Source organism: Kribbella sp. NPDC056951, from assembly GCF_042674205.1.
GTDB classification, from domain to species: Bacteria; Actinomycetota; Actinomycetes; order Propionibacteriales; family Kribbellaceae; genus Kribbella; species Kribbella yunnanensis.
On sequence record NZ_JBHUQZ010000001.1, the window covers coordinates 1,284,029 to 1,340,254 of the forward strand.

Genomic DNA, 56,226 nt, shown 5'->3' on the forward strand with positions numbered 1-56,226 from the left:
GGCGGTGGTGAGCGGGGCGGGGTGGTTGGTGGGTTATACGTCCTGTCGTTCGGGGGATCGGTGGGATACCTGGCGAGAAAGGACACCGCCTCCGGCGGCGACAGCCCTTTGGCGCCTCCGGCGCAACCGCCCCATGCGGTTCCGTCCAACGCATTCGGCGAGGAACTGTGGTGATGGGAAGTGTTGGCGTCAACCTCGGTCGCGGACGTGCTGGCGGCCGGCTGCGGTCAGGTGGTCGCCAGTACGTCTCGTCGCCAAGGACATGTAGTAGTCCCGCCGAACGCGATCCCGCGCCAGCCCGCACGCGTGACCGAGGCCGTCGGACCCGACCACCACGTGTCCTTCCCGACCGCGACGGACGCCGCGGGTCGGTTGGATCCTCCGATGGACAGGACGTATATGCGTGTCCGCCGCAGTCGGCCGAGGGTGGTGAGCGGGAAGGGGGCGGGCAGTGGGGTTATACGTCCTGTCGTTCGGGGATTGGTGGGATACCTGGCGAGAAGGACACCGCCTCCGGCTGCGACAGCCTTGAGGCGCCTCCGGCGCAACCGCCTCATGCGGTTCCGCCCAAGGCATTCGACGAGCAACCGTGGTCGAGGGGAGCGTCACCGGTTGACCGCGGTCCACCCATCCACTCACCTCGGCAAGTGGGTCTGACCGCCAACCACCCGCACCCTGCGCCCCTCGTCTCGTCGCCAAGGACACGTAGTAGTCCTGCCGAACGCGATCCCGCGCCAGCCCGCACGCGTGACCGAGCTCGCCGGACCCGACCACCACATGTCCTTCCCGACCGCGACCGCCCACGATGGACGCCGGGCCGGTTGGATCTTCCGATGGACAGGACGTATATGCGTGTCGCCCTGCCCGGCAGGCGGTGGTGGGCGTGGCGGAGCCGCCCAGCACAGCTATACGTCCTGTCGTTGGGGGGATCGGGTCTGGGTGACTTGGTGGAGGAAGGTGGTGATGGCTTGGGTTGAGGGGGTGGTTTGGTCGGTGAAGATTCGGTGGCCGGCGTTGGGGATGATCACCAGGTCGGCGTTGGGGATTGCGGCGGCCAGGGTTTCGCCGGCTGACAGGGGGACCAGGCGGTCTTCTCGGCCGTGGAGGACGAGGGTGGGGACCGTTAGCTGGTGTAGGTCGGTGTGGCGGTCCCAGGGGGTGGCGGCCAGGAGTTGGCTGCGCATGCCTTCGGGGGTGGTGGGGATGGTGTCGCCGATCTCGTCGTCGCGGGCTCGTTCGGCGGCCGGCGTCTGGTCTACGTAGAGGATCGGGGCCAGGGCCTGGCTGCGTTCGGCGGGTGGGAGGCCGGCGATCTGTTTGAGGGTGGTGGCTACGGCGGAGGCCGCGACGGTCAGGTGCGGTACGCCGGAGTGGGTGCTGACCAGGATCAGGGAACTGGCGCGGCCGGGGTGGCTGAGCGCCAGTTCCTGGGCGATTAGGCCGCCCATGCTAAGGCCGAGGATGTGTGCCCGGTCGACGTCGGCTGCATCGAGGACGGCGACTGCGTCGGTCGCCATCGTGGCGAGGTCGAACGGTTCCGGGGAGGACCCGGTACGCCCCACACCGCGGTTGTCGAACGTGATCACCCGGTAGCCGCGAAGGCCCGGGAGCAAGCGGAACCATGACGTTGATGCTGTCCCCAATCCATTGATCAGGAGCACCGGCTCACCTGCGCCGGTGCTCTCCCACCAGATCCCTGCTGTTGTGCGCATCCAACCCCTCCAGTGGAACGCTTGTTACATTACTCTGAGCATCCACGAAGCTGGTGTCAAGCGCAAATTCTGATAACTTATGGATCGATCGTTCTAAGGAAGGTGAGATGTCCTCAGATGTGCCCGCGCTGCTGCCGCCTCAGCTTGCGGCGGACGGCGCCAAGGGCCGGCTGCTGGCGGCGGCGGTCGAACTGTTCGCCGCGCGGGGGTATCACGGCGTCTCGGTTCGCGACCTGACCGCGCATCTCGGCGTGCAGCCGAGCTCGCTCTACGCGAAGTACGCGTCGAAGGCCGAGCTGTTCAGTGAGCTGGTGTTCCTCGCCAACGAGGAGATCCGAGACCGGATGCGCGCCGGGCTGCTGGAGGCCGGGCCGGATCCCGCGGCGCAGTTGGCCGCGCTGACACATGCGAACGTCGAGTTCCACACGACGTACCCGCTGTTCGCGACAATCGCCCACAACGATTTCGCCAGTCTCACCGAGTCCGCGCTGCACCGCGTCGCCGCCAGTCGCAAGGAGGCGATCGACCTGATGCGGGCGGTCATCGACCGCGGCAACGACCTCGGCGCGTTCGACTGTGCGGACCCCTGGACCGCGATCGCCGCCATCGCCGGCTTCGGCATCCGGCTAGCGGTCTGGTACCGGCCGCAGGGTCACACCACGGACCCGACGGCCGGTTTCGCCGCCGAGGTCCAGACCTGGATGGGCCCCGATCGCACGATCGAGGACCTCAAGACCACTTACGCGACGTACTCACTTCGCATCGTCGGATGGCGTGGCCCTACCGACTGACTGCGAGTCCTCACCGTTGCCGCAGACAACCAGTGAGAAGTCGTCGCCATGCGCGGTGACGCCTTCGATGACGGCTGCTTCCATGGCCTCGGTGCCCATGGCCTTGCGCAGCATCAGCGGGTCGGTGCGCAGGTCCTTGGCGAGGGCAACGGCCAGGCCGACCATGACGATGGCGAAGGGGAGCGCGGCAACGATGGTGAGATTCTGCAAGCCCTGCAAGGCTTTCGCGCCACCACCGCCGACCAGGAGCATCACCGCGGCGACCGCACCGGTGAGCACACCCCAGAACACGACGACCGACTTGCGCGGCGTGAGCGCTCCCCGCGACGACAGCGTGCCCATCACGATGGAGGCCGCGTCCGCGCCGGAGACGAAGAAGATCGCGACCAGTACGACGACCAGGATCGTGGTCAGCGACGCGAGCGGGAAGTGCTCGAGGAGACCGAAGAGCTGCCCCTCCGTGGTGGACTGGCCGGCGATGTCGACGCCGTGCCGCTGGGTGTCGATCGCGGCACCGCCGAACACGCAGAACCAGACCAGGCTGACCAGCGACGGCACCAGCAGTACGCCGGTGACGAACTGCCGAATCGTTCGACCACGGCTGATCCGCGCGATGAACATGCCGACGAACGGCGTCCACGAGATCCACCACGCCCAGTAGAAGACCGTCCAGCTGGACAGCCAGGTCGCCATCGAGTCGCCGCCACTGGCCTCGGTCCGGGCGGCCATGTCGGCGATGTCCCGCAGGTAGTCACCGATCGCGGTCGGCACCAGGTTGAGGATCAGCACGGTCGGCCCAACCACGAACACGAAGGCCGCGAGCACCACCGCGAGGACCATGTTGATGTTCGACAGCCATTGGATGCCCTTGGCAACACCCGACACTGCCGACGCCACAAACGCAGCAGTCAGTACGGCGATCACTCCGACCAGTACGGCGTTTCCGGTCTTGTCGAGCCAGCCGAGGATCCGCACGCCGGACCCGATCTGCAGCGCACCGAGCCCAAGTGATGCCGCCGATCCGAACAGTGTCGCGAAGATCGCCAGACTGTCGATCACCTTGCCGATCGGTCCTTCGGTCCGCTTGCCGAGCAGTGGCGCGAAGGCCGAGCTGATCAGCTGCGAACGCCCGCGCCGAAAGGTGCCATAGGCAATCGCAATACCGACGACCGCGTAGATCGCCCACGGGTGCAACGTCCAGTGGAATAGTGTGGTGGCCATCGCCGTCTGCAGTGCCGCGTCCGTACCGCCTTGCACTGTGCCGGGCGGCGGTGCCATGAAGTGCGACAGCGGTTCGCTCACGCCGTAGAACATCAGCCCGATCCCCATCCCGGCGCTGAACATCATCGCCACCCAGGACACGGTCTTGAACTCGGGTTCCTCGTCGTCCGCGCCGAGCGGGATCCGCCCGTACCGGCCCGCGGCCAGCCACAACACGTACACGACAAAACCCGAGGCCAGCAGTACGAACAGCCAGCCGGTGTTCGTCTCAACCCAGGTCAGCGCCGAAGTGGACGCCGTACCGAGGCTCGTTGCATTGGCGAATCCCCAAGCCACAAAGGCCAATGCGATAACAGCAGTGATGCCGAACACAATTCGATCGAGCCCTGAGCCGGAACTTCGGCTGCCGGGAGGTGGTGGTGCCGCGAGCGCGGGATGCTCGTTTGCGTGGTCAGAAGTTGCTTGCTGGCTGTCGAAATCGATCGCCACAGCTGAATCACGCCTCGCTTCGGCGCGCCTCCACTTTTCGCTAGATTCGGACTGGACTGCCTTTTGACCCTTCCGGAGTTCGTGGCAAAACGCAACTATCGTGGTCCCGGCCACACTGCCGGTCGGCTAAGTTGGGCGGGTGGCGGAGCACGAACTGCGGGGCCGAGAGCGTGAACTCGCCGTACTGCAGGGCCTGGTCGACGCGGCGCGGACCGGGCGGAGTGGCGTCCTGGTTGTCCGAGGTGAGGTCGGGGTCGGCAAGTCGGCGTTGCTCGACGCGCTCACCGTGCGTGCACAGACATGTCGGGTGGCGGATGCGGCGCTCGAGGTATTCGAGCAGGACGTCGTCGGGTACGGCGTACTGGCGGCCGGCGAGCTTGTCGAGGCCGCGTCGCGCACCGGCGACACCAAGCTCGTCGAGACCGCGTTGAGCTGGCTCAACGACCGGGTCGCGACCGATTGGGGTCTCGGTCTCGCCGCTCGTGCGTCGGCGCTGCTCAGCGCCGACGAGGACGCGTATTTGCAGTCGCTCGGATACCTCGAGCGGACGCCGGTCCGAGTCGAGGTCGCCCGCGGTCGCCTCCTGTACGGCGAGTGGTTGCGCCGCGAAGGTCGTCGCGTGGACGCCCGCGAGCAACTGCGGACCGCCCATGACCTGCTGACCGGGATGGGCCTCCAAGCGTTTGCCGATCGGGCTCGCCACGAACTCCTGGCGACCGGCGAGACGGTTCGCAAACGAACCCCCGAGACCCGCACGGACCTGACCGCCCAGGAGAGCCAGATCGCCACCCTGGCCCGCGACGGTCTCACCAACCCCGAAATCGCCGCCCAACTCTTCATCAGCCCGCGCACCGTCGAGTGGCACCTCCGCAAAACCTTCGCCAAACTCGGCATCAAGTCCCGTAGGCAACTGCGCACCGCGCTCCAGTGACTTTCCCTGGTGCGAACACCCCGCCGTACCCGTGATCGTGGGGTCATGAGCACTTTTGAACAACGCATCGAGGCCCTGATCATCCCGGTCACCGACGTCGACGCCGCGCGCGACTTCTACGTCGGCCTCGGCTGGCGTCTCGACGTCACCCCGCCCGGCGTGGTCCAGCTGACCCCGCCCGGCTCAGCCACCTCGGTCCAGTTCGGCGCCGGCATCACCCCCGCCGCCCCCGGTTCCTCCACCGCCTACCTCGTCGTAGAAGACATCGTCACCGCCCGCGAGTCCCTCGTCGCCGCCGGCGCCCCCGTCACCGACTACTTCCACCGCACCGCCGAAGGCTTCACCCCCGGCCTGGACCCAGAACGCCGCACCTACAGCACCCGAGCCACCTTCACCGACCCCGACAACAACACCTGGATCCTCCAAGAAATCACCACCCGCCTCCCCGGCCGCTAACAACTTTTGCTGGACAAACGGGGTGGGGAACGCGGAGCCTGGTGGGGTGCTCAGCGGCGAGGTCGAGGTCGGTACGACGTATTTGGTCGAGGTCCCGCATGTGTTGGAGGGGGACCAGCGGCTGACGTTCGGGGCGTTGCGTGGGGCGACTTTTCCGTTGACGGTGACGGGGGTGGAGGGGGCGGCGGCCGAGGGGGTTCGGTCGGTGCTGAGTCCTACTACAGCGGTTGCGTTGACGGCTGAGCAGTGCCTGGAGCTCGGGTTGCCGGAGGGGGAGTACGAGATCATCGGGAACCTGCGGACCGCGGACGGTACGCCGATCGTGCTGCCGCGGGTGCAGACGTTGACGGTGCCGGTCGAGTGGCTGGTGCCGTTCACCGATGAGCGTCCGCACGGGCATTGGGACGCGACCGGCTCACTCTGGTAAACCCCGTGCCTCGGGATCCCACCCGTTGCTACCCTCGGCCCGTGCCCAAGACAGACACGGTGCGCCGTCGCTAAGAGCGGCGGCGCATAACGCCTAGAACTCGCCGTCGCTCCTGGCCTTCCGTCAGGAGCGCCCTCGTGGCGCTCGGAATCTGCTGACTCCGGAGCGCATACCGTGTTTCACCTGTCTGTACGTCACCGTCGGCGCGTACTCGTCGCCAACCTCATCTCCACTGCGGTCTTCCCACTCGCGATCACCGGCTCGACCGCCGTCGTCCCCGCGGCGACCGCGGAGCTGTCGGGGGCCGATGCCCTCGGCCCGTGGATCGTTGTCGGATACAACGGTCTGTTCGCCGCCGCATTGTTGCTGGCCGGCGTTCTCGCCGATCGCACCTCGCGGACGAAATTCTTTGCTCTAGGCAACATTGTTGTCGCGGTAGCCGGAATACTCTCCGCGTTCGCACCAGACCTCGGCGCCCTGGTCGCCCTCCGTGTGCTGGCGGGTGTCGGCGCGGCGATGTGTGCGGCCGGCGGTTCGGCGATGGTGCTGGCCGTCTACCCGCCAGAGGATCGACACCGCGTCTACGGGTACGTCGGCGCCGTACTAGGCACGAGTCTCGCGCTCGGTCCCTTCGCCGCTCAAGGCCTGATGGCGGTCGGCGGCTGGCCGATGGTGTTCGTCGTACCAGCGGCCGTCGCGGGTATCGCGGTCCTGACCTCCATCGGCCTACCGAGCCTCCGCACCAAGAACCTGCCGAAGGAGTTCGACCTGGCCGGTGCGGTCATCTTCGGGCTGACCATCGCGGCCGCGGTGACCGCCTTCGGGTTCGCCCTGCCGGTCTGGGCGACCATCGGGTTGCTGCTCGCCGCGGCCGGCGGAACCGCGCTGCTGGTCCGGGTGGAACGCCGTACGACGGATCCCGCGATCCCACTCGACCTGCTGCGCATCCCGACGTACCGGGCCTATGCCCTCGGTACCGGTGCCTTCATGGGAATCCTGGTCGTCGGCCTGACCGCCCTGCCGCAACTCGGCGCACACCTGGGCGCAGGCAAGGTCGGCCTCCTGCTCAGCCTGCTTACGATCCCCTCGACCGTGCTCCCACTCCTAGCCGCCCGCATCGCCCGCCGCTGGGCAGCACCCCTGGTAACCCACGCACTCATTATCTGCGCCGTAACCGCCTTCGCTCTCCAGGTCACCAAGTCCCCGATCGCCCTCTTCGCCGGCGCCGCGGTCCTAGGCATCTGCCTGGGCCTCACCGAAGGCGTCCCCGACGGCCAAGCCCTCAAACACGTCCCCTACCACCGCGGCGGCGCCGGAGCCGCCCTCTTCAGCACCACCCGCATGACCGTCGAAACCCTCACCCTCGCCGCCGCCACCGGCGTCGCCACCCTCCACACCCCCGCCGCCGCCCTCACCGTCCCCGCCGCAGTCTGCCTAGCCGCCGCCGCAACCCTCCATCACGCCCGCGACCGCCAATAGCGGACCCCAGCCACTCACCAACTCCGCGCGACCGCTGCGATTCACGCTCAGCGCACGCCCTCGGAGCGCCCCAAAAGGAGGTTGGTGAGTGGCACAGATCCGCCTAACCTCAGTTATATGGACAACGACGAGGCCAAGGACCTCGTACGACGCGGCTACGACGAACTGTCGTCCCGGTACGACGAGGCGTTCGGCGGCGAGACGAAGTACGCCGACTGGCTGCAGTTGCTCCTGACCGAACTCCCGGACCGGGCCCAGGTTCTCGACCTCGGGTGCGGTTCCGGGGTACCGGTGGCGAAGGTCCTGGCCGAGGCCGGGCATATCGTGACCGGCGTCGACATCAGCGAGGTGCAGGTCGCCCGGGCGAGCGAGCGGGTGCCCGCGGCGACCTTCCTGCAGGCGGACGCGACCGCGCTCGACCTACCGGCGGACTCCTTCGACGCGATCTTGTCGTTCTACGCGCTCATCCACATCCCGCTGGACGAGCAGGAAGCGCTCCTGCAGCGGATCGGTACCTGGCTGCGTCCCGGCGGTACCTTCGTGGCGACGATCGGGGCGACCGCGTGGACCGGGTCGGAGCAGCACTGGCTAGGCGGCGACGTACCCATGTGGTGGAGTCAGGCCGACACCGCGACCACTCGCACCTGGATCGAGAATGCAGGCCTGGTGATCGATCACGAGGAGTTCGTGCCTGAGGGGGACAGTGGGCACACGCTGATCTGGGCGGGTCGGCCGGGACCTCGCTAGCCTGAGGGCCTTGAACAACTGACTGCGAAGGGTGCCGCCCATGCCCAGAGCTCTTGCTGTCCTGCTTGTCACCGCGCTGGCCACATTGAGTGCCGGTACGGCCTCCGCGACGACCACCGCGGCCTCCGATCCGGCCCGGGCCGAGTTGCGGGCGATCGTCGAGAACGTCTCCGGTGCGACGGGGAAGCGCTACAACACCAAGGATGATGCCGGCCATGTGATGGATACGGTGAAGATCATCCAGGACTCGACCGGCGGGTATCTGGCCGTCTCACATCACCTGGGCTCCGACGGGCACTTCCGGGTGAACCTGGCGACGTCGACCGATCTGCTCAACTGGCACTGGGTTCGCGAGCTTGCCGGGAGCAACACCGGACCGGCCTCGCAGCCGACGATCGTGCAGGCCTCGAACGGCGGTTTCGTACTCGCGTGGGAGCAGGAACAGGCAGGCGGTGGCAACAACCACCTCGCCTTCCGGTACTTCGCCAATCGCGCGGATCTCCTGGCAGGCAAGGTGAATCGCTCCTTCGATGCACCCCGTCGACTGTCGACCTGCGCAGAGGGTACGCCGAACATCTACAGCGTCACGCTGTCACCCGACATCGACCACTCGACGATCGATCTCGGCGGCCACTACTGGTGGAACTGCGACCGCGACCGCCAGCAACGCGGCACCCTGAAGAACTTCAACACCTGGACCACCGCAGCCCAGCCGAACTTCGACAACGCCTTGCTGCACTGGGGCGTCGGCGGCAACATCGGCGACCGCGACCAAACCACCTTCCGCGGCTACACGTTCGGTCTGATCGAAGGCCAGTACACCAAGGGCGACTTCGGTTCCTGGCGCACCTTCGTCTACGACTACCAGACCGGCAACGCCGACCGAACCACCATCCGCACCAACGGCGGCAGCACCGCGTTCGCCAACCCGACCATCACCGCACTCAAAGCCCCCAACGGCCAGAACGCCTTCGTCATCACCCTCTTCATCCCCAGCGAAGGCGCAGCCGCAGGCGAATCCGGCCAACTCATCTACTACCAGACCTACTAGTCCGGGTCGTTCCCCCGCAAACCGTCAACAGCCTCCCGCAGTACGTCGGCATGTCCCGTGTGCTTGAGGTATTCCTCCAGCAGGTCGACGAGGATCCGCCGCCGACTGGTAATCCAGTCGGGGTCCCCCTCGTCGACCTCCACATCGAGGTCACCAGCCAACTCAACCCAGGTAGCCCGCGACCGCTCCACACTCCCGTACCAGAGTGCGTACAACTCCTCCGGCTCGTCGCTGACCGCGGATTCCCAGCCCCACCTATCGTTCGCAACCCAGTCCCGAACATCCCACGGCGTACCAATCGGCCGCCGAGCCGCCCGAGCCGTGAACCCAGCCTCGACAAACGACATGTGCTTCACAAGACCAGCCAAGGTCATCGTCGACGGCGGATGCTCCTGCCGGAGCTGCGATGCAGTCAACCCACCCGTCTTCCAAGCAAACTGCCGCCGCGCCCGGTCAACCGCGAACTGCAGCATCTCCGCCTCACCCCCGCGCAAGCACTCAACCAACGGCAGATCTCTCCACTCCATCGCCCCTCCTCGCCCGATGCTCCCACGCCCACCCATCCTCCAACGAACAGGACGTATACCCCCACCAACCACCGCCGCCCCGCTCACCACCCACACCCGTGCGACCCCAACACCCCTATACGTCCTGTCCGTCGGCAGGTGAACCCACCTGGTGGGTGAACCCGCAAGCTCGTGGGGGGAACCCATCAGGCTGGACGGCTGGACGGGTGGAGGGGCGAGGGTGATGGGGCGGGGGATGGGGCAGAGGGTGTGATGGGGCGGGGGCTCGGGTTGTGGGAGGAGTGGTTGTGCGGTTGGTGTTTCGGGAGTGCGGGGGTGGGTCAGCCACCAGCAGACATCTTTCCCGCACGGCAACCACAGCCCGGCGACCCCAGGCGACGGGGAGCTGCGGTCGCCGGGCCTCGCCATCCGCCTCAGCCACCGCGGCGCCTAGCCACGCTGTCTTTTTGGTCGGCCGGGAGTGGCGATCAGCCAGAGCCAACGTCACCGGCCGAGTCCTTGCGGACCTGTACCCCGGACTCGACCACCAAAGGCGGCCGACAAAGCAAGAGGGCTGGCCAAGCGGGTGGCTGGGCCAGATGGCGAGGCCCGGCGACCGCGGCTCGCGTTGTCTGGGGCTGACGGGCGGTGGCTGAGGTGCGTGAGGCTCGAGGTCTTGCGTTAGCCGGAGGATTTTCGGGTCCAGGCGCCGAAAATGCTCCGATCAACGCGCCAGATATCCCCGGGGACCCGAGATCGCAGGTCGGCGATCACCTTGAGCACCCACCAACCATCCGGGACCCGCCGAAACGGTTGAACCGTGCTCAAGGTCGTCCCGACCGGCGCACCTTGAGTGCCCGTCAACCACCTTTGGCGCGCGCACATGGTTGATCCGTGCACAACGTCGTACCGGCTCGTGGTGAGGGCCTTGATCGACCGGCCTTGGGTGGAGCCGTGAGATGGGCTCCGGGTGGCGCGACTCCACGGGTTAGGGCGGGGTGGGGTGGGTGAAGCCGGTTATCAGGGTGTTTATGCCTAGGCGGAAGCGGCGGTTGGTGGAGTGGGGGGAGTTGCCTAGGCGGTGGGCTTTTTCGGCGGTGGCCAGGCCTTCGGTGATGGTGAAGAAGACTAGGGCGATGTCGGTGGGGTCGCCGGTGAGGTGGCCGCTGTTTACGGCGTTGCGGGCGTGGGTGACGAAGATTTTGCGGACCTGGAGGCCGGCTCGGATCTCCTCTTGGGAGGGGTCGAAGTCGGCGAAGGGGCGGGCGAACATGACCTCGGCGAGGACCGGGTGGTCGAGGATGAAGCGGCGGAAGGCTTCGGCGAGCTGGCGCAAAGCTTCCAACGGATCCGGGGTTGCCGGGACTGCTTCGAGGCGTTCGGCGAGGACTCGGAAGCCCTCGAAGAAGACCTCGCGGACGATTCCGGCCTTGTCGCCGAAGACCTCGTAGATCGCGGGGACGGACGCTTCCGCGCGGCGGGCTACGGCGCGCGTGGTCAGGCCGGCGACGCCCTCCTCGTCGAGCACGGCCAGGGCGCTGGCGAGGCCGCGCTCCTGGAGGGAGTCGGTCCGTTGTTTCACTCGAGGCACCGGACGACGGTAGCAGATCGGCGTTATGTAACGCTGATACGGAACGATGATACGATTCGAATCGTGAACGACTCAGTGCGTCAACTGCTCCTGGATCGCCGAGACCAAGGCAGCCTGCCCGGGCGCCGGACGGACGATGCCCGGCTGGTGTTGCTGATCGAGGGCGGGAGCTCCCGCGGCGCCTTCTCCAGCGGGATGACGGTCGCCATCGAGCAGCTCGGCCTGCTGCCGCTGTTCGATGCGGTCTACGGCAGTTCGGCCGGCTCGCTCAACGGCGCCTGGCTGCTGTGCGGTCGCGCCGACAGCACCAAACATGCCTGGTGGGACCGGACAATCATGGGTACGACGATCAGCCCGCGCCGACTGCTGAGTCGCCAACCGGTCGTCGACACGCATTATCTGGTCAACACCGTCTACACCGAGGTGATGCCGATGGGGTTCCAGGAGGTCCTCGACAACCCGGTCGAGTTCCACCCGGTCGCCACGGACGCGCAGACCGGCAAGTCCACCGATCTGCATCCGCATCTCCACGACCAGGCCAGCCTGCAAACCGCTCTGCGCGCATCCGCAGCGATGCCACTCCTGGCCGGACCGCCGGTCGAGCTCGCCGGCCGCGCGTACGTCGACGCCGGCGTCACCGAAGGCACCCCCATCCGTACGGCGCTCGCCCAGAACGCGACCCATGTCGTCGCCCTGCGCACCCGGCGGCTGAACGAGAAACAGTCCGCGCCGTCCCGTGCGGAGCGCCTGTTCCTGAACCGGTGGTTCGCCCGATTCGCACCGGGCGCGCTCGACCCGTGGTTGCGCCGCGTCGAGATCCGGGCCGAGGAAGAGGCCTTGCTGGCCGAGCATCCGGCGACGATCCAGATCCGCCCGCCCGCTGACAGTCTGAGCATCGGCCGAACCGAGCGCCGACCGCAGCCGCTGCGCGCCGCCGTACAGACTGGTCGGCAGGTTGCGATGGAGGCGCTGTCGCTAGGCGTCGAGAGTTGGCGGCACGTATGAGCACGGCGACGTTGTCGAGTGGCGAGATCAGCTACGTCGAACAAGGAACCGGGCCGGCGGTCGTCTTCGTCCATGGGCTGCTGGTCAACGGTGCGCTGTGGCGAAAGGTCCTGCCCGAGGTGGCAGCGGCCGGGTTTCGTTGTATAGCTCCGGATTGGCCGCTCGGCGCGCACAAAACTCCGATGTCCGCTGATGCCGATCTCACTCCGCCGGGTGTCGCCAGGCTGATCGCCGAGTTCCTCGAAGCACTCGAGCTGACCGACGTCACCATCGTCGCGAATGACACCGGCGGCGCGCTCACACAGATCCTGATGGTCAACCATCCCGAGCGCATCGGGCGAGTGGTGCTCACCCCGTGTGACGCGTTCGAGGAGTTCTTCCCGAAGCCCTTCGACCGGATGCCGAACCTGGCGCGCATCCCGGGCGCGATCTGGCTCGCCAGCTACCTCCTCCAGCTCCCAGCCGTTCAACAGCAGCCGAACGCCTTCGGGTGGTTAGCCAAGCGTGGAATCCCCGCCGACATACTCAAATCGTACGTGCAGCCGATGCGTGACAGCGCTGAGATCCGTCGGGACGCCACCCGCTTCATCGGTGCCGTCGACAACAAATACACCCTGGCCGCAGCCACCAAGCTGGCCGACTTCACCAAGCCGGTGCTCCTGGTCCGCGCCGCCGACGACCGCATCTTCAAACCACATCTCTTCGATCGCTTGGCCGCGACGTTGCCCAATGCAACGATCGTGACCGTCGAAGACTCCTGGTCGTTCATCCCCGAGGATCAACCGCACGAGTTGTCCCGCCGGATCGTCGAGTTCGCCTCATGAGGGCGATCCTGGTCGTCAGGACTGCACTTGTCCTTGCCTGGCTCACGATTATGGCCGTCACTGTGCATGCGATCAGCACGCAAGGACTGTCGGCCGGCAGCGTGTTCATCACCGACTTCTCCCACCCGTGGCGGGCGCAGATCAACGGTGACTTCGGCCTGCATCTGTTGCTGATCATGGCCTGGATCGCGTACCGGGAACGGGGTGTACGGCGGCTGCTCGCGCTGCCCGTCGTACTCGGCAGCGTCTACACCCTGCCCTACCTCTTCGCCGCCACGTTCAAAGTCAAACCCGACGCGTGATCGAGGCCAAGATCAGGGCCTTGGCCTCGGCGGCGATCTCGGTGGTGGGGTAGCGGGCCGCGTGGTTCTGCCACTCGCGGAGTAGGCCGGTGATGGCCCCGACGATCATGATCGCGGTCAGCCGGAAGTCCCGACGCGGCGCGAACCCGGCCTCCGCAGCCCGGTCGGCCTCGCCCTCGATCAGCTCGCTCCACCGACCGACCCACTCCACATGCAGCGCCTCGACTGCAGGACTGACGCCGACGGCCTCAACGTAGTTCAACCGAGCGAGCCGTGGATCCGAGGTGACCGCGGCCAGGTAGACGTCGATCAGTACGTCGATCCGCCCAGCCGGATCGCTGGTCTCCAGTGTGGTCAGAGTCTGGCTGACGTGGTCAAAAGCGAGCTGATTCGTCCGGACGTACAGCTCGAGCAGCAGCGCTTCCTTGGTGTCGAACTCCTGGTAGAAGCCGCGGTTCGACATCCCGGCCGCCGCGCACAGATCGGTGATCTTGGTCTGCTGATACCCGGTCGACGTGAACAGCTCGACCCCCGCCGCCAGTAGTCGGGCTCGGCGATCCTCCCGGCGCTGGGTCAACGGCACCCCGCCGTAGCTGCGCTCTGCAGACACAGAACCTCCAGGGATCGAGGGATTGTCACAGCCTATCCCGGCCCCTATATTCGGGTAATCCTCGTTACCACTATCCGCCCCACCGGAGGTAACCATCGTGCTCCGAAGACTCGTCACCGGGCTCACCGTCACCGCCCTGACCTGCGCGTTCGTCGCGCCGGCCGCGGCCGACACCCGCCCGCCGACACCCCAGAACGACCCCTTCTACACGGCGCCGTCGCCCCTGCCTGCCGGAAAGGCCGGTGACGTCCTCAAGACGCGGAAGGTCGACCTGTACGTCGACATCCTCCGACTCTTCCCCGTCCCGACCCGTGCGGATCAGGTCCTCTACCGCTCGACCTCCGCCACCGGTACGCCGAATGCCGTCTCCGGCACCGTGATCACGCCGCTCACCGCTTGGCCGGGCCCGGGGAAACGCCCGGTCGTGGCCTACGCGATGGGCACGCAAGGACTCGGTGACCAGTGCGCCCCGTCGTACCAGATCCGGACCGGTACCGAGGTCGAGGTCGCCTTCATCGCGCAGGCGATCACCAAGGGCTGGGCGGTCGCGCTGACCGACTACGAAGGACTCGGTACGCCGGGAACGCACACCTACGCGACTGCCAAGTCGGAGGGTCGTGCGCTCCTCGATGTCGCCCGCGCGGCGACTCATCTCCCGGCCGCTGGGTTGGATCCGACCGCGCCGATCGGCGTCTTCGGCTACTCCCAAGGTGGTCAGGCGGCAGCCGCGGCGGCCGAGCAGGCGGCGTCGTACGCGCCGGATCTCAAAGTTGTGGGTACGGCGACCGGAGGGGTGCCCGCCGACCTCGCACTGGTTGCCGCAAGCAACGACGGCGGTATCGGATTCGGCCTGGTGGCCGCTGCCGCTGCGGGACTGGCGACGGCGTACCCGGAGGTTCCGCTCGACGAGGTGCTGACCGCGCAGGGCAAGGAGCTGTTCGCGAAGATCAAGCAGGCTTGTGTCGCCGAGATCGCGTTGCTGGCGCCGGGTCGCAGGCTCAACGACTTCACCACGGTTCCCAACGTGATCAAGGATCCGCGCTGGCAGAAGCGGCTCAACGAGAACCTGCTCGGCAACGTCAAGCCGTCCGCTCCGGTGTACCTCTACCACGGCACACTCGACGAGCTCATCCCATACCAAGGCGCTCAGCAGTTGAAGGACCGCTACTGCGCAGCCGGGACGACTCTCGAGTGGCATGTGATCCCCGGCGGCGGGCATGTCGTGACGGTCTCGCTTTGGGGCACGAATGCGCTCAACTGGCTGGGCGACCGTTTCCAGAACCGCCCCGCGAGAACCTCCTGCTGATGCACGACACGATCCTCGATCTGGTACGCCGGAACGCGGCCGAGCACGGTGACGTGCCGGCGGTCGTCGACGGCGACTGGCGGCTGACCTGGGCCGAGTACGAACGCGAGGCCCAGGCGATCGCCCTCGTCCTGCTGGACCTGGGGATCGAACCCGGTGACGTGGTCGGCCTGCAACTGGTGAACCGGGCCGAACACGTCCTCGCCGATGTCGGCGCCATGCTCGCCGGCGCGACACCCTCGTCGTACTACAACACGCTTGCCGCCGAGCAGCTCGCCTACGTGGCGGCCGACTCGGCGTGCAAGGTGTGCATCGTCGACATGGAGTTTCTGCCTACCTGGTTGGCGATTCAGGACGGCTTGCCGGAGCTCCGGACCCTCGTCGTGATCGGCCCCGGCCCGACACCGGCCGGTGTTCTGTCATTCGAGGTCCTCACCGCAGCCGCGCAAGCGTCACTGCCGGACCGCATCACCGAGGTCCAGGAGGCGGCGGCCAAGGTGCAGCCAGACGATCCGGCGACGATCATCTACACCTCCGGTACGACGGGTCCACCGAAGGGCACGCTCGTCACCCACGCCGGCATCTGCACGGTGCTATCCGGCATCCTCACCCGCGTGGCCGAGGACCTCGGTGAGCTCCCCGAACCAGGCCGAACCCAGGTCTCGTACCTACCGCTCGCCCACCTGGCCGAGCGGATGATCACCCACTACCTCGGTACGGCGCTCGTCTCGACGGTCACGTATGTCCGCGACCTGCACGCGCTCGCCAACACCCTGCCCGACATCCAGCCGCACGTGTTCCTGGCAGTACCGCGCGTCTGGGAGAAGCTGCTAGGTGCCGTCACCGAACGAACCGTCACCGAACAATCCCCAGTACGCCGTGCGCTGCTCCGACGCGCGATCGTCGTCGCGCGGCAGGTGGGCGCGGCCCGATTCGGAACGGGCGCAGGACCGGGTGCCGGCACGGGCGCTGGCCTGCGGTTGCAGCACGCGATTTTCGAGCGGCTCGTCTACCGGCGCATCCGCCTCGCGTTAGGACTGAGCGAGATGATGGTCGCCGTCAGCGGCGCTGCGCCGATCGCGCAAGAGGTGCTGATCTTCTTCCGCGGCATCGGCGTGACGATCGTCGAGGCCTACGGAATGACCGAAACCTCCGCGGTCCTCACGCTCAACTCCCTCAGCCAACCACGGCTCGGCACGGTCGGCCGCGCACTGCCCGGGGTCGAACTACGCCTCGCCGACGACGGCGAACTCCTGGCCCGCGGCCGGATCATCTCGCCCGGCTACCTGAACCGCCCGGACGCGACCGCCGACACCTTCGTCGACGGCTGGTTGCACACCGGCGATCTCGGCCGGATCGATGCCGATGGCTACCTTTCGATCGTCGGCCGCAAGAAGGAACTCATCATCAACGCGGCCGGCAAGAACATCTCCGCGGCCAACGTCGAACAGGCCCTCTCCTCGGCCTCAGACCTGATCGGTTCCGTCTACGTCCACGGCGACAACCGGCCTTATCTGGTGGCCCTGATCACTCTCGATTCCGGCTGGCGGCAGTGGTGCACGGCACGCAACATCGAGGTGACCAGTCCGACCGACGCCGCCACGCATCCCGCCGTACGGGCCGAGATCGAGCGGGCGGTTCGCAGTGGCAACGAGCGGTTGTCGCGGGTCGAACAGGTGAAACGCTGGACTCTGCTTGATGCCCTTTGGGGCACGGATTCCGGCGAGCTGACGCCTACGCTGAAGCTCAAGCGATCCGTGGTGCGGGACAAGTACGCCCACTCCCTGAACACTCTTTATGCCTCGAATTACGCCTCGAAGGAGACGCAGTGAAACGTCTGCTCGCGACAGTCCTCGTAGCCGCCGGTTTGGTCGTCAACCTGACACCGGTCGCCCAGGCGGCCGGTTGCCCGTCGGTCAACAAGAACTGGGCCGGCCCCGGTCCGTTCGCCGTGACGTCGGCCTCGAACGGGCAGGGCACGACGATCATTCGGCCGGCTCAGCTCGGGACGCTTGGATGCGCCAAGCACCCCGTGATCCTGTGGAGCAACGGCGCGGCCGCGACAGTTTCGACGTACCAGCCGTTGTTGGAGCACTTCGCCTCACACGGGTTCATCGTGGCGGCGGGCGAGGGGCGGTCCAGCTCTGCGGCGCCGCTGCTGGCTGGGCTCGACTACCTCACCACCCAGAACGGTACGGCGGGGAGCGTGTTCGCGGGCAAGGTCGATCTGGCGCATGTCGGGGCGACCGGTCACTCACTAGGTGGTGGCGCAGCCGTCGGCGCGGGGGCGGATCCGCGGGTGGACACGGTGGCGCCGCTCGAGGGCGGTCCGTTCAACGACCCGGCGAAGCTGCACGGTCCGGCCCTGTACTTCGCAGGTTCGGCGGACATCGTCGTGTGGCCGTCAGTGGTGCACGACCGGTACGCGCAGAGCAGTCACGTGCCCGCGATCTACGCCGAACTGAAGGGCGCCGACCACTTCGTGGTGAGCCCCGACGGTGGGCAGTTCCGGGGCGCGATCACCGCCTGGTTCCGGTACTGGCTGCTCGGCGACGAGCAGGCCCGCGGTGAGTTCTTCGGCCCCTCGTGCACGAACTGCACCTCGGCGATCTGGTCCAAGTTCGAGCGCAACGCCAAGGCCACCGCTCTCTGAACTACCAGACGAAGTCGTCCGCGGGCTGCGCCAGCTTCCGCAGTTTCTCCTCATCTTCACTCCCCGGATCGGCAGTGAAGATGGCGAGGAACTGCGAGCGGTCGGAGTCCAGCACGTAGTCGCTGTTCAGTTCCAACCATCCGGCGGTCGGATGGTTCAGGTGCAGGCGCGGCCAGTCCTGCTCGAACACCGGATGCTCGGCCCAGACCTCGGCGAACTCGGGGCTCTGGCCGAGCAGGGTGTCGACCAGTTCGGCAGCCTGTGGGTCCGCCGTGGCGTGCGTGGCGAGCACCTCCGCGACGATCGCCCGCGAGATCCGATCGTGGTCCTGTTCGGCGTAGAGCGATCGCTCAGAAGCGATCAGGAACCAGCGGTACGCCCAGTATCGTTCGATCCCCTCGAAGATCGAATGATCACCAAAGACCGCGATCGAAAGCTCGTTCTGCCGCAGGGTCTCGCCCAGGTGGCTGCAGATCTGAGCAGGTGTGTTCTCCAGCTGGTGCATGACGCGGAGCAGATGCTGAGCCGGCCGGTCATGCAGGTGCCGCGGCGGATTGGGGTATCCAGCCAGCCGGAAGAGATGGTTGCGCTCGTCTGAGGTCAGCCGCAGACCGTCGGCGAGCGCGTTCAGGATCGGCTCCGACGGTCGCGGACCGCGCTGCTGCTCGATCCGGCTGTAGTAGTCGGCCGACACTCCGGCCAGCTCCGCGATCTCCTCGCGGCGCAGCCCGTCCGACCGGCGGCGCGGGGCGCGCGGCAGGCCGACATCCTCCGGCTGCAGCTGAGCGCGCCGGCTGCGGAGGAAGTCGGCGAGCATCGCCCGATTCAGTCCTGTGCCCTGGATCACAGGACAAAGTATCCCTGGTTGCCTCTGAGCGGTCTTGGTTCGGTAGGGACCATGAAACGAATCCTGACCCTGGTGGCGGCAGCGATCGTCCCGCTCGCCGCGCTGGTCCCGCTCTCGAGCAGCGAGGCCGCTGAGCCGAGCGCCTGCACCAACTTCTCCGTCAAGGCGCCGCAGGGTGCCCACGTCGACTCCGTCACGGCGGTCGACCAGCCCGGTGGCACGGTCACCTTCCCGCCCACCCCGCCGTTCCCGAACGACCCGGTCGCCGACGTACCGGCGTACTGCGAGGTCACCGTCCAGCTCAGCCACCCAGGCGCCGGGGACCACGTGAAGACCGTGGTCTGGCTGCCCAAGACCGGCTGGAACGGTCGCTTCCAGGCGCTCGGCGGCAGCGGCTACTGGGCTGGTGAGTTCGGGGCGCCGTGGGCGAACGCGGTCAAGGCCGGGTACGCCGTGGCCTCGACCGACGCGGGTGTCGGCCCGTCGCCGTTCACCGCGGACAACTGGGCGCTCAAGGACGGCCAGGTCAACCAGGGCCTGCTGAAGAACTTCGCCTCCCGATCGCTGCACGATCTGGCCGAAGTCGGCAAGGCGGTCACCAACCAGTACTACGGGCGCGCGGCGTCGTACTCGTACTGGAACGGCTGCTCCACCGGTGGTCGTCAGGGCTACGTCGAGGCGCAGCAGCACCCGGACGACTTCGACGGCATCCTCGCCGCCTCACCCGCGATCAACTGGGACCGCTGGACGGTCGCCGCGATCTGGCCGGCCGTGGTGATGAACAACGAGCACACCTACCCGACGAAGTGTGAGTTCGACGAGTTCACCAAGGCCGCGATCCAGGCCTGCGGTATCGACGCACCGCAGAAGTGCCACTGGGCGCCGGAGCGGTTGATCGGCAAGACGATCCTGTGTGAGGGCAAGCCGGTGACGATCACGGCCGCGGACGCGCGCGTCGTTCGCAAGATCTGGGACGGCGGTCCTTGGTACGGGCTCACCCGCGGTACGCCGTTCGACGGGCTCGCGGTCAGTGACGGGCAACACGCGACACCGTTCGTCGTACCGGACAGCTGGGTGCGGAACTTCCTCAAGCTCGACCCGAGCTTCGACACCGGAAAGCTCACGTATGCCCAGTACTACAAGCTGTTCCGCCAGTCCCAGGCGCAGTACAACAAGGTGATCGGCAGCGACAATCCGGACCTGTCCGCGTTCAAGCGCTCCGGCGGCAAGCTGCTCTCCTGGCACGGACTCGCGGACACCCTCATCCCGGCTCAGGGCACGGTCGACTACCGCAAGCGCGTCGAGCGCGAGCTGGGTCGCGTAGACAGCTTCTACCGCCTGTTCCTCGTACCCGGTGCCGGCCACTGCGTCGGTGCCAACACCCCGACCGATCCGCTGGGTGCACTGGTGAAGTGGGTCGAGCAGGGGCAAGCTCCCAAGGTCCTCTCTGATCTCAACAAGTAGTGAGAGAAGTCGTTTACCTGCTCGCAACAACTGAAGAGCGTGACTGAAACCGTTGGGTCCTGAACTGGAACAGACCCGCCGGAACGGCGGGGCGCCCCTAGGGTTCCGCTGCCATCCGGTGGGTCTGGTCCGAGAGGGGAGACGGAGCCTCGGCTCCGTTCCACGGCGGGACAAAAGCCCGGGAGGCCGCAGAGGCCCCGGGCTGCCGTAGCATTCCGGGCCAACCGAGGGAGGCCGGAATGTCAGCTGCTCCTGACGCATCCACCATCGATCCCGGCGCGACGGACCTCAGCAGGTTCGGTTACGCGCAACAACTTTCTCGTCGAGTCGGCAGCTACGCGTCATTCGCTGCCGGCTTCTCTTTTGTCTCGATCCTGACCACTGTTTTCCAGTTGTTCGGGCTCGGCTTCAGCTTCGGCGGTACGGCGTTCTTCTGGACCTGGCCAGCGGTGTTGGCGGGCCAGTTGATGGTCGCGCTGTGCTTCGCCGAACTGGCCGCGCGCTACCCGCTCTCCGGCGCGATCTACCAGTGGGCGCGGCGACTCGGCGGCGCGGTCGTCGGCTGGTTCGCGGGCTGGACGATGGTCATCGCGCAGATCATCACCCTCGCGGCCGCGGCGATCGCACTGCAGGTCGTGCTGCCCGCGGTCTGGTCCGGGTTCCAGCTGATCGGCACCGACCCCGCGCTGTCGACGAAGGACGGCGCCGCGAACGCCGTCGTACTGGGCTGCATCCTGCTCGCCGTGACCACGATCCTGAACGCGACCAGCGTGCGGATCGTGGCCGTGGTGAACTCGATCGGCGTGACCTGCGAACTCGTCGGTGTGGTGCTGATCGTCATCCTCCTCACCAGCAAGGCCGAGCGCGGGCCGTCCGTCGTCCTGCACACCACCAACCTCGACAACAGCACCGGGTACGTCGTTCCGTTGCTCATCTCGGCGTTGATGGCGGCGTACGTGCTGGTCGGTTTCGACAGCGCCGGCGAGCTGGCCGAGGAAACGCACAAGCCGCGCGCGACCACACCGCGGACGATCCTCCGTGCGGTCATCGCCTCGGGTATCGGTGGTGCGTTCTTGATCATCGCCGCGCTGATGGCCGCGCCGTCCGTGACCGACGGCGACCTGGCGACGCAGGGTCTGCCTTATGTGCTGACGAGTCGGCTCGGTACGACGACTGGCAAGCTGCTGCTGCTCGACGTCGCGCTCGCGGTTTGCGTGTGTACGTTGGCGATCCAGACCGCGGCCGCGCGGATGATCTTCTCGATGGCCCGCGACAACGTCCTGCCCGCCTCGCCCTGGCTGCGCCGCGTCTCGCCGCGAACCGGTACGCCGGTCGCGGCGACCGTCGTACCGGGAGTGCTGGCCGCTGTCTGCCTGGTCGTGAACGTGGGCAACGCGGGTCTGTTCCTCGGCCTCGCCAGCGTCTGCATCATGCTGCTCTACATCGCGTACCTGATGGTCACCACACCCCTGCTGGTACGGCGCCTCACCGGCAAGGGACTGTCCGGCGGAACCGACGAGAACGGCCGGCCGCTGTTCTCGCTCGGCCGCTTCGGAGTAGTCGTCAATATCGTCGCCGTCGGCTACGGACTGGCCATGGCAATCAACCTCGGTTGGCCGCGCGCTGATGTTTATGACCCGGCAGGTGAAGGCTGGTATCTGCACTACCTCCCACTGATCACGTTGGCGATCGTCGGGATCGGCGGTCTGATCGCCTACCGTGCCCAGCGCACGGCCTACCTTGCGGAGGTGCGCGCATGAAGCACGAGATCCCCGGCGACGCGGCATTCTCAGTCCCGGTCCGAACCGGTCGAGCACTCACGTTGACCGCACTGGCCGACAACGCCAACGCTTCGGTCCTGATCATCGGCCCCGACCGCCTAGATCGTCTCAACATCCCCGACACCCTCAAGTCCCAGATGACAGCCCGCATCCACGCCGGCCTGGTGTTGATGTCCGACCGCGGCCTAGCCCTCGCCACAGTCACAGCCTCCACCCTCGACTGGCACGACTGCCTCACCGGCTCCGTCCCCAGCCACCTTCTCCTACTCGAACTGAGGAAACACGGCCTAGGAGAAGCCGACCTCCACGGCTGCATCAACTTCTTCACGAAGGTGGCGGTGGAGGACGTGCCGGGCACTGCACTTGGTCCGGGGGGAGGACCAGCGGCAGCTCAGGCCACACTCGCGTTCGTTCCCGGTCACGCGACCGTTGGAGCCAGCGTGACCTTGCGGGCTGAGCAGGACTTGCTGGTGTTCATCTCCACGACTCCTCACGCATTTGCCGCCACCCCGGCCGGAGCGGTCGGCGTACAGGTTGGTCCTGCGGAGCCTGGTGATCCGGATGGGTTGCGGCCGGAAGCGTTGCGCGCGTTGGAGTTGGTCCGATGAGTGCGCTGGATCAGGTTGTGCAAGCAGGCGAGGGCGCGCTGCTGACTGTCCCGGCGGGTGGGCGGTTGCGGATCGTCGATCTGCACGGCAACCAAGCCGTCGACACCTTGTTCTACGACGCGCACGACATCAACAACCGCTACTCGGCATTCGACACGATTCGGGCTCAGCGGGCCGTCTACCTGACCACCGGATCGCGACTGATCTCGACGCGTGGCGACGAACTCGGGATCATCTCCGACGACACCTGCGGTCGGCATGACACGGTCGGCGGTGCGTGCTCGCAGGAGAGCAACGTCATCCGGTACGGCCACCACACCCGGCACCAGCACGCCTGCCGGCAAACGTTCCTCACCCTCGGCGCCCACGCCGGCATCGGCCAGCGGCAGCTCACCCACAACGTCAACTTCTTCATGAACGTCCCCGTCACCCCAGAAGGCGACCTGAAGTTCGACGACGGACTGTCGGCGCCCGGCCGGTACGTCGAGGTGACGGCGAGCCGCGATCTCCTGGTACTGATCAGCAACTGCCCGCAGATCAACAACCCTTGTAACGGCTGGAACCCAACCCCGGTGCAGCTCCTGGGCTGGTGGTGACGGATGGCGGCAGTCACCGTGATCAGCCCTGGCCTGCAAACAACCGTGCAGGACCTGGCCGGCCGCCCCGGCCTGTGGGATGTCGGCGTACCGCCCTCCGGCGCGGCCGACGAACTCACCTTCGCGCTGGTGAACGCGGCGGTCGGCAATCCGTCCACCGCAGCCGGGCTGGAGTTCGTCCAGACCGGACCAGTCCTAGCCCTCGACGAGGAGAGGCTGATCTGCGTCGGAGGTGCGGCCAAGCAGGCGACGATCGACGGATGGCGGGTGCGGCCTGGTCTGGTGGTCATGCTGCCGGCCGGTGCCGTGCTGGACCTCGGTCCGCTCGACGGCATGCGCGGCTATCTCGCGATCGAAGGCGGGATCGACGTACCGCCTGTGCTGGGTAGCCGATCCAGCTTCGTGCTAGGCGGTTTCGGCGGCCAACACGGACGCCCGCTCGCTGCGGCTGACCAGCTGCCGCTGGGCCGACGCGAGAATCTGCTCAGCCCTCTGAGCGTCGAGTTGCCGGTCATCACGAACAGCTGGCAGTTGCGGGTCATCCCAGGTCCGCATGGCGCGCCCGAACACCTGACCGCGACCGGCGTCGACGCATTCTTCGAAACCGAGTGGACCGTCGACCACCGTTCCGATCGGACCGGCGTCCGACTGGAAGGGCCGTTGCCGGGATGGGCCCGGAGTGACGGTGGCGAGGCCGGCCTGCATCCGTCGAACGTGCACGACTCGGCATACCCGGTCGGCGGGATCATGCTGGCCGGCGACACCCCGGTGATCGTCGGCAAGGACGGTCCGTCGCTCGGCGGGTTCGTCGTACCGGCGGTGGTGATCGAGGCCGACCGCTGGATGCTCGGCCAACTGCGAGCCGGCGACAGCGTCCGATTGGTCCCGGTGACCATCGAGGTCGCGACCGCGGCGATCGAGGCCCGCCGACGCTGGCTGGCCGACCTTCGGCAGGAACCGTTGCCTGCTGCCACAAACCCCGGTACGGCGGCCCGGCCCGGCGTACTGCGTGAGGCGGGCGGCCAACCGCCGTACACGATCCGTTGTGCCGGTGAACGGCATCTGCTCGTCGAAGCCGGATCCGCGGAGCTCGACCTCACGGTCCGGGTGTGGATCCACCTGCTCGCCCAGGCATTGCGCGACCACCGGCCTGTTGGTGTGACCGAGATCGTCGAAGGCGTGCGGTCGCTGCTGATCGCCATGGACACCACCCGCCTCGGGCCGATCCAGCTGGCCGACCACCTGGCGGAACTAGCGTCAGGCTTGGCGGATCCGGAGACCGTCGTACTGCCGGCTCGTGAGGTGACGCTGCCGATCGCGTTCGACCATCCGGAAGCGCACGAGGCGATGCGCCGGTATGCGACCTCGGTCCGGCCGGATGCGCCGTGGTGTCCGGACAACGTCGAGTTCATCCGGCGGGTGAATGATCTGGACGAGCGCGATGAGGTGTTCGAGATCGTCCAGCAGGCGACGTACCTGGTGGTCGGGCTGGGGGATGTCTACCTCGGTGCGCCGGTCGCGGTTCCGATCGATCCGCGGCATCGGCTGGTGACGACGAAGTACAACCCGGCCCGGACCTGGACACCGCAGAACGCGGTCGGGATCGGCGGGATCTACCTGTGTGTGTACGGCATGGAGGGTCCTGGTGGGTATCAACTCGTTGGGCGGACCGTGCCCGTCTGGAGGCTTGGTGACGAGCGGCCGTGGTTGCTGCGGCAGTTCGATCTGCTCAGGTTCACGCCGGTGAGCGTCGAGCAGTTGGCGCATGAGCGGGCCGAGATCGCGGCTGGACGGGCGGACCTCACGGTCTCCCCGGCCACGTTCTCGATCGCCGACGTACGGCGGATCGAGCGCGAAGCACCGGTGGACATCGCAACTCTGAGGGCACGACGCCGGGCGGCGTTCGATGCGGAACGGGCGAGGTGGGGAGCATGAGCAACGCGGAATGGATCACCCGGGTGGACCCGGTCGAACCGCAGCCGGGGCCGTTGCGTGGACTCACGATGGCGCTCAAGGACAACATCGATCTGGCCGGTGTCCCGACCACCGCCGGTGATCCGCGGACGACCGAACCGGCCGCGTCGAACGCTTTCGTGGTCGACCGCTTGATCGCGGCCGGCGCCGTACCGCTGGGGAAGACGAACCTGGATCAGTACGCAACCGGCCTGGTCGGCACGCGATCGCCGTACGGCGCCTGTCACTCGGTCTTCTCGGCCGACCACATCTCGGGTGGATCGAGCTCGGGGAGCGCGGTGGCGGTCGCGAGCGGGCAGGTCGACTTCGCCCTCGGTACGGACACGGCCGGGAGTGGGCGAGTGCCGGCCGCATTCAACCGGCTTGTCGGGATCAAGCCGTCCCGCGGTCTGGTGTCGGCGCGTGGCGTCGTACCGGCCTGTCGATCGCTCGACTGCGTGACCGTGATGGCGCGGTCGGTCGAGACTGCTCGGCGTGCGTTCGAGGTGATGGTCGGCTTCGATCCGGACGACGCGTGGTCGCGGCGATTCGAGTCGCTGCCGCACAGTCGTCCAGGCCGTGTCGGTCCTCCGGTGATCGGCGTACCGGATGTCGACCTGGATCTCGATCCGCTGCACGAGAAGGCCTGGCAGCAGATGCTCGCCGAGGCGCATCGGCTCGGGCAAGTCGTCGCGGTTGACATCCAGCCGTTGCTCGAGGCGGCAAACCTGCTGTACTCCGGCCCATGGCTCGCCGAACGCTGGCTGGCCTTCGGCGACAAGCTCGACGACGTTCCCGAGGTCGATCCGACGGTACGAGCGATCGTCCGCGGCGGCTCGGAGTTGACCGCAGCAGCCGCCTTTGCCGGGTTCGACCGGCTCGCCTCCCTGGCCCGGGCGAGCGAGCACCTGTGGACGTCGCTCGACGCATTGTTGTTGCCGGTGACACCCAATCACCCGACCCTCGCGGAGGTCGCCGCCGATCCGATCGGTACGAACAGCCGGCTCGGCCGCTTCACGAACATGGTCAACCTGCTCGACCTCTGCGCTGTCGCCTTCCCCGGCCCGGACCGCGCCGACGGCCTCCCCTTCGGCGTCCAGCTGATCGCCCCAGCCGGTCACGACCACGTCCTCATCGACCTCGCGGCTCAATGGACCGACGAGGTCCTGCTGGCAGTCGCCGGCGCCCACCTCACCGGCCAGCCCCTCAACCCCGAGCTGGTACGACGCGGTGCCCGACTCGTCGAGTCGGCGCGCACCGCATCGACGTACCGCATGTATCTCGTCCCCGGCCCCCGCCCAGCCCTAACCCCAGCCGCTGAGGGCGCGGAGCTCGAGGTCGAGATCTGGGCAATCCCAGCCGCCCAGCTAGGCGGTTTCGCCACCACAATCCAGCCCCCACTCGCGATCGGCCCGCTCGACCTCTCCGACGGCCGCCGCATCCTCGGCTTCGTCAGCACCGCCGACGCAGTCAACCCGGCCAACGACATCACCTCGCACGGCGGCTGGCGTTCCTACCTAGCATCCTCCAACCAACAGGACGTATAACCCCACCGCACCACCCCGCCCACCACGCCCAACCCCGGCAGCCCCGCAGGCCCCCGATATACGTCCTGTCCCTCGGCAGATCCCCGGCACCACTCACCACCAACCAGTACGGCGGAGCGCGGCCCAACCCACCTTGAGCACCCACCAACCACGGATCACTCGCGCAGATGGTCGAACCGTGCCCAAAGCACCTCAGCCGAGTCCACTTTGAGCGCACATCAACCACGGATTGCCTGTGTGGATGGTTCAACCGTGCTCAAGGTGGGTGCTGGTCGGCGGTGTGGTTGGGGTGTGCGCCGCCGACCCAGCGCACGACATCGCGTCGCGTGGGGGCTGGCGCGGCTACTTGGCATCCTCCGATCGACAGGACGTATAGGCCCACTGGACCACCCCGGCTGCCGCGACTGTGCGTGGCAGCCGCGTGTGCCACGCATATACGTCCTGTCCGTCGGCGGGTGATGGCGATATCACGGTGGTGAGATGCCGGGGCGGGAGGTTGGGGGGTGCCGGCGAGGTTCGTCGGTTGGACAGGCGGGAGAGATGGATGACAGCCCTCGGCCAGAGCATCAGTAGGCCGGCTGGTAAGCGTGACTGGGCGGGACTGATCGGGGTCGCCGGCTCGGCGCTGACCTTGGTGATCACGTTGCCGAAGGTGACCGAGGCCGGTGGCTTCGGTTTGTTCGTGAACGACGTCTTGGCGCACGGGTGGACGTTGCTCCTACTGACCTTGGCCGCGGGTACGGTTCGGACGCTCACGTTGCCGACGTTCCTCAAGACCGGTTTCGCCGGCTTCTTCGCAGCGTTCGGCTTGGCGATCCTGGTCGGCAGACCGACGATGAACCGGCTGGAGCGGATGCCGCAGCTCGGTGACGTGGTCGTGATGCCGGTGGTTGAAGAGATCCTCAAGATGTTGCCGGTACTGCTCGTGGCCGGGTTCGCGCTGCGCAAGAAGGACGTTCGGCTGTCGGTTGCCGACATCATGTTGCTCGGCGCTTGGTCAGGTGCCGGATTCGCGCTGCACGAGAACGCGTTGTTCGGTCGAGGCGGGATGGATCTCGGCGCCGCGCCGCCGCTGTCCTTACTGGTTCCTAGTGCCTTGCCGATCCACACCCAGGCCGGTTCGATGCTGGCCGGTGGTCACCTGCTCTGGACAACGCTGATAGCGCTGGGATTCGGCATCACGATGCTGTACCGCAAAGGCCGTCTCACCTGGCTGGCGCTGCCAGTGACAGCAGCGGTGGCGCTTGGTGAACATGGAATCTGCAACGCGTACTCCGATGCGTCGGTCCGGACCCCGGCGAAGGTGGCGCACGTACTGCTGCTCGGTGGCTGGGCGTCGCTCCTGCTACTCGTTGCCGGTGGCATCTACATCTACCTGGAGTGGCGGCTGATCAGTCGCAAGCGACTGCCGGCTGCGCGCGTACCGCAGTGGATCCTGCCTTCGGCGGCTGAACGCGCACGACGTGGTCAGTTGCTGGCCTTCTGGCAGGTCGGTGTGCACGCACTCAAGAAGACCGGAGCGACCGCATGAACCTGATCAGCCAACTCGGCGATCTACAGCATTGGTACGACGTCCTGAGCGCGATCCTCAACGCGGGTCGCACGGAAGGCAGCGCCGTACAGGATGTTGCCAACGGCGTCGGTGGTGTCACCGCAGCGGGCGGGCTGGCGAGTGCGATGGGATCCACGCCCAACAGCTCGACCGGCACATCGCCAAGCACGCCGCCACCACCACCTCCACCGGCCGATGGTCAGATGGAGTTCAAAGACGCGTTCGGATCGGATCAGGGCTACTACAACCCCGGTACGGCGACGCACGGCGGATACAGCCACCCGGATGGCCACACCGGTGATGCGTACTACCCGGGAGTCCCCAGCCCGCCGAGCATCAACCCGAGCTGGCCGCTCTACCTGATCGGCGGACCGACTGTCGAAGGAGTCGCGGGTGTGCTGGGAATCGGCCATCTGGGCGCCAAGGCGCTCGGACTCGGCTTCGACGCGTACCACCTCGGTCACGACCTCCATGACCTCGGCCACCAACTCGGCGAGCCCGGCGGTGGGGGTCATCATGCTGAGTGATGAGCGTGTGATGGCCGTGAGACGCCCTCGAATCAGGCTGGGTGACATGACGATCTACAGAACAACGGCCGCTGCTCTACTCGCGACGATGGCCCTCGGAGGCTGCGCGGGCAAAGTGGCGGTCGCTCAGAACCCGACGTGGGACGCCCCAGCACCGACGAACTCGCAGCAGCCGCCGGCGGCGGTGGATCTGCCCACCGGTTGCGAGCAGCAACTTGTGATGTCGCTCTGCCAGACCTATGACCTGAGCGGCGGCATGGCGGTGCAGACGAACGTGACCGTGTACGCGGAGACCGGCAACCCCAACGCGGACACTGAGTCCACCACCTGCGAGAAGCTCGCGAACAACACCGAGGGCTTCGCGTTCGGCGGACCGCAGGACGGGATGCTGGCCGGCAAACAGACCCAGCTGTACTTCAGTGCCCCGGACTACCCGGGCCCTGGGAAGTACCCGACCGGTAGCGCGTATATCGGCGAGTTCTCGAAGGACTACGGCGGTTCGGCGACCTTCGAGGTGAAGGCCGACGGATCCGGTGTCGTCACGATCAGCGGACTCCAGTCCCACGCCGGCGACAAGATCGACGGAACCATCAAGTGGACCTGCGTCGAGGCAAAACGCTGACGAGGGCGCAGCCTTTCGGGCAACAGCCGCTGCCCGATCGGTACGACGGATCGTGGGGTGCTCGCGTCCTGTCAGGATGTGCGGGTGGATCTGGCAGTGCGGGTTCTGGGGCCGACCGTGATCGAGGCCGGTGGCACGAGCGTTCGGGTCGACCGACCGTTCGAACGTGCCCTGGCTGTTCGGCTCGCGCTTGCCCACGGCAGCGGCGTACCCGATGACACGCTGATCCGCGATCTGTGGAGCGAGGACGCTGCGGCCAAGCCGGTCGAGCGGTTGCGGGCTTTGGTCTATCGGCTGCGGCAGACGCTCGGCGATCACGCGTCGGCGATCCGCCGAACCAGCAGCGGCTATGCCTTGGCAGCCGAGCCGGTCGACCTGGTGGCGGTGGATGCTCTGGTCGGTGCGGACCAGCTCGACGAGGCGCTTCAGCACTGGCGTGGAGAAGCGCTGGCCGATCTGCGGACCTTCCCGTTCGGTGCGTTGGAAGGCGTCCGGCTCGATGCGCTGCGGCTGAGTCTGCGCACCCAGTCGATCGAGTCCAAACTCGCAACCGGTCAGAGCGATCCGGCCGAGCTCGAACAGTTAGTCGCGGAGAACCCGCTGCACGAGCGGGTCGTCGGGCTGTCCGCGATCGCGCTGTACCGCAGCGGTCGCCAGGCCGAAGCTCTGCAACGCCTGGCCGGTCTCCGCAAGGCGCTCGTCGACGAACTGGGGATCGATCCGGCTCCGGAAACCATTGCCCTCGAACTACGGATTCTCCGGCAGGATCCGGATCTCGCCGATCAGCAGACAGTACGTCGTACCGGGGTGGGGAGGAGTGCATTCGTGGGTCGCGACAGCGAGTTGGAGACCCTGCTCGGATTGCTGACCTCACCGACGTTGATCACGCTGACCGGTGGACCCGGCATGGGCAAGACGCGGCTGGCCCGCGAGATCACCGCGGCCGTCCAGTCGCGCAACGGCCGGCCGATCGTGTGGCTCGACCTCGCCACCCTCGGAGTGGGTGAGGCCGTCCTGCCGGCGCTGGCCGCCGCGGCTGATGTCGAGGCAGGTACGGGTGATCCGCTGCCGCGGATTCTGGACAAGCTGGGCGGTGCACTGCTGGTCGTCGACAACGCCGAGCACCTGGTGGATGAGGTCGCCGAGCTGCTGCTGCGGATCCGCAGCAAGGCCGTCGGTCTGGCGGTGCTGGTGACCTCGCAGCGTCCGTTGCGGATCAGCGAGGAGGAGGTCCATCAGGTTGGGCCGCTGAGCCGCGAGGCCGCCGGGGTGTTGTTCTGCTCGCGCAGCGGTCTCCAACCCAGCGATCAGATCGACCTGATCTGCGAGGCGCTCGATCGGCTTCCACTGGCCGTCGAGCTCGCCGCCGGACTCACCCGGACCCTGACGGTCGATCAGTTGGCCACGAGGATTCAGCACCGGCTCAGATTGCTTGTCTCCGGCAACCGTGACACGGGCATCCGACACAGCAGCCTGCGGGCCGCTCTGGACTGGAGTCACTCGCTGCTCGAACCATCGGGCCAGCTGGTGCTCCGGCGACTGGCCGTCTTCGTGGGTGGCTGCACGCTGGAGGCGGCGGAACAGGTCGTGTCCGGCGACGGCATCCACCCGGCCGACGTCGTGCCGATCCTGGTCGATCTCACCGACCGCTGCCTGATCAGCGTGGAGCTGGACGGCGACGAGGTTCGCTACCGGCTGCTGGAAACGGTTCGCGACTTCGCGCTCGAATGCTTGCAGGCCGCGGGCGAGGAGACCGCCGTACGGCGTCGCCATGCCGAGTGGTGCACCGAACTCGCGGCCAGGACCGAGAAGTACGGCGGATCGAACCATCGCGAGCTCTTGAGCGAACTCAGCCAGGAGGAAGCCAATCTGCGTGCCGCCCTCGACTGGTCGCTCGGACCGGATGGCGATTCCGGCCGGGTGCTGGCGATCGCGGCGCCGACCTGGTGGTACTGGTGGAGCCGCGGTCTGAAGGAGCCGGCCCAGGACTGGCTCCGCCGAGCGATCGAGATCGGCAAGCCGGAGCGGACTCGCGAGTGGGGTGTCGCACTGCGATCGCTTGCCACGTTGACCCGCTACAGCGGCGGGTACGCCGAGGCGCGCGTACTGGGTGAGCAGGCGCTCGAGCTGTTCCGCGAACTCGGTGACCACATCGCCGAGGTTTCCGCCCTCGTCGGGTTGTCGATCACGAGCATCACCCTGCAGGACTTCGAGAATGCTTTGGCGCAAGGCCGCCAGGCGATCGACAAGGCGGAACCGCTCGACAACCAGCGGATGCTGGGCACGGCCGTCAACGTCACCGGCGTTGCCCTGCGCAACCTCGGCCGCTTCCGCGAGGCGGAGGAGATGTTCACCCGAGTCCGCGACCTCTGGAGCGACGACCCCCGCGGCCTCGCCGCTGCACACAACAATCTGGCGACCGTTGCGTGGCAGTTCAAGGAGCTCGAACGCTGCCGCGAGTTGTGCCTGGAGTCGTTGCGCTTGTACCGCGAACTCGACCTGTCCGAGGGGATAATCGACGTACTGGAGTTGCTGAGCAGCCTCGAGGTCGAGGAGGGCCGCCCAGCAGTCGCCCTCCGCCTGCTGACCGTCTCAGCCACCCAACGACTCCGCATCGGATCGCCCCTAGTCATCCCAGACGAACTCGCGGCCCGTACCCGCGCCGAAGAACTAGCCCACCGCATACTGGGCCCCGACGCGCCCGCCGTGATCACCACAGCCCAGGACGAACCGATCGCCCCGGTAGTCGATTCCTTACTGGCATGACCGCCGAGCGGTGTCACGGATGTGTGATGTCGGTGAGACGGGGGCTCGGGAAGCTCAGGTGACAACTCATTTCCAGCGGGAGTAGCACCTGATGAAGAGAATTGACTACCGGTACGCCGTTGTGGCGGTTGCCCTGGCTGTGGGCGTGCTCAGTGGTTGTTCCGACCAGCCGGCGGCGGCGCCGAAGCCGATTGCGAACACCACCCAGCAGGCGAAGCCGACTGTGCCGACCGAGAGTGAGCCGGTTGCGCCGGCCACTGAGCCCGGTGGCGACCATCACCCGTTCTGCGCGAAGGTGACGGCCAACGGGGCGGTGATCGACTCGATCGGCGACAGCACTTCGTTGAGTGATGCCGAGAAGAGCAAGGTCAAGGAGCAACTGGCGGAGATGGTCGCGGCTGCGCCGGCTGACATCAAGCCGGTCATGGAGGAGATCGCCACCGGCTACGAGAAGCTGATGAACGGCAAGATCACTGCCGAGGACGAGGAAGAAGCGCAGGCGGTCTCCGCGGCGCTCCTCAAGTTCGGCGAGTGGATGACCAAGAACTGCACCACCTGATCTGCGCAAGGCTGATCGTGTGCACGGAGGGCGGACCGTGCACACGATCATCGGCTGTTCAGGACGGCCAGGGTTCGGTGGTGACCGCGGTGGTGAAGACGGGCTTGTTGGCTTGGGTGACAGTGACCTGTACGACGCCCTGAGCGGGACCCGGCTCGGCGGTGACGAAGCACGGTTGGTCGAACTCGACGTACCGAAGGAACTTGGTGTCGAAGCGGGTGGTGGCCACCGGGGTCGGGGTGGTGGCCTGTGCGGCCTGGGCCGCGGCTTCGAGGAGGACCATGCCGGGGACGTGGTCGTGGGGATGGTCGAACAGGACGCAGTGCGTCGTGTCCACTCGCAGTTGCCAGCTCAGTGGCTGGTCGATCGGAGTCAGTACGACGTTGCGGGTGTCGCTCCGACCCACCAGTGCCGGAGCGACGGGGGCGGTGAGCCGGATCGCCTTGCTGAATGCCTCCTTCGCGGAGGCGTAGGGGCCGCGGAGGCGGTCGTAGATCGCCGGGGGATGCGCGCTGTAGCGCACTTCGGCGCCGCCGATCCGGCGGCCGTCGCTGACGGCGTCGATCCGCGAGACCAGGTAGACCGAGCCCATCCGGCGCCGCGTGACGCTCGGGTGACTGACCAGCAGCGTGACCTTCTTCGCGCTGGTCTGGACGTCCAGCGCGCTCGGAAGAATCCACGAGTTGATCTCTTCCCAGCCGAGCCGGTGACCGAGCGGAATCGAATGAATACGTTGGCTGAGTAAAGCGAGTGCTTGCCGAAGGCTTTCGGTGAAGATCAATGGTGTGTAATGGTCGCGCTCTGTGTAGAACACGTGACTCTGCGGCCAGATCGCGGTGACGTCCTGGACGAGATCGGGCAGTTCTCGCCAGTCGGTGACGAGGGCCTCGTCGGATTTGGCCTTGCGGACAAGCGATTGGATGGGTGGTTCGGTCGGTGGCGCGGCGTCGGTGGTCACGGTCATGGCAGGTTTCCCCCCTGTGGGACGACAGGAATGGGACACGGACGGGTGGTCCCGCCCAGTGTCCACGTATAAATTAAATAATGTTGTTCTTTTCGTGAAGCGATTCGGGTCAGATTGCAGGGGAGAGGATGTCTTCATGGCTCCACGGGTGGTGAAACAGGCGCGCGCCGAGCGGACCCGGGCGGCGGTGATGCTGGCCGCGGCCGAGGTGTTCGCGGAGAACGGGTTCTCCGGTGCCAGTGTCATGAAGATCGCGGACCGGGCCGGCGTGACGCTGGGTGGCGTGTACTTCCACTTCCGGTCGAAGGAGGAGCTGGCCCGGGCGATCGTGGCCGGCCAGCCGGAGTTCGTCGTACCGCCGGAGACGTCGCACGGCCTGCAGCGGGCGATCGACGTGACCCGGGTGTGGGCGCGGCAGCTCGCGGAGAGCCCGATGTTGCGGGCCGGCGCCCGGCTGGTCTGGGAGCAGGACCGGTTCATGCCGGCGGGGGAGAACTCCCATCAGCAGTGGACCGGCCTGATGGCGGCCGATCTGCAGTCCGCGGTCGACGACGGTGAGCTGAAGCCCGAGGTGGACATCCAGGCGATCGCCCGGATGATCGTCAACGCCTGCACCGGCGCTCAGATGCACTCGTACGTCGAGACTGCGCACGAGGACCTGGTCGAGCGGGTCGAGGAGATCTGGCGCTGCCTGCTCCCGGCCCTCGGGGTATCTGACGAGTGCAAGGGAATCAAGGGGATCGGGCGTGACTGAAGCACTGGCCGGCAAGACGATCATGATCACCGGCGCCTCCAGCGGGATCGGCGCCGCGGCCGCCCGGTCGTTCGCGGCGGAGGGGGCGGCCGTCGTACTGATGGCTCGTCGGAAGGACAAGCTCGAGGAGATCGCCGCGGAGATCCGAGCGGCCGGCGGCCGGGTCGAGGTCGCTGCGGGCGATGTGACCGACTCCGATGCGGTGGAGCAGGCCGTCGCCACCGCGGTGAGCGCGTTCGGCGGGCTGAATGGTGCCTTCAACAACGCGGGCTGGGGGACCATCGGGACGCTCGTGCACGAGACGAGCGACGACGACTTCGAACGCACGATGGGCGTCAATGTCCGCGGGACGTGGAACTGCCTCAAGCACCAGTTGCCCGTGATGATGGAGTCGGGTGGCTCGGTGGTCAACACCTCCAGTACGGCGGGAGAGTTCGCCACGGGCGCTGGTGCGGCCTACGTTGCCGCCAAGCACGCCGTACTGGGTCTGACCCGGGCTGCTGCGGCTGAGTACGGGCAGTACGGCATCCGGATCAATGCGCTGATCGTCGGTACCACGCGCACCGAGTTGATCGAGGAGGCGATCCGCGCGTTCCCGCCGCTGGAGCAGGGAGCGGTCGCCCGGCAGATCCAGCCGCGGATGGCCGAGCCGATCGAGGTGGCCCGGGCTGCGGCCTGGTTGATCAGTGATCAAGCCTCGTTCATCACCGGCGGAGCGATCCCCGTCGACGGTGGCGCGAGCGCGATTTAGCCATCTAGTGCCACTTGGCCAGATGTTGACCGGACTTCGTTGACGAGAAAAAAAAGATCACTATGATTTTAGTGTCCTGGGGGGACGCTGCCGGTGAGGTCTCGTTTCGAGGGGCATGTGAGGTGAGCAGTGGCACAAGGGACTGTGCGCGTTCTTGTGGTCGAAGGGATCTCGGCGGAGATCGAGGCCAGACGGCAGGATCTGCGCAGGCAAGGGTATGCAGTGAGCAGTGTGGACACCGGAGCCAAGGCGTTGCGGGCGCACCGGAGTTCCGATTTCGTCTTGCTGGACTTGGATCTTCCCGATATCGACGGGCTCGAGGTGTGCCGGTCGATCCGCGGTGCCGGTGACAAGCCGATCATCACGGTCTCCTCTGGTGGGACGGAGACGGATCGGATCCTGGCTCTGCAAGCCGGAGCGGACGACTGTGTGGACGCACGCTGCGGTTCGCGGGAGATGCTGGCCCGGGTCGAGGCGGTACTGCGGCGGACGCTGCCGTGCCGGCAACCGGGCCGGGTGATGACGGTGGGCTCGTTGAGCCTCGACGTTCAAGCGCATGAAGCGCGGGTGCGTGGTGAGCCGGTCCGGTTGACCGGCAAGGAGTTCGAGTTGTTGCACAAGCTGGCCTCGCATCCGGACGAGCCGGTGTCGCGCAAACAGTTGATGGCCAGCGTCTGGGAGACGAGCTGGGCCGACTCGAGCCGCACGATCGACACCCACGTGCGGAGTCTGCGGGCCAAGCTCGGATCCAGTTCCTGGATCATCACGGTCCGCGGTGTCGGCTACCGGATCGGCAGAGGATAAAGAGGTGCCGTGTCCGTCCCGGGAAAACCCCACGACGGACACGGCCTCTTCGGCGATCAGGCTGCGTTTGGTCGCCGGCTCGGGAAGCCGTGCTTGCGGGCGAGGACGGCAACCAGCAGCACGGGGACGACCAGCACGAGCACGCCCCAGGGGAACGATTTCGGGCCGAGGACCGCGAGCAGGATGCCGCCGACAGCGCCGCCGCCGGCCATGAACGAGTTCCACGTGGTCACCAGGAGCGCCTGCCCCCGATCGCCACCGGCGTCGGTGACGGCCGTCTGCAGCAGCGTCGTGACGCCACCCCAGCTCAGGCCCCAGATGACCATGGCCGCATAGACCACGAGGTCGCTGTCGGCCGCGAGTCCGAGCATCGCAGCCGCGATGACGAACATCGCCGCGGAGCCGATGGTCAACCCGCGCAGCTTGCGGTCGACCAGTGCGCCGGTGACCACGATGCTGACGACCGAGGCGATACCGAAGACCAGCAGTACGACGTCGCGCCGTCCGCCCATGTGGTACTCGTCGAGGAAGGTCGAGATGTAGGTGTAGAGGATGTTGTGCGCCAGTACCCAGGCCGCGACCGTGAACAGTACGGCGACGACGCCCGGAAGCTTGAGTGCCTTGAAGATCGGCTCACGCTGTCCGACCGGCTGGCCAGGTGTGGACGGGACGGACAGACCCATCCAGCCGAGCAGCAGGACCGAGAGTGCAGCCACGATGCCGAAGGTGACTCGCCAGCCGAAGAGGTTGCCGAGGAACGTGCCGACCGGGATGCCGAGAGCCAGTGCGAGGGGGACACCGGCCATCGTGATCGAGATGGCTCGGCCTTGCAGGTGCGGCGGTGCCAACCGGCGCGCGTAGCCGACCAGCTCGGCCCAGACCGCGGCCGCTGCGATACCGGCCAGCAGGCGGAAGCCCATGGTCAGCACGTAGCTGGAGGAGATCGCGGTGACGATGTTCGCGAGGCCGATCATGGCGACCGCGAGCAGCAGCAGTTTCTTGCGGTTCCAGGTCGCGGTCGCCACGGACAACGGGATCGCCGAGACGCCGGTCGCGATAGCATAAATCGTCAGCGACTGGCCTGCTGCGGACTCGCTGACCGATAGGTCGCGGGCCATTTCCGGCAGCACGCCGGCGGGTAGGGCCTCGGTCAGGATGCCGACGAACGCCGCGGTGCTCAGCGCCAGCAGGGGTGACCAGGGGAGCTTGTTGTTCCCGCCCCCGACGGGCGGTGGAGAGATCTCAGTCTGGGAAGCAGCCATGGGAGATATACTCAAACCTTCTCATTGATGTACAGGTCAAGGTCTTTGGACATGTGAGGTGCACCACATGCGGATCGGAACTCTGGCGGAGCGGACCGGGACGTCCCGGCGGTTGTTGCGCTACTACGAGGAGCAGGGCCTGATCGGCTCGCAGCGATCCGCCAACGGCTACCGCGACTACGCCGAGTCCTGTGTGGACAAGGTGATCCAGATCCGCGGCCTGCTGGACGCCGGACTGCCGACCCGGGTCATCCGGGAGGTCCTGCCGTGTATGGACACCCCGCGGGCGATCCGGATCTCCGCGCCCACCGTCGAGACGGTTGCGCTCCTCGAAGGCGAACGGGACCGGATGTCCGAGCGCATCCGCTTCCTCGAGCGCAACCGCGATGCCATCTCCGAGTACCTGGTCGCGGTCCGGGAGGCTCAGGCAGAGGGCGCCCCCCAGACCCCGAACCCGTCCGAGGCCGCGGTCTCCGCCTGACCGGCGTACACGACATCGTTGGCCAGGACGACGCCGTGGCTGGCGATGTCGAAGATGATCCGGTCGCCGTCGGCGATCCGGTAGCCCGCGTGCCAGCTGGCCTTGTCCGACCCGAGGAGCAGGTAGTTCACCAGGCCGGGCCGCCGCATGCCGGCGTACCCGAAGAGGTTGTCGACCATGTCCGGGACGCGCTGGAAGATCGAGTCGGCGCCGGCTGAGAAGTCACCCTTCCAGGCGACCTCGCCGTCACGCTCGATGATGATCTGCCCGGTGACAGTGGTCGGCGGTTCGCCGAGGAATAGCCACGGCGTCAGCGAGGTGTCACAGAGCTTCGCGTACGGCGTCCAGCCCCACGGGTTCTGCAGATGCAGCCCGATGTCGTTCAGGTCGTTGCCGAACGTGTAACCGGCGTAGTGCGGGTTGCCGAACTCGTCGTTGACGAAGACCAGTCCGACCTCGGGCTCCTCGAGCAGCTCGTCCGCCGTGGACGGCACGGTCAGCGGCCCGCCGTTCGTCTCCAGCCACGAGCCGAAGCCCTTGATCAGCCAGTTCGGCGCCTTGAACTCCTCGTCCGGGGCCGGCGGCGCCGGGAACTTGGAGCGATGCGTGCCCATGAACCCGGTGACGAGTGAGTTGTTCGAGGCCGGCAACAGCGGCGGCAGGAAGTGCACCTCCGGGTCGTCGGCCGAGACCGTGATCGTGTCGGTCCCGGAGGTCAGCGAGTCCAGCAGCGCCTGCGTGCCGCCACCGGCCAGTACGGCGTTCCGCAACTGGTCCTCGGCCACCGGGAACAGGGTGACCGGCGCATCGGTCGGCAACCCCACCCCCGCGTAGCGCCGGCCGCGGAACTCAACTTCGAAGATGACGGTGGACATTGCTCTCCTTGGTGTTGGTCAGGTGGGTCAGGACTTCGGTCAGGCGGTCGATGGACGCGCTGATCCAGGGCAGGGTGAGGGGGGCCTGCGCGGCTAGTGCGGCTGAGCGCTCGGCATCGGTTTCGCCGTACAGGCGGCTGGTCGCGGCCCGGATCCGCAGTGAGCGCTGGGGTTCGCCGAACGCCGTGCCGGGGAGCAGGGCGACGCCGTACCGGGTGCTGAGCAGCTCGGTGAGTTCGTCGCTGCTGTTGACGCCGAGCTGTCCGCGAAGCGGCTCGAAGTCGGGGTAGAGGTAACAGGTGGCTTGGACCGGGGCGAGTTCTGCGCCGATCGCGGTGAAGACAGCGGCAACTTCCCGTACGACGCGTTCGTGCAACCGGCGAGACGCCGCCACTCGCTCGATCACTTCCGGCGGTTCGGCCAAGGCGTACGCAGCCGCCGCCTGGACGGGAGCCGCCGTACTCGACCAGACCTGGCTGGCGATTCCGATGAGTTGGGTGCGGAGTTCGATGGTTGGCAGGCGGGCGATGCCGAGGCGCCAGCCGCCGACGGCCAGGTTCTTCGTCAGGCCGGTGGTGACGACTGTGCGTTCCGGTGCGTAGGTCGCTGGGGAAACGGTGGGTGCGTAGGCGAGATCGCAGTAGATCTCGTCGGAGATGATCACCAGGTCCAGTTCGCGCGCCACCTCGGCGAGCTCGCGAACCGTCTCGGGCTTGGCGATCGTTCCGGTCGGATTGTCCGGCAGTGTCACCACGACACTGCGCGGATTTCCACCTTTGGCTCTAGCGTTGAGCACCTGGCTGCGGAGCTCGGTCGGATCCGGTACGCCGCCTTCCCCCGGCCGCGTCCGTACCGGAATCGACTGCAGACCGGCGAGCTGCGCCTGCGCGGCATAGCTGACCCACGTCGGCACCGGTACGACGACATCGCCGCCGACCGCGAGCATCAGCGCGAACAGCAGTGGCTTGGTACCCGGTCCGCAGACCACGTCAGCCGGATCGGTCGGCAGACCGCGACGACTCCAGTAGCCCGCAGCCGCCAGCCGAAGTTCGGCCGAACCTGCCACCGGCCCGTACGCGTTCCGGCCGGCCGCCGCGATCAGGTGCTCGCGCAACTCCGGCAGAACCGGCAGCCCGATCTCACCGGTGGCCAGGAACAACACCTGCTCCCCGGCCAGCCGCCGCCGTTCAAACTCCTCGTCGGCGGCCAGGGTCGCGGACATCTTCATGCGTAGAGCTTTCGGAGTTCGACCTTGCGGACCTTGCCGGTCAACGTCTTCGGCAGCACGTCGACGACCTCCAACCGCTCGGGGTAGAACCGCTCGTCCTGTCCGGAATTGCGTAGGTGGACGTGGATCTCCTGGAGGGTTGGCCTGGTGTTGCCTTGGGCAACTGCTACGGCGAGGATCGGGTCGTCGGTCGAGCCCGTCGTGCCGACCAGTGCGGCCTCGGTGACCTTCGGGTGCTGGGAGATGACGGCTTCCAGCTCGGCCATCGGTACGACGACTCCGTCGCGCACGATGGTGTCCTTGGCCCGGCCGAGGATCCGGATCCCGCCGCGACCGTCTTCACGCGCGACGTCACCGGTGTCGAACCAGCCGTCCTCGGACACCTCGGCGTCGAACACGTCCTGCTGCTTGAAATACCCGAGCGCTTGCGATGCGCCGCGAACTCGCAGCCGCCCGACGGGAGCACGCTTCGACGGGTCGTGGCAGAGGTCGACCCGGATCTCCATCGAGTCGATCGGCCGGCCGTGGCTGTGCGCGGCCCAGTCCTGGTCGTAGTCGAGCCGGCTGATCGTGATCGGACCGAACTCCGACATCCCCCAGACCGAATACGTCCGCGATCCGAACGTCGATCGCATCTCGTCGACGAGCCCCTGGAGCACCGGCGCTGCACCGGTGACCGTGTGCTGAAGGCTCGAGACGTCGTGCGGATCGGCCTGCTGGACCCGTGCAACACCGCTGAGGGTTGGAGGGGGACCATACAGAAGCGTGGCGCGATAGCGCTCCACGAGGTCCAGCAGGCCGGCTTTGTCGGGACCGTCCTGGAAGGCGACCGTCCCGCCGAGCAAGACGCTGGCGAGCACCCCTTGGCCGAAGCCCGAGTAGTGCACCAGCGGTGTGGTGTTCGCGACGACCAGGTCGTCGCTGAGCATGAACGCGTCCACATAACCCCGTACGCCGGAATGCACGGTGTTCTGACTGTGGACAACGCCCTTGGAGAAACCCGTCGTGCCGGAGGTGAACAGCACGACGAACGGATCGTCTGGCCGCAGCTGTCGACCCGCGAGATCGGATGTGTCTTCCCAGCGCGTGCGAATGAAGTGGTCGTGGAACGCGGCCGTGCCGACCACCATCAGGTGCTCGAGCGGCAACTCGTCCTGCATGGCGCCGATATCGTCGGCCAGCTCCGGGATGGTGATGCACACCTTGACCTCGGTCAGTGCGAGGCGGTGGTGCAGTTCGTCACCTTGGCACTCGGGAGCAATCGGAACGATGACCGCGCCGACCGCCATGGTGGCGAACATCAGCGGCACGATCTCCCACCGGTTCGGCAGCTGGACCGCGACGGTGTCGCCGCGCTCAACCCCCAGCTGCAGAAGGGCTCCCGCGAATCGGTCCGTCAGCGTGGACAGCTCCGAGTAGTCCAGAGTGTCGGTGTGGGCCTCTTCAAGGCGGCGGCCAGCGATGGCGAGCTTGCGGGGCCGTTCGCGAGCCTGCTTGCGCAGGTCGTCGAGGAACGTGTCGTCCCGCCACCAGCCGCGACGCCGGTACTCCGCAGTCATCGGCCGCGCTCCGCACGTCGTACGGCGAGGAGTTCGGGCAGCGGATCGCCCGCGCCGGCCTTGGCAATCTCCAGCAGTGCCTGGGTGTTGAGCTTCACGCGGTTGCCGACCCAGTCGAAGACCCACGCCTTGCGGGCCTCGGCCTCGAGATCGAACGGTACGACGCGCGTGACCGCGAGCGCCGCCGAGGCCGCGCCACCGATGTTGGCGATCACGCCAGGGACCAGTACGGCGCCGGCCGCGCGCGCCTTCTCCTGAGCCTCGGGAGTGGAGGCAATATTGGCGCCTTCGACAACGAGTTCGGCCCGGAGCCGGTGCACGTTCTCGTCGTTCAGCGCGCGCTTCTGGGCGGCGAGGATGAGCAGGTCCGCGTCGACATCCAGCCAGGCGTCCGATTCACTCGACACCGTGACGTTGGCCGGCAAGCGAGTGCGGTCGATCCGGCCGAACTCGTCGGTGATCGCGATCAGGTCGTCGACCGGCAGCCGGTCGGCGCTGATCGTGCCGTCGATGTCGGCAACCCCGACAACCACGTGGCCGCGGGCCTGGAGGAACTGCGCGACCGCGCGGCCGACCGCGCCGAAGCCTTGTACGACGACCCGCGCCTGCTTGCGTCCGCTCGCCTCCAGCGCGGTCACCGCGCCGACGCCGACACCGTGGCCGGTGCAGTCGATCAGCGGCTCGTAGTACGTCCGCCAGTCGATCGGCATGTCCGGGGCGCCGAGGCGGTAGCGCGGGTCGTACTTCGCCTCTTCGAAGAAGATCGCGCGGTCGGCCGGGGTCACGCCCATGTCGATGCCGAGGTGGATTCCCCCGTGCAGCAAGGGTTTCACGGTCCGGCCGAAGGTCTTGAACGTGGTCTCCCGATCAGTGCCGTCGGAGACGATGCCGGCCTTCGCGCCGCCGATCGGCAGACCGGCCAGGGTGAACTTGTGGGTCATGTCGCGGGCCAGCCCGGCCACCTCCGCCTCGGTGACCCCGGGCGTCATCCGGGTACCGCCCATACCGAGGCCGTCGTACAGGGAGTCGATGACGACCCAGCCCTTGATCTCGCCGCCGGCGCCGTTCAGGTGCACGGTCAGGGCGGGCTTGTCGTGCTCAGTCATGCGAGAAGTCCTTTCAGAGGAAGAGCTGGGCGAAACCGCGGAGGATCTCGCGGCCGTCGTCGCGGAACTCGAGGTGGGCCTGGGATCCGAAGATCCGGCCGTCGTCCGAGCGCAGGAACTCGACCGGCGCGTGGTCCGAGCGGCCGATGGACCGGAAGCCGGCCGGTGCCGCCTGCAGATAGAGGGTGTGCCGGTGGAAGACCGTCACGGTCGGCTTCACGAAGGTGAACAGCGCCTCGCTCTTGTCCACCTCGGCGTCGTGCCCGCCCACCCGCTGCTCACCCTCGGCCAGCTCCGCGCCTTGGGAGACAGCGATGATCTGCATCCCGCCGCAGATCCCGAAGACCGGGACGTCCGAGGTCATCACGAGATCGATCAGCGGCTTGTAGTACTCGGTGTCGTAGGCCCGCACCTTGGTCCCGCTCAGCACGATCGCCTGGTGACTGCCGTTCAGCCTCGACGGCACCTCGGTGCTGCTGACCACATCGGTCGCCGCACCGAAGTCCTCGAACCGCTTCCGGAGCTGAGGCAGAGACAAGGTCTTGTTGTTGACGACCAGCACACGAGCTTGCGCCATGGTCACTGCTCCTTAAGGGCTTGGGTGGCGGTGCCGTCGCGGCCGGGCGCCAGCTCTGAGGCGGGAGCTCGGGTGATCACGGTTCCGGTGCGTCCGGCTAACAGGTCGGAGACGGGGGCGCTGCCGATGACGACCTCGGCCACGCCTTGCTCCAAGGCCTCGCCAGCGGCGCGCAGCTTCTTGCGCATGCCTCCGGTGGCGCCCTTGTCGCGGAAGGCCGCGGCTGCGTCGGCGTCGATCCGCGATACCGGCTGGTCGTCGATCAGCAGGTGCGCCACGTCGGTGACCAGGACGAGGTTGGTTGCCCCGATCGCACCCGCGATGGCCGCAGCTGCCCGGTCGGCATCGGTGTTGACCTCTTGGCCGAGCTCATTGCTGGCCAGCGGCGTGACCAGGTAGACGTGGCCGGGGCGGAGATTCTTGAGCACGCTCGGCTCGACCTTGGTGATCGGGCCGACCAGGTTCTCCAGTTCCACCAATTGCTTGCCCTGCCACCACCAGCGCTCGCCGGGGCCGGCGTACACGAGACCGTCGCTGCCGAGCTTCCGCTCGAGCGTGATCCCGCGGTACTCCAACCGGGTAGCGACGTCGTCGGCCATCACCGTGCTGACCGTCTTGATGTCCTCGATCACCTCGGTCGTGGTCCAGCGACTCTGGTTGCCGTAGCGGTCGCGCAGGATCGCGGACGGGTCGCTGTACCGCGAGCTGAGCTGCTTGAGCGGCTTCGACCAGCCGTGCACCAGTACGACGGGGTGTTCCGCGGCGTGCACGGCCAAGTCGTTCCACCAGGCGCCGGCCAGGTCGTCGAGGCAGCTGCCACCGAGTTTGACCACGATCGGGCTCATGCGGGCATCACCGGTTGCATCGTCAGCCCACTCTCCTCGGGCAGTTCGAACCGCAGGTTGGCGGCCTGAATCGCTTGTCCGGCAGCGCCCTTGACGAGGTTGTCGAGCGCTGCGAGAGCCACGATCCGCTTGGCCTCTTCGTCGTACAGGACGGTCACGTCGCAGTAGTTGGAGCCGAGCACAGCCTGCGGATCCGGGACCGGGATCAGCGTTTCGTTGTGCCGCCGTACGCGGACGAACTGCTTGCCCTTGTAGAAGCGGGTGTACGCCCGGTGCAGGTCGCGCAGGTTGACCTCGGCGTCGGTGAAGACATAGCTGCTCGTCATCAGGCCGCGGACGTGCGAGACGCCGTACGCCGACATGGACAGCGAACCGATGGTTCCGGGCTTGGCGCGCTCGAAGAAGTCGCGAACCTCACCGGCATGGCGGTGGCCGGTGGGGGAGTACGGGGCGATCGCGCCGTTGCGGAGCGGGTGCAGGTCTGTCATGCGCATCGACAGACCACCACCGGACGAACCGCTCTTGCCGTCGATCACCACCGTCTTGAGGTCCAGGCCGAGCTCGAGGGTGAGCGGGGCGAGGGCGAGCGTGATGGAGGTGGCGTAGCAGCCTGGCAACGAGATGAGGGTTGCTTGTGGCAACTGATCGCCGATGAGCTCGGGGACGCCGTACACGAAGCGGTCGGCGAGCTCGGTGCTGCGGTTGACCTTCGGGTACCAGCGGTCGTGCAGCTCGGTGGTGCGGATCCGGAACGCGCCGCTGAGGTCGATGATCGTCGGCCCTTTGTCGGCCAGCAGCTGGGCAAGTTCGGCCGACACTGGCGCGGGGGTGGCGAGGAACAGTACGTCGACTTTGTCGGCGACGTCCGCGGTTACCTCTTGGACCGTCAGCCCGAGGTCCATTCGCAGGCCTGGGTGCAGTTCGGCCGGGCGGCGGCCGAGGTTCGACGAACCACCGAGGAACGTGAGCTCCAGCTCGGGATGCTGGACGATCAGTCGGATCAGGTCGCCGCCGGCCAGCCCGGAGGCGCCGACGATTCCGGCCCGGATCATCCGAGCACCTCCTCGAGATAGTTGCCGATGGCCACGGCCACGTCGACACCGGTCGCGGTGGCGACACCGCGGAACCCCGGTGCGTGGTTGACCTCGTTCACGACGTAACCCTTCGGCGTACGGAAGAGGTCGACGCCGTAGATGCCGGGGCCGAGGACGTCGAGAACACCGCTGACGATCTTGGCGACGTACGGGTCGTCCGCCGCGGCACGACTGGTGTTGCCGAGGGCCGCGTTGTTGCGCCAGTCCTCGCCGCCGGTGCTGAACTCGGCGACACCGACCAGCTCGGTGCCGACGACCAGGCAGCGCACCGAGGCGCCGCCGGCCAGGAACGGTTCGACCAGACAGGCCTGCTCGAACGCGTGACCGAGATCCTCGACATAGTCGTAGACGGAGTGGGCGAGATCCGATTCGCGGATCAACGTGACGCGCTTGCCCATCCCGCCGTACACGGGTTTGAGGACGACCGGTAGCTCGAACTCGGTGAGTGCCTTGGTGAAGTCGGAGCGGGAGAAGACCATCCGGAACTCCGGGACCGGGATGCCGGCTTTGCGGAGCGCGGTCCGGAGGACAGCCTTGTTCTCACACAGATTGATGGCGTGCGCCGAGTTGATCACCCGGGTGCCGGACTCCTCGGCCAGGGTGGCGATCAGACCACCCCGGGTGTAGCTCCGGCTGCGCAGCAGTACGGCGTCGAAGCCGGCCAGCGCCGAGGCGTCCGGGTTGCCCAGGCAGAGCGACTCGTCGTTGATCCACTCGACGGACAGGCCCAACTCGGGCCCGGCCTGGATCAGTTGCCGCTCCTCCCAGGCGATCCGGTCCGCGACGATCGCGATGGACTTCGTGGGCATCTCACTGCCCCCAGTCGCGCAACTGCACCTCGACCATCGACAGGCGCAGCTGGCCGTCCTCGATGCCCTCGACGCGCAGCGTCAGCATGCACTCGGGGCAGGAGAAGGTCTCGCCCTGGACGAGCGCGGGAACGGTCAGGTCGGTCTCACACTCGGGGCAGACACCGGAAAGGGTGGCGGTGGACATCGGTGAACTCCAGTCTTCTTTTAAGGGTGGTTTAGATTGCCTGGAAGTCGACGGCGGCTTTACGGATGCCGTCGCGATCGAGCAAGTGGCGGCCGGTCTCTTCCTGCCGGGTGATCAACCACGGGGTGAATTCGTCGACATCGACCGTCAGGTCGGAATCCTTCAATGCCCATTTGACCAATGCTGGGGTCAGTCGGGTGCGGACCAGGAGTTCGCGGGAATTGCCGACCAATTCCGCCGGAACGGTTTCGTAGGCTTCCGGGTTGGTGAGTTGCCCCGGCAATTCGTAGGCGAAGGCGTGCGGTGATGTCGGTCCCGACTGGAACGCCGTACCGAGGCCGGCGCCGCGCAGCGCGACCTTGGACAGCTCGGTCAGGTGCGACAGGTCGAACCGGTCGTCGCCGTGCACGATGCGCAGCGCCATCAGCAGCTCGGCCAGGGGTGCGTTGCCGCCGCGTTCGCCGATGCCGCCGACGGTCGCGGAGATCCACTTGGCGCCGGCGCGGATCGCGGCGAGCGAGTTCGCCACGGCCATGCCCAGCATGTTGTGCGAGTGGATCTCGATCTCGGAACCGTCGATCTCGGTGAGGCTCGCGATCTGGTCCTGCATCTGCCACGGCGACAAGTAGGCGACCGTCTCGGCGACGCGGAACCGGTCGGCGCCGACCGCGAAACCGGCTGTGACATAGGGAACCAAGCGCTCCTTGGGGGTGCGAGCGCCGTCCTCACCGCTGAAGGTGACGTGGAAGCCGCGGTCCTTGGCCTGCGTGATCGCGGACTTCGCCAGCGCCTCGAGGAAGCGCGGGCTGGGCGATCCGAGCTTGAGCTTGGCGTGCTGCTCCGAGGTCGGGATCGAGTACATAATGTGGTGGACGCCGAGCCGCTGCGCCTCGTCCAAGGCGGTGGCGACCTGCTGGCGGTCGCGGACCACCACGAGCGACATGCTGCGCTCGGGACCGATCGCCTCGTGGGTGGCCTCGATCAGGTTCGCGTCCTTGCTGTTCGGGCCCGAGATCATGCCGACCTCGACGAGCTCGATGCCGGTCTTCACCAGCAGATCGGCAATGATCGCCGCGTCCTGCGGGCCGAATTCGACCCCGGCCATGTGGGCCGAGTCCCGCAAAGTGGCGTCGGACAATCGGGGCCGGATTTCCTGCCCGTCGTCGGTGCTTACCGCTGATTCCATTGCGTTTGTGCTCCCTTGGCTGCGGATGGCGAGTTTCCGGCCGCGGGGCAGCCCCGGTGTCGTGAAAGCGGGGCGGCTTCGCGAGCTGTTCACAACCTTGCGGGGGCCGGACCAGGCGGGGCAAGCGGGTCTGTGTCAAGGATTGTGGAGCCTTGTGAGGCCGAGCGAGGATGCGTGTCGAAATCTGCCGACCGGTGGTTTTTCGTGATGATTCCGGATCTCCTGGGGATTCACGGATACGTTTCCTGAGATCTGGCCCGCAGTTGTGAAGGGAAGGGATTCAGCGTGCTTCCGAAATTCCCTGGTGACAGCATTGACGGTGCTGGGGCGGTGATCGAGCAGGTCCGGCAGCTGGCCGGTCATCTCGCTCGTCCGACCGTCGCCACGCGCGATCGGCACCGCGAATGGGACGAGACCCTGTTCAAGGCTCTGACGGTTCCGGGCACCTTCGGTGGCGGGCTGACCGCCGTACAGACGGCTGCGTTGCTGACGGCGTTGGGGGAGGGATCGCAGGATCCTGGGCTCGCTCTCGCCGTTGCTACGCACGCGGTGCTGGTGACTGTGCCACTGCGGACCTTCGGGACCGAAGCGCAGCGGTCGCGTTATCTGCCGTCGATTGCGGCTGGTGATTGGATCGGTGGGCTGTCGTTGCTGCAGACCTCCGGTGGCCGGGCGGTGGTGACGGCCCGAGCTGCTGGTGCCGACTGGGTGCTGTCCGGTGCCCTCGAACTGGTTGCCCTCGGCCCCAAAGCTCATCACTTCCTGGTGATCGCCGAGCACAGCACCGGGTCTCGTACTGCGTTCCTGGTCGACGCCGACACCCCTGGTCTTTTCATCGAGGAGTCGACGCCGGCGGCGCTGCGCACGTGTCCGTGGGGACGGGTTGTCTTCGACGACTGTCAGGTGCCGGCCGATGCCGTCCTCGGTGCGGTGGGCGCCGCCGCTACTTCGGTTGAGCCGCTGCTGGCTGCGCTCGACTGGGTCTTCGTCAGCGCTGCGTGGCTGGGCATCCTCCGTGCTCTCGCGACCGACTCGCTCGCCGCCTCCCGCACGCGTGAGTTGCGTGGCGCTCACGTGCTGGATTCTCAGTCGGCCCGCTTCACCTTGGCCGACTTGGCCATTCAGAACGAACTCGTCTCCGGACTCCTTGTGAAGGTGGCCGCTCAGCTCGACGAATCCGCGCCGACCGCGTACCAGGACGCGGCATCCGCCCGCCTGTTCACGGCATCCGCCGTACGGGCTGTGACTGAGGCCGCGGCGGAGCTGGCCGGTCCGGCGGCCGCGGATGAGGGGCAGTTGGTGGATCGCGCGTACCGCGATGCGCGCTTCTTCGTCTCGTCCGGTGGCGGTTCGGAAGTCCTGCGCCCTGTGATCGCCGCGTCGATTCTTGAGGATTGATGATGACTGCTACGTACGACGGGATTGCGGCGCGCGCTGCTCAGGTCGACGCCACCGGTTCGATCCCCACCGAGAACTGGCAGGAACTCGTTGCCAGTGGCTACTTCGGCGTCTTCCACCCGGCTGAGTTGGGCGGAACCGGAGGTGATGCGGCCGCGCAGGTCGCCGCCATGGAGTCGCTGGCTCGCGCCTGCTCCGGCACCTACTGGACCGCGACTGTCTCAGCCTTGCTGTGCGGCAATCTGCTGCGCACGTATGGGAACTCGCAGCATGACGATCTGGTGCGTTCGCTCATCAGCGGTGAGCGCCTGGCCGCGTTCGCGATCGTCGAGACGGCGGCCGGGAGTGACGCATCCACCTATCAAACGCTAGTACGCCGTACTGGCGACGGCTTCGTGATCAACGGCGAGAAGTCGCGGATCACGAACGCCCCGCGCGCCGATCTCGCGGTGACGTTGGCGCGGCGGGAGGTCGGCGACGGTGGTCCCGAGTGGTGCCTGGCCTTCGTCGAGCTCGACCAGCCCGGCGTCCGCCGCTACGAGATCCCGCACATGGGCCTGCGCGGTATGCCCTGGGGCGGCATCGTGTACACCGACGCCCACGTCGACGAAGCCAACGTCATCCCCGTCCCCTTCACCGAACTCGCCGAAGGCATGACCTGGGGCTGGCTCCTGGTCTCCATCGCCGCTATCGCAACCGCTGAATCCGCGCTGGCCGCTTCAGTTCGGCACGCCAAACAACGCGTCTCCTTCGGCCGCCCCTTGGCCCACATGGAAGGCGTCCAAGCCCAGTTGGCCGACTCTCGCGCCCAGCTCGACGCCGCCCGTGTCCTAGCCCTCCGCGCCGCCACCGAACGCGTGGCCGGCAACTCCGCCAAAGACCTCATCGGCATGCTCAAGGTCTACGCCACCGAACTCGCGGTAGAGATCACCCAACGCGCAGTCCAGATCCACGGCGCGTTGGGCGTAACCCAGGGCCACGAAGTCGAACGCCACTACCGAGACGCCCAGATGAACGTCGTAGGCGCCTTCGCCACCAACCGCCTTCGCGAACAGCTGGTCGAGAACCTCACCCAAACCCCCGCCACCTACCGCCCCTCCACCTGGCGAAACCCAGTCACCATCAACCCCGCCCCCACCTGGTGGGTCCCCACCACGGGCTACTGATCACAGGCCGGCCGAGGCACCGCCCCGCCTCGGCCGGCCTGTCTCACCGAATCATCAGCGTGGCACCCGCACGAGCGGAGATGTTCTGCACGGTGCTGAACACCATGTCCACGTTGTTGTCACCGGCGCAGTCCACGGTTCCGGTGTGCTGGCCCCAGGCCTTCACTGTGTAAGGGTCGTACGTCGTCAACCAGGGCGCACCCGAATCACCCTGCCGAGTCACACCGGCGTCGGCGTCAACACACGTCTGCTGGTTGAGGAGCACCCCACTGACCACCACCGAGCTCGTGCGGGACGCGATTCTTCCGCAGACCAGGCCGGTGATCGCCCCACTCGAACAGACCGTCACCCCGGTGACTGTCCCGGTGTCGATCCCCGTGACGTCGCGGTATGCGTCGGTGTCCGCACCGCCGACGTACACGATCGGAAGCACGCCGCCGACGGTGACCTTGACGAAGGCGAAGTCGATGTACTCGCTGTTGTTGAGGTACCTGGTCCCGATGTAGCCGATGCGCTGATTCTTGTCAGCCTGGAAGATGCTCGTGCCGGCGGACGCACAGTGGCCGGCGGTGCTCACGTACCCCATGCCGTCGGAATGGCGGGTCCAGTTGAACCCCGCCGTACAGGTTGCTGTGCCCACGGTGCGGGGGTCGTTCTGGTCGTCCCACAGAGCCATGCCACCGAGGTACGGCGAACCTTGGTAGTACCGCGACTGAGCCTGCGGGGCCGCGCCCGGCGTGATGTCGACCGCGCTACCGAAGTTCTTCCGCGCCGCAGCCTGCAGGGCGGCCGCACCCTTCACCGCGTGCGCCTTGATCCGGCCAGTCAGCTCGTCGACGGACCCACTGAGCACGTTGTCGACAGCCGCCTTCCCGCCCCACTTGCCTCGGTCCTGCATGAACTTGGCGATCAGTGCCTTCTGCTCATCCAGCGACAACGGCACCGACCGATACCTGGTGGTGACTGTCGAGGTCGCCAGTCGGCTGCTGATCGCGGCCTGCAGTTCTTGCCGACGGTCAGCCTGTTTCGCCTTTGGCTGCACGAGATTGATGTACAACACCTTCGCGGCCGCGTCCCAGTGCGCGCCGGCATACGAGCCTACGTACTTGGCGGCAACCTTCTCGGCTTCATCAGCCGCCGCAAGCACCGGAACCTCTTCAACCGGCGTCAGATTGCCGGCGGCTGTTGGTGGGGCGGGAGGCTCCGCGGCAACAGCTGGCACCCCGATGGCACCAAGCGCCAACGCCGTCGAAACCAAAATGGGCAGAGCAAAGCGAACTCTTCGCATAGGACAGTTCCTCACTGAAGTCGCACCGACTGTGCTGATCGCCCCACCAACAATGACCGCCCCCCGCACCTCACGGCACCCCTCTCCCCACATTTGCACGAACTGGCAGTACGCCGGCCGAGGGCTGGGTTCCGCCAAGCGCCGCCACCAACCGATCTCATCGCACGAGGTGGTGAGTGTGGGGCGCATCTTGGACCGCCGAGGCCCATAACCTTCCCCACCCCGGCCAACCACCCCCGACATACCTCCCCGCCCCACGAACCACCCGACGTATGTCCGCCGCTCCATCAACTACCTGACATGCGTCGCCGCGTAGGTGACTACGTCCTGTCGGTCGGGTGTGTGGGGAGGGTTAGGTAGCCGCGGATGGCGGCTCTGGTTATCCAGGGGACGGCGGTCAGGGTGCAGGCGGTTAGGAGGATGAGGGCGGGGCGGAGGCCGATGGCGGCGCCTAGGAGGCCGCCGGTCAGGCCGCCGATGGGGCCGGTGCCCCATTCGATGAGGCGGATGACGGCGCCTACGCGGCCTAGCAGGGATGGCTCGATGGTGTGTTGGAGCATGGTGGCTCGGATGATGATCAGGTGGACTACGCCTAGGCCGAGGAGGAACTGTCCTAGGCCGATGATGGCGATCACGAGCAGGTCGGGGCCGTTGGCGAAGGGGATGAGGATTCCGCCGCCGACGAGGATCGCGGCGATGACGGCGGTCCAGGCGGTGCTGAAGCGGCGGGTGAGGGGTGTGGTGATGAGGCCGGCCAGCAGCGGGCCTAGGGAGCCGATGACGGCGATGGCGCCGATGGCGGCTGGGGAGAGGCCGAGCTCGCGAACGGCGTACAGGACGTAGAGGGCGAGGACGCCCCAGTGGAAGAAGTCGGCGCTGCCTTTGCCGATGGTGATGGCGACAATCCCGGGCTGCTGCCGGAAGGCGGCGAAGCCGGCGCGGATGGACAGTCCGAAGCGCACCTTCTCAGCAGGCGGTAGCGGGTCCGGCCCGCGACCGAAGGCCTGCAGTACGGCGGCCACCAGGAACGACGCGGCATCGACAGCGACCGCAATAGGTGCCGTAAGCAACTGAACGAGCACACCACCGAGTCCCGGACCGGCAACCGCGGTGACCGAGTCGGTGAGAGCGATACTGCTGTTAGCAGCGGTCAACTGCCGCCGGTCGGTGACCAACGCGGGCACATAGGCCGTGTGCGCCAATCCGTAAGCGAGCGCGAGAGTCCCCACGGCGAAGGTCACGACGTACAGCTGCCCCATCGTGAGCACCCCGAAAGCGGCCGCCAGTGGAACGGTTCCGATCAGCACGCCCTGACCGATGTTGGACCAGAACAGCAACCGCCCACGCCGCAGGCGGTCGACGTACACCCCAAGAAACAGCGCAAGCACCAAGCTCGGCAGCGACTCGAGTGCAGTCAGCACACCCATCGCGGTCGGTCCCGCAGACAGCGTCAGTACGGCGATCAGTGGGATCGCGAGCTCGCTGACCTGCGTACCGGCGTTCGACAGCAACTGAGCCGTCCAGAAGAACGCGAACGGCCGGTTCCGCCGCAACGGGACGACTTCCGACATCCCCCGAGTATCCGATGAGCTGTCGTGAGCGGCCACCGATTTCGTTTCCTATATGATGTACGATCAAGCGTGCTTGATGTGACGGAGTTCGGAGCGGATCCCACCGGGGTCGCCGACAGTACGGCGGCCGTGGCGGCAGCGATCGAGGTCGCGCGGGATGTCGCCGGCCCCAAGCGGTTGGTCTTCCCGAAGGGGACCTACCACTTCTACCCGGACCAGGCCGTCCCCCACGAGCTGTACCTGTCGAACACAGCCGGCGCCGACCCCGCGGTCCGCTTCAAGCGATTCGCGCTGTACGTCGAGGGCATCGACGACCTCACCATCGACGGTCAAAGCTCGCACTTCCAGCTGCACGGCCAGCTCGGCCTCTTCGCCGTCCTGGGATCCAGCCGCGTCACCCTGACGAACTTCGAGTTCGACCACTCAGCCCCGCGCATCATCGACCTGACGGTGATCGAGACCGGCCCGGGCTACCGCATCGTCTCCGTCCCCGCCGGCAGCCCGTACGTCGTCGAGGTCGGCCAAGTCTCATTCCTCACCGACCCAAGCCCGTACGACGGTCAGCCGTACTGGCGCCACTCGTCGGACGAACTGTCCAACGGCCAGCAGGTGTTCGACCCAGTAGCCGGCCTAGCAAGCCGCCGCCCACCGTGGTTATTCGAGAACGTCATCTCGGTGACCGATCTCGGCGAACGGAGGTTGCGCATCGACTACGGCTCCGAAGCGACACCGGATGGGCGAGGAATGATCTATTCACTGCGCGAGGTCACGCGAGACACAGCAGCCGGATTCATCTGGCAGTCGAAGGATGTCGCGGTGACCGATCTGCAGGCGCGGTACCTGCACGGGTTCGGAATCCTCGGCCAGTTCAGCGAAAACATCGTGGTCTCCGGCAATGAATTCGTCACCGACCGCGCATCCGGGCGGATCGCAGCGGCCTTCGCGGACTTCGTGCAGATGTCGGGTGTCAAGGGAACCGTGACGATCACCGGCAACACCTTCGACGGTGCACATGACGACGCGATCAACATCCACGGGACCTATCTCCCGATCACCACGATCGACGGTCGCACCTTGCACCTCCGCTACGCGCACGACGAGACCGCCGGGTTCCCGCAGTTCGCCGTCGGTGACGAACTCGAGATCACCAACCGAGCCAGCCTCCGCGCGGTCGGCCAAACGACGGTGACCGCAGTGACCGGCCCGACCGGCCGAGACTCAAGGCAGCTGACGACGATGACCGTCGTACTCGATCGAGACGTACCGGCCGACGTGGTTGCGGATCCGGAAGCCTTCGCCGTCGAGAACACCACTTACACGCCGTCGGTCCGAGTCGCCGGGAACACCTTCCGCAACATCCCCACCCGCGGAGTTCTGGTCGCCACCCGCCGCCCGGCCGTCATCGAGGACAACGTCTTCGACGGCCTGGACATGTCCGCGATCCTGATCACCGCCGACGCGTCAGGCTGGTACGAGTCCGGCCCGGTCCGCGACCTGACGATCCGCCGCAACACCTTCCGCCGACCCGCCAAGAACCACGCCAGCATCCTGATCAATCCGGAGAACACGGTCTTCGATGGTCCGGTCCACGAGAACATCCGGATCGAGGACAACACGTTCGAAGGCGGCCTGCTGGTCGAGGCCAAGAGTGTCCGAAACCTTGCCATCCGCAACAATCACGTCGACGGCGGGACCTCGGGCGACAGCTTCCGCTTCACTGATTGCTCCGAGATCACCCTGGAGAACTAGTACTCCGAACACAGACACCCGACGCCACGGTCGATCCACTCGGGGAGCCGCCAGTCCGGGTGCCGCTCTATCATCAGCGCCCGAACCTCCTCGGCGATCGTCTCCACCGGCAGCGCCGAGTCCCGTCGTACCCAGGTTTCGTCCCGCAGCTCGGTCAGGTAGTCGCGAACGTCGACCAGCAGCCGCGTGTCGCCGACAGCTCCATGGCCGGGTACGACGATCGTCGGGTTCGACGCGGTCAGCTGCTCCATGACCTTGATCCAGGCAACGCCGGAGACATCGGTTTCGTACGGCGGGAACCACGGGAAGATGGCGAACTGGCCGGTCTCGACGAGGTCGCCGGTGAAGACCGCCGAGACGTCGGGTACGACGATGAGTTGGTCGCCGTTGCTGTGCGCCCGTCCGGTCGGCCGTAGCTGGACCACCCGACCGCCGAGGTCGATCTGATGCGTATCGGTGTAGACGATATCGGGCGTCGGTTGCGAGACGCCGTCGAGCTCGCGGGCCACTGCAGGGCCGAGCTGGTTGAACATCGCCAGCGTGCTCTCCCACTTCGACGACAGATCGGTCGCCTGCGCGGAGTTCACCAGGTACGTCGCCTCGCCTGCGAACGCCGTTGCGCCGAAAGCGTGTTCCGGATGGAAGTGAGTCGTGGTCAAGTACAGTCGCCGGCCCGCGGCGTACTCGGTCGCGAACTTCAGCACCTGCTCGGCGTTGCGCGGACCGAGCCCAGTGTCGATCACGAGGACCGCTTGTGAGCCGCCGATGAGGCCGATGTTCGGGACGAGATCGACGTCCTGGTTGGGGATCACGACGAGATCCCGCGCGATCTCTTGAGCGGTGGAGGTGTCGACGATCGGATGGTCAGTCATGTGATCATCCTTGGTCGATCGATCAGACCCGTCCAAGACTTCTTCCGCATCGCCGATACCCACTGGGTATCATCGCTGGTCATGGACCTGCGACTGCTGCGCTACTTCGTGGCGGTCGCCGAAGAACTCCACTTCGGACGGGCCGCGAACCGCCTGCACATGAGCCAGCCGCCGCTCAGCCGGGCGATCCGCCAGCTGGAAGCTGACCTCGGTACGACGCTTCTGCATCGCTCTGCTGCGGGTGTTTCGCTAACCCCGGCCGGCGCGACCCTGCTCGTCGAAGCTCGTAATCTGCTGGAGCAGTCTGAGCTGGTCCGCGCTCGTGTGAACGCGGCGGCCAGCCTCACGGTTGGGATCCTTGCCGACAGCACCGATCCCGGTATCGCCCGCCTCGCCGACAGCTACCGCCGACTGCATCCGACGGTCACCATCACCATTCGCGAGGCCGACCTCACCGACCCCACCTGCGGCCTCCGCACCGGTCTGGTCGACATCGCCATCACCCGCGCTCCCTTCGACCCGACCGGTCTGCACCTGCACGAACTCCGCGCCGACCCGGTGGGCGCCGTACTCCGCACTGATGATCCACTCGCCTCGCGCGACCACCTGGCGCTGGCCGACCTGGCTGACCGGGCGTGGTTCCAGTTCCCGCCTGGTACCGACCCGGCGTGGCAGTCGTTCTGGAACGGTGGCGAATCTCGCGAGGGACCGATCGTCCGAGCCGTTCAGGAGTGCATCCAGGCTGTGCTCTGGAACGGGACCGTCGGCCTCGCCCCG

54 protein-coding genes and 1 riboswitch (1 of these 55 running past the window's edge) are annotated in these 56,226 nt (G+C 67.0%); of the genes, 32 read left to right on the forward strand and 22 right to left on the reverse strand.

The features are described from left to right. Positions 1-189 precede the first annotated feature (189 nt). Positions 190-333, reverse strand: coding sequence for a hypothetical protein (locus ACFTSF_RS06035; RefSeq protein ID WP_380152724.1), 144 nt, complete (start codon positions 331-333; stop codon positions 190-192). Between the two features lie 572 nt (positions 334-905). After that, positions 906-1,712, reverse strand: coding sequence for an alpha/beta fold hydrolase (locus tag ACFTSF_RS06040; RefSeq protein ID WP_380152725.1), 807 nt, complete (start codon positions 1,710-1,712; stop codon positions 906-908). A 107-nt stretch (positions 1,713-1,819) separates the two neighbouring features. On the opposite strand from ACFTSF_RS06040, the gene ACFTSF_RS06045 reads away from it, so the two are divergent. Continuing rightward, positions 1,820-2,503 carry a TetR/AcrR family transcriptional regulator gene (locus ACFTSF_RS06045; RefSeq protein WP_344159874.1) on the forward strand — a complete coding sequence of 228 codons (684 nt, stop codon included), beginning with the start codon at positions 1,820-1,822 and terminating at the stop codon, positions 2,501-2,503. On the opposite strand, the gene ACFTSF_RS06050 is transcribed toward ACFTSF_RS06045, so the two are convergent. Next, a complete protein-coding gene (locus ACFTSF_RS06050) occupies positions 2,465-4,096 on the reverse strand; it encodes a BCCT family transporter (RefSeq protein WP_380152726.1) in 1,632 nt (543 codons plus the stop codon). The two genes, ACFTSF_RS06045 and ACFTSF_RS06050, sit on opposite strands and share 39 nt — an antisense overlap. 256 nt (positions 4,097-4,352) lie before the next feature. On the opposite strand from ACFTSF_RS06050, the gene ACFTSF_RS06055 reads away from it, so the two are divergent. From ACFTSF_RS06055 to ACFTSF_RS06080, 6 genes are all read left to right on the forward strand, one after another. Next, entirely contained in the window at positions 4,353-5,144 is a 792-nt protein-coding gene (locus ACFTSF_RS06055; protein WP_380152727.1) for a LuxR C-terminal-related transcriptional regulator, read from the forward strand. A 45-nt stretch (positions 5,145-5,189) separates the two neighbouring features. Further along, entirely contained in the window at positions 5,190-5,600 is a 411-nt protein-coding gene (locus ACFTSF_RS06060) for a VOC family protein (RefSeq protein WP_380152728.1), read from the forward strand. Positions 5,601-5,622: 22 nt separating this feature from the next. Continuing rightward, entirely contained in the window at positions 5,623-6,027 is a 405-nt protein-coding gene (locus ACFTSF_RS06065; RefSeq protein ID WP_380152729.1) for a hypothetical protein, read from the forward strand. 174 nt (positions 6,028-6,201) lie between these two features. After that, a complete protein-coding gene (locus ACFTSF_RS06070; RefSeq protein ID WP_380152730.1) occupies positions 6,202-7,506 on the forward strand; it encodes an MFS transporter in 1,305 nt (434 codons plus the stop codon). Positions 7,507-7,623: 117 nt separating this feature from the next. After that, on the forward strand, positions 7,624-8,253 hold the full coding sequence (locus ACFTSF_RS06075; RefSeq protein WP_380152731.1) for a class I SAM-dependent methyltransferase: 630 nt from the start codon (positions 7,624-7,626) through the stop codon (positions 8,251-8,253). Positions 8,254-8,293: 40 nt separating this feature from the next. Then, positions 8,294-9,304, forward strand: coding sequence for a hypothetical protein (locus tag ACFTSF_RS06080; protein WP_380152732.1), 1,011 nt, complete (start codon positions 8,294-8,296; stop codon positions 9,302-9,304). Here ACFTSF_RS06080 and ACFTSF_RS06085 read toward each other — a convergent pair. After that, the gene (locus tag ACFTSF_RS06085) at positions 9,301-9,831 is read right to left on the reverse strand and encodes a DUF664 domain-containing protein (protein ID WP_380152733.1); all 531 of its coding nucleotides are present in this window, start codon (positions 9,829-9,831) and stop codon (positions 9,301-9,303) included. The two genes, ACFTSF_RS06080 and ACFTSF_RS06085, sit on opposite strands and share 4 nt — an antisense overlap. 967 nt (positions 9,832-10,798) lie before the next feature. Then, positions 10,799-11,401 carry a TetR/AcrR family transcriptional regulator gene (locus tag ACFTSF_RS06090; RefSeq protein WP_380152734.1) on the reverse strand — a complete coding sequence of 201 codons (603 nt, stop codon included), beginning with the start codon at positions 11,399-11,401 and terminating at the stop codon, positions 10,799-10,801. 63 nt (positions 11,402-11,464) lie between these two features. Here ACFTSF_RS06090 and ACFTSF_RS06095 point away from each other — a divergent pair, with 63 nt between their 5' ends. The 3 genes from ACFTSF_RS06095 to ACFTSF_RS06105 are packed head-to-tail and all read left to right on the forward strand — an operon-like array spanning position 11,465 to position 13,532. After that, positions 11,465-12,406: a patatin family protein gene (locus ACFTSF_RS06095; protein WP_380152735.1), complete on the forward strand. Its 942-nt coding sequence runs from the start codon at positions 11,465-11,467 to the stop codon at positions 12,404-12,406. Continuing rightward, on the forward strand, positions 12,403-13,230 hold the full coding sequence (locus ACFTSF_RS06100) for an alpha/beta fold hydrolase (protein ID WP_380152736.1): 828 nt from the start codon (positions 12,403-12,405) through the stop codon (positions 13,228-13,230). Before ACFTSF_RS06095 ends, ACFTSF_RS06100 begins: the two co-directional genes overlap by 4 nt. Next, entirely contained in the window at positions 13,227-13,532 is a 306-nt protein-coding gene (locus ACFTSF_RS06105) for a hypothetical protein (RefSeq protein WP_380152737.1), read from the forward strand. Before ACFTSF_RS06100 ends, ACFTSF_RS06105 begins: the two co-directional genes overlap by 4 nt. On the opposite strand, the gene ACFTSF_RS06110 is transcribed toward ACFTSF_RS06105, so the two are convergent. Continuing rightward, the gene (locus ACFTSF_RS06110; protein ID WP_380152738.1) at positions 13,516-14,142 is read right to left on the reverse strand and encodes a TetR/AcrR family transcriptional regulator; all 627 of its coding nucleotides are present in this window, start codon (positions 14,140-14,142) and stop codon (positions 13,516-13,518) included. The two genes, ACFTSF_RS06105 and ACFTSF_RS06110, sit on opposite strands and share 17 nt — an antisense overlap. 97 nt (positions 14,143-14,239) lie before the next feature. Here ACFTSF_RS06110 and ACFTSF_RS06115 point away from each other — a divergent pair, with 97 nt between their 5' ends. From ACFTSF_RS06115 to ACFTSF_RS06125, 3 genes are read left to right on the forward strand one after another with little or no spacing between them, the layout of a single operon-like run. Further along, positions 14,240-15,448 (forward strand): alpha/beta fold hydrolase, encoded by a 1,209-nt coding sequence (locus ACFTSF_RS06115; protein ID WP_380152739.1) that lies wholly within the window; start codon positions 14,240-14,242, stop codon positions 15,446-15,448. Then, positions 15,448-17,280, forward strand: coding sequence for an AMP-dependent synthetase/ligase (locus ACFTSF_RS06120; protein ID WP_380152740.1), 1,833 nt, complete (start codon positions 15,448-15,450; stop codon positions 17,278-17,280). Before ACFTSF_RS06115 ends, ACFTSF_RS06120 begins: the two co-directional genes overlap by 1 nt. After that, positions 17,277-18,101 (forward strand): hypothetical protein, encoded by an 825-nt coding sequence (locus tag ACFTSF_RS06125; protein WP_380152741.1) that lies wholly within the window; start codon positions 17,277-17,279, stop codon positions 18,099-18,101. The genes ACFTSF_RS06120 and ACFTSF_RS06125 overlap by 4 nt, the downstream gene beginning before the upstream one ends. A 1-nt stretch (position 18,102) precedes the next feature. Here the strand turns inward: ACFTSF_RS06125 and ACFTSF_RS06130 are convergent, their stop codons facing one another. Next, positions 18,103-18,948 carry a helix-turn-helix transcriptional regulator gene (locus ACFTSF_RS06130; RefSeq protein ID WP_380152743.1) on the reverse strand — a complete coding sequence of 282 codons (846 nt, stop codon included), beginning with the start codon at positions 18,946-18,948 and terminating at the stop codon, positions 18,103-18,105. 51 nt (positions 18,949-18,999) lie between these two features. On the opposite strand from ACFTSF_RS06130, the gene ACFTSF_RS06135 reads away from it, so the two are divergent. From ACFTSF_RS06135 to ACFTSF_RS06185, 11 genes are all read left to right on the forward strand, one after another. Continuing rightward, positions 19,000-20,412: a tannase/feruloyl esterase family alpha/beta hydrolase gene (locus tag ACFTSF_RS06135; RefSeq protein ID WP_380152744.1), complete on the forward strand. Its 1,413-nt coding sequence runs from the start codon at positions 19,000-19,002 to the stop codon at positions 20,410-20,412. An 86-nt stretch (positions 20,413-20,498) separates the two neighbouring features. Next, positions 20,499-20,599, forward strand: a riboswitch (guanidine-I (ykkC/yxkD leader). A 52-nt stretch (positions 20,600-20,651) separates the two neighbouring features. Beyond that, positions 20,652-22,172 (forward strand): amino acid permease, encoded by a 1,521-nt coding sequence (locus tag ACFTSF_RS06140; RefSeq protein WP_380152745.1) that lies wholly within the window; start codon positions 20,652-20,654, stop codon positions 22,170-22,172. After that, positions 22,169-22,801, forward strand: coding sequence for a DUF1989 domain-containing protein (locus tag ACFTSF_RS06145; protein ID WP_380152746.1), 633 nt, complete (start codon positions 22,169-22,171; stop codon positions 22,799-22,801). The genes ACFTSF_RS06140 and ACFTSF_RS06145 overlap by 4 nt, the downstream gene beginning before the upstream one ends. Beyond that, the gene (locus ACFTSF_RS06150; RefSeq protein ID WP_380152747.1) at positions 22,798-23,397 is read left to right on the forward strand and encodes an urea amidolyase associated protein UAAP2; all 600 of its coding nucleotides are present in this window, start codon (positions 22,798-22,800) and stop codon (positions 23,395-23,397) included. The genes ACFTSF_RS06145 and ACFTSF_RS06150 overlap by 4 nt, the downstream gene beginning before the upstream one ends. Positions 23,398-23,400: 3 nt before the next feature. Further along, entirely contained in the window at positions 23,401-25,332 is a 1,932-nt protein-coding gene (locus tag ACFTSF_RS06155) for a 5-oxoprolinase/urea amidolyase family protein (protein WP_380152748.1), read from the forward strand. Continuing rightward, the gene (locus tag ACFTSF_RS06160; protein WP_380152749.1) at positions 25,329-26,897 is read left to right on the forward strand and encodes an allophanate hydrolase; all 1,569 of its coding nucleotides are present in this window, start codon (positions 25,329-25,331) and stop codon (positions 26,895-26,897) included. The genes ACFTSF_RS06155 and ACFTSF_RS06160 overlap by 4 nt, the downstream gene beginning before the upstream one ends. 544 nt (positions 26,898-27,441) lie before the next feature. Continuing rightward, positions 27,442-28,428, forward strand: a complete 987-nt coding sequence (locus ACFTSF_RS06165; RefSeq protein WP_380152750.1) for a PrsW family glutamic-type intramembrane protease — start codon at positions 27,442-27,444, stop codon at positions 28,426-28,428. Next, a complete protein-coding gene (locus ACFTSF_RS06170; RefSeq protein ID WP_380152751.1) occupies positions 28,425-28,976 on the forward strand; it encodes a hypothetical protein in 552 nt (183 codons plus the stop codon). The genes ACFTSF_RS06165 and ACFTSF_RS06170 overlap by 4 nt, the downstream gene beginning before the upstream one ends. Positions 28,977-29,022: 46 nt before the next feature. Beyond that, entirely contained in the window at positions 29,023-29,598 is a 576-nt protein-coding gene (locus ACFTSF_RS06175) for a hypothetical protein (RefSeq protein WP_380152752.1), read from the forward strand. 84 nt (positions 29,599-29,682) lie between these two features. Further along, positions 29,683-32,364 (forward strand): ATP-binding protein, encoded by a 2,682-nt coding sequence (locus tag ACFTSF_RS06180; RefSeq protein WP_380152753.1) that lies wholly within the window; start codon positions 29,683-29,685, stop codon positions 32,362-32,364. A gap of 91 nt (positions 32,365-32,455) precedes the next feature. Continuing rightward, positions 32,456-32,923, forward strand: coding sequence for a hypothetical protein (locus ACFTSF_RS06185; protein ID WP_380152754.1), 468 nt, complete (start codon positions 32,456-32,458; stop codon positions 32,921-32,923). Between the two features lie 58 nt (positions 32,924-32,981). Here the strand turns inward: ACFTSF_RS06185 and ACFTSF_RS06190 are convergent, their stop codons facing one another. Then, entirely contained in the window at positions 32,982-33,887 is a 906-nt protein-coding gene (locus tag ACFTSF_RS06190) for a ScbA/BarX family gamma-butyrolactone biosynthesis protein (RefSeq protein WP_380152756.1), read from the reverse strand. A 136-nt stretch (positions 33,888-34,023) separates the two neighbouring features. Here ACFTSF_RS06190 and ACFTSF_RS06195 point away from each other — a divergent pair, with 136 nt between their 5' ends. The 3 genes from ACFTSF_RS06195 (at position 34,024) to ACFTSF_RS06205 (ending at position 36,196) form a co-directional block, all read left to right on the forward strand. Further along, positions 34,024-34,641, forward strand: a complete 618-nt coding sequence (locus ACFTSF_RS06195; RefSeq protein WP_344155878.1) for a ScbR family autoregulator-binding transcription factor — start codon at positions 34,024-34,026, stop codon at positions 34,639-34,641. Further along, entirely contained in the window at positions 34,634-35,392 is a 759-nt protein-coding gene (locus ACFTSF_RS06200; protein ID WP_344155881.1) for an SDR family oxidoreductase, read from the forward strand. Before ACFTSF_RS06195 ends, ACFTSF_RS06200 begins: the two co-directional genes overlap by 8 nt. Before the next feature lie 156 nt (positions 35,393-35,548). After that, positions 35,549-36,196: a response regulator transcription factor gene (locus tag ACFTSF_RS06205; protein ID WP_344158193.1), complete on the forward strand. Its 648-nt coding sequence runs from the start codon at positions 35,549-35,551 to the stop codon at positions 36,194-36,196. Between the two features lie 56 nt (positions 36,197-36,252). Here the strand turns inward: ACFTSF_RS06205 and ACFTSF_RS06210 are convergent, their stop codons facing one another. After that, positions 36,253-37,458 carry an MFS transporter gene (locus ACFTSF_RS06210; protein WP_380152758.1) on the reverse strand — a complete coding sequence of 402 codons (1,206 nt, stop codon included), beginning with the start codon at positions 37,456-37,458 and terminating at the stop codon, positions 36,253-36,255. A gap of 67 nt (positions 37,459-37,525) precedes the next feature. On the opposite strand from ACFTSF_RS06210, the gene ACFTSF_RS06215 reads away from it, so the two are divergent. Continuing rightward, on the forward strand, positions 37,526-37,939 hold the full coding sequence (locus ACFTSF_RS06215; protein WP_380152759.1) for a MerR family transcriptional regulator: 414 nt from the start codon (positions 37,526-37,528) through the stop codon (positions 37,937-37,939). Here the strand turns inward: ACFTSF_RS06215 and ACFTSF_RS06220 are convergent. From ACFTSF_RS06220 to ACFTSF_RS06265, 10 genes are read right to left on the reverse strand one after another with little or no spacing between them, the layout of a single operon-like run. Then, the gene (locus ACFTSF_RS06220; protein WP_380152760.1) at positions 37,882-38,814 is read right to left on the reverse strand and encodes a hypothetical protein; all 933 of its coding nucleotides are present in this window, start codon (positions 38,812-38,814) and stop codon (positions 37,882-37,884) included. The genes ACFTSF_RS06215 and ACFTSF_RS06220 overlap by 58 nt on opposite strands. Beyond that, entirely contained in the window at positions 38,789-40,042 is a 1,254-nt protein-coding gene (locus ACFTSF_RS06225; RefSeq protein ID WP_380152762.1) for a pyridoxal phosphate-dependent aminotransferase, read from the reverse strand. The genes ACFTSF_RS06220 and ACFTSF_RS06225 overlap by 26 nt, the downstream gene beginning before the upstream one ends. Continuing rightward, complete coding sequence (locus tag ACFTSF_RS06230) at positions 40,039-41,601, reverse strand: AMP-binding protein (protein ID WP_380152763.1); 1,563 nt, start codon at positions 41,599-41,601, stop codon at positions 40,039-40,041. The genes ACFTSF_RS06225 and ACFTSF_RS06230 overlap by 4 nt, the downstream gene beginning before the upstream one ends. After that, a complete protein-coding gene (locus tag ACFTSF_RS06235) occupies positions 41,598-42,707 on the reverse strand; it encodes a Glu/Leu/Phe/Val dehydrogenase dimerization domain-containing protein (protein ID WP_380152764.1) in 1,110 nt (369 codons plus the stop codon). Before ACFTSF_RS06235 ends, ACFTSF_RS06230 begins: the two co-directional genes overlap by 4 nt. Before the next feature lie 13 nt (positions 42,708-42,720). Then, positions 42,721-43,284, reverse strand: a complete 564-nt coding sequence (locus tag ACFTSF_RS06240) for a gamma-glutamyl-gamma-aminobutyrate hydrolase family protein (RefSeq protein ID WP_380152765.1) — start codon at positions 43,282-43,284, stop codon at positions 42,721-42,723. Between the two features lie 2 nt (positions 43,285-43,286). After that, positions 43,287-44,129, reverse strand: a complete 843-nt coding sequence (locus ACFTSF_RS06245; protein ID WP_380152766.1) for a hypothetical protein — start codon at positions 44,127-44,129, stop codon at positions 43,287-43,289. Beyond that, entirely contained in the window at positions 44,126-45,181 is a 1,056-nt protein-coding gene (gene argC / locus ACFTSF_RS06250; RefSeq protein WP_380152767.1) for an N-acetyl-gamma-glutamyl-phosphate reductase, read from the reverse strand. Before argC ends, ACFTSF_RS06245 begins: the two co-directional genes overlap by 4 nt. After that, positions 45,178-46,032 carry a RimK family alpha-L-glutamate ligase gene (locus ACFTSF_RS06255; protein WP_380152768.1) on the reverse strand — a complete coding sequence of 285 codons (855 nt, stop codon included), beginning with the start codon at positions 46,030-46,032 and terminating at the stop codon, positions 45,178-45,180. Before ACFTSF_RS06255 ends, argC begins: the two co-directional genes overlap by 4 nt. A gap of 1 nt (position 46,033) precedes the next feature. Then, positions 46,034-46,219, reverse strand: coding sequence for a hypothetical protein (locus tag ACFTSF_RS06260; protein WP_344155914.1), 186 nt, complete (start codon positions 46,217-46,219; stop codon positions 46,034-46,036). 31 nt (positions 46,220-46,250) lie between these two features. After that, positions 46,251-47,405, reverse strand: a complete 1,155-nt coding sequence (locus tag ACFTSF_RS06265) for a hypothetical protein (protein WP_380152769.1) — start codon at positions 47,403-47,405, stop codon at positions 46,251-46,253. Between the two features lie 285 nt (positions 47,406-47,690). Between ACFTSF_RS06265 and ACFTSF_RS06270 the strand changes: the two genes are divergently transcribed. Continuing rightward, the gene (locus ACFTSF_RS06270; RefSeq protein ID WP_380152770.1) at positions 47,691-48,803 is read left to right on the forward strand and encodes an acyl-CoA dehydrogenase family protein; all 1,113 of its coding nucleotides are present in this window, start codon (positions 47,691-47,693) and stop codon (positions 48,801-48,803) included. Between the two features lie 2 nt (positions 48,804-48,805). Continuing rightward, entirely contained in the window at positions 48,806-49,969 is a 1,164-nt protein-coding gene (locus tag ACFTSF_RS06275; RefSeq protein WP_380152771.1) for an acyl-CoA dehydrogenase family protein, read from the forward strand. A gap of 43 nt (positions 49,970-50,012) precedes the next feature. Here ACFTSF_RS06275 and ACFTSF_RS06280 read toward each other — a convergent pair whose 3' ends face one another. Both ACFTSF_RS06280 and ACFTSF_RS06285 read right to left on the reverse strand, forming a co-directional pair. Then, positions 50,013-51,191, reverse strand: coding sequence for a hypothetical protein (locus ACFTSF_RS06280; RefSeq protein WP_380152772.1), 1,179 nt, complete (start codon positions 51,189-51,191; stop codon positions 50,013-50,015). A 386-nt stretch (positions 51,192-51,577) separates the two neighbouring features. Further along, the gene (locus tag ACFTSF_RS06285; RefSeq protein WP_380152773.1) at positions 51,578-52,828 is read right to left on the reverse strand and encodes an MFS transporter; all 1,251 of its coding nucleotides are present in this window, start codon (positions 52,826-52,828) and stop codon (positions 51,578-51,580) included. Between the two features lie 78 nt (positions 52,829-52,906). Between ACFTSF_RS06285 and ACFTSF_RS06290 the strand changes: the two genes are divergently transcribed. Then, the gene (locus ACFTSF_RS06290; protein ID WP_380152775.1) at positions 52,907-54,577 is read left to right on the forward strand and encodes a right-handed parallel beta-helix repeat-containing protein; all 1,671 of its coding nucleotides are present in this window, start codon (positions 52,907-52,909) and stop codon (positions 54,575-54,577) included. Here the strand turns inward: ACFTSF_RS06290 and ACFTSF_RS06295 are convergent. After that, complete coding sequence (locus ACFTSF_RS06295) at positions 54,574-55,449, reverse strand: MBL fold metallo-hydrolase (protein WP_380152776.1); 876 nt, start codon at positions 55,447-55,449, stop codon at positions 54,574-54,576. The genes ACFTSF_RS06290 and ACFTSF_RS06295 overlap by 4 nt on opposite strands. Before the next feature lie 81 nt (positions 55,450-55,530). Here ACFTSF_RS06295 and ACFTSF_RS06300 point away from each other — a divergent pair, with 81 nt between their 5' ends. Next, on the forward strand, positions 55,531-56,226 hold the 5' portion of the coding sequence (locus ACFTSF_RS06300; protein ID WP_380152778.1) for a LysR family transcriptional regulator. Its footprint extends 147 nt past the window's final position; 696 of the gene's 843 nt are visible here — the first part of the coding sequence; the start codon lies at positions 55,531-55,533; its stop codon lies off the right edge, out of view.

Excerpts from the sequence above, each read along its gene's own strand:
- ACFTSF_RS06040 (WP_380152725.1), bottom strand. The coding sequence starts at position 1,712 with ATGCGCACAACAGCAGGGATCTGGTGGGAGAGCACCGGCGCAGGTGAG.
- ACFTSF_RS06045 (WP_344159874.1), top strand. The coding sequence starts at position 1,820 with ATGTCCTCAGATGTGCCCGCGCTGCTGCCGCCTCAGCTTGCGGCGGAC.
- ACFTSF_RS06060 (WP_380152728.1), top strand. The coding sequence starts at position 5,190 with ATGAGCACTTTTGAACAACGCATCGAGGCCCTGATCATCCCGGTCACC.
- ACFTSF_RS06075 (WP_380152731.1), top strand. The coding sequence starts at position 7,624 with ATGGACAACGACGAGGCCAAGGACCTCGTACGACGCGGCTACGACGAA.
- ACFTSF_RS06080 (WP_380152732.1), top strand. The coding sequence starts at position 8,294 with ATGCCCAGAGCTCTTGCTGTCCTGCTTGTCACCGCGCTGGCCACATTG.
- ACFTSF_RS06085 (WP_380152733.1), bottom strand. The coding sequence starts at position 9,831 with ATGGAGTGGAGAGATCTGCCGTTGGTTGAGTGCTTGCGCGGGGGTGAG.
- ACFTSF_RS06100 (WP_380152736.1), top strand. The coding sequence starts at position 12,403 with ATGAGCACGGCGACGTTGTCGAGTGGCGAGATCAGCTACGTCGAACAA.
- ACFTSF_RS06105 (WP_380152737.1), top strand. The coding sequence starts at position 13,227 with ATGAGGGCGATCCTGGTCGTCAGGACTGCACTTGTCCTTGCCTGGCTC.
- ACFTSF_RS06120 (WP_380152740.1), top strand. The coding sequence starts at position 15,448 with ATGCACGACACGATCCTCGATCTGGTACGCCGGAACGCGGCCGAGCAC.
- ACFTSF_RS06135 (WP_380152744.1), top strand. The coding sequence starts at position 19,000 with ATGAAACGAATCCTGACCCTGGTGGCGGCAGCGATCGTCCCGCTCGCC.
- ACFTSF_RS06140 (WP_380152745.1), top strand. The coding sequence starts at position 20,652 with ATGTCAGCTGCTCCTGACGCATCCACCATCGATCCCGGCGCGACGGAC.
- ACFTSF_RS06145 (WP_380152746.1), top strand. The coding sequence starts at position 22,169 with ATGAAGCACGAGATCCCCGGCGACGCGGCATTCTCAGTCCCGGTCCGA.
- ACFTSF_RS06150 (WP_380152747.1), top strand. The coding sequence starts at position 22,798 with ATGAGTGCGCTGGATCAGGTTGTGCAAGCAGGCGAGGGCGCGCTGCTG.
- ACFTSF_RS06155 (WP_380152748.1), top strand. The coding sequence starts at position 23,401 with ATGGCGGCAGTCACCGTGATCAGCCCTGGCCTGCAAACAACCGTGCAG.
- ACFTSF_RS06160 (WP_380152749.1), top strand. The coding sequence starts at position 25,329 with ATGAGCAACGCGGAATGGATCACCCGGGTGGACCCGGTCGAACCGCAG.
- ACFTSF_RS06165 (WP_380152750.1), top strand. The coding sequence starts at position 27,442 with ATGACAGCCCTCGGCCAGAGCATCAGTAGGCCGGCTGGTAAGCGTGAC.
- ACFTSF_RS06170 (WP_380152751.1), top strand. The coding sequence starts at position 28,425 with ATGAACCTGATCAGCCAACTCGGCGATCTACAGCATTGGTACGACGTC.
- ACFTSF_RS06175 (WP_380152752.1), top strand. The coding sequence starts at position 29,023 with ATGACGATCTACAGAACAACGGCCGCTGCTCTACTCGCGACGATGGCC.
- ACFTSF_RS06185 (WP_380152754.1), top strand. The coding sequence starts at position 32,456 with ATGAAGAGAATTGACTACCGGTACGCCGTTGTGGCGGTTGCCCTGGCT.
- ACFTSF_RS06190 (WP_380152756.1), bottom strand. The coding sequence starts at position 33,887 with ATGACCGTGACCACCGACGCCGCGCCACCGACCGAACCACCCATCCAA.
- ACFTSF_RS06195 (WP_344155878.1), top strand. The coding sequence starts at position 34,024 with ATGGCTCCACGGGTGGTGAAACAGGCGCGCGCCGAGCGGACCCGGGCG.
- ACFTSF_RS06210 (WP_380152758.1), bottom strand. The coding sequence starts at position 37,458 with ATGGCTGCTTCCCAGACTGAGATCTCTCCACCGCCCGTCGGGGGCGGG.
- ACFTSF_RS06215 (WP_380152759.1), top strand. The coding sequence starts at position 37,526 with ATGCGGATCGGAACTCTGGCGGAGCGGACCGGGACGTCCCGGCGGTTG.
- ACFTSF_RS06220 (WP_380152760.1), bottom strand. The coding sequence starts at position 38,814 with ATGTCCACCGTCATCTTCGAAGTTGAGTTCCGCGGCCGGCGCTACGCG.
- ACFTSF_RS06225 (WP_380152762.1), bottom strand. The coding sequence starts at position 40,042 with ATGAAGATGTCCGCGACCCTGGCCGCCGACGAGGAGTTTGAACGGCGG.
- ACFTSF_RS06230 (WP_380152763.1), bottom strand. The coding sequence starts at position 41,601 with ATGACTGCGGAGTACCGGCGTCGCGGCTGGTGGCGGGACGACACGTTC.
- ACFTSF_RS06235 (WP_380152764.1), bottom strand. The coding sequence starts at position 42,707 with ATGACTGAGCACGACAAGCCCGCCCTGACCGTGCACCTGAACGGCGCC.
- ACFTSF_RS06240 (WP_380152765.1), bottom strand. The coding sequence starts at position 43,284 with ATGGCGCAAGCTCGTGTGCTGGTCGTCAACAACAAGACCTTGTCTCTG.
- ACFTSF_RS06245 (WP_380152766.1), bottom strand. The coding sequence starts at position 44,129 with ATGAGCCCGATCGTGGTCAAACTCGGTGGCAGCTGCCTCGACGACCTG.
- argC (WP_380152767.1), bottom strand. The coding sequence starts at position 45,181 with ATGATCCGGGCCGGAATCGTCGGCGCCTCCGGGCTGGCCGGCGGCGAC.
- ACFTSF_RS06255 (WP_380152768.1), bottom strand. The coding sequence starts at position 46,032 with ATGCCCACGAAGTCCATCGCGATCGTCGCGGACCGGATCGCCTGGGAG.
- ACFTSF_RS06260 (WP_344155914.1), bottom strand. The coding sequence starts at position 46,219 with ATGTCCACCGCCACCCTTTCCGGTGTCTGCCCCGAGTGTGAGACCGAC.
- ACFTSF_RS06265 (WP_380152769.1), bottom strand. The coding sequence starts at position 47,405 with ATGGAATCAGCGGTAAGCACCGACGACGGGCAGGAAATCCGGCCCCGA.
- ACFTSF_RS06275 (WP_380152771.1), top strand. The coding sequence starts at position 48,806 with ATGACTGCTACGTACGACGGGATTGCGGCGCGCGCTGCTCAGGTCGAC.
- ACFTSF_RS06285 (WP_380152773.1), bottom strand. The coding sequence starts at position 52,828 with ATGTCGGAAGTCGTCCCGTTGCGGCGGAACCGGCCGTTCGCGTTCTTC.
- ACFTSF_RS06295 (WP_380152776.1), bottom strand. The coding sequence starts at position 55,449 with ATGACTGACCATCCGATCGTCGACACCTCCACCGCTCAAGAGATCGCG.